This is a genomic window from Marinobacter sp. G5_S1_61_S3 (assembly GCF_054968585.1).
On record NZ_JBQKUK010000010.1, the window covers coordinates 1 to 57,671 of the forward strand.

The window sequence follows — 57,671 nt, forward strand, 5'->3', positions numbered from 1 at the left end:
GAACAACGGCCCTGCCTGACGCTTTCACCGAAGTAGCGGTTACCACCGGCTGATTTAAAAACAGATTTCCGGTAGAATCTCGCGTCTGATTTTGATCGCATTCATTTTCCGAGCGAGAGTAAGGATTTCATGGAAATCAATCCCATTGTTACGAAGATAAAAGACCTTCGTGAGCGCACTGAAGCGCTCAGGGGGTATCTTTGACTACGATCAGCGTAGTGAAAGACTGACTGAAGTTGAGCGTGAGCTGGAAGTGCCTTCCGTATGGGAAGACCCCGAACGAGCACAGGCGCTGGGCAAGGAACGCTCCGATCTTGAATTGATTGTTCGTACCATCGACAACCTCACCTCCGGCCTCGAAGACGCCGAAGGTCTGCTCGAAATTGCGGACGAGGAAGAGGACGAGGGCACGGCCGCGGAGATCGAAGCCGATCTGGCCGGGCTTGATAAAGAGCTCGAGAAGCTCGAATTCCGCCGCATGTTCTCCGGCGAGATGGATGCCAACAACGCCTATCTGGACATTCAGGCCGGCTCCGGCGGTACTGAGGCCCAGGACTGGGGCAATATGCTGTTGCGCATGTACCTGCGTTGGGCTGAGCGCCGTGGCTTCAAGGCCGAGATCGTCGAATTGCAGGAAGGCGATGTGGCTGGCATTAAGAGTGCAACCATCCACATCCAGGGCGACTATGCGTTTGGTTGGTTGCGCACGGAAACCGGTGTGCATCGTCTGGTGCGAAAGTCGCCGTTTGATTCCGGCAACCGCCGTCACACGTCGTTCTCATCCGTCTTTGTCTCACCGGAAGTGGACGACAGCTTCGAGATTGAAATCAATCCGGCAGACCTTCGTGTCGACGTCTATCGCGCCTCGGGTGCGGGTGGTCAGCACGTAAACCGGACCGAATCTGCTGTGCGTCTGACTCACAATCCCACTGGTATTGTCGTGGCCTGTCAGGCTGGCCGAAGCCAGCATCAGAACAAAGACCAGGCCATGAAACAGCTGAAAGCGAAGCTGTTTGAGCGTGAGATGCAGGAGCGTAACGCCGAGAAACAGAAGGCTGAGGATGCCAAGGCGGATATCGGCTGGGGCAGCCAGATCCGCTCCTACGTGCTGGACGACAGCCGTATCAAGGACTTACGCACCAAGGTGGAAACCAGCAATACCCAGTCGGTGCTGGACGGTGACATCGACAAGTTCATCGAAGCCAGCCTGAAGATGGCGCTGTAAACAGCGCCTTTGCCATGCTAACCCGGACAATTCCCGATTTTGCGAGCCAACATGACTGAACACACCCCGAATGCACAGCCAGAGGACAACAAGCTGATTGCCGAGCGTCGCGCCAAGTTGGCGGAGATGCGTGATCAGGGCAATGCCTTTCCCAACAACTTCCGTCGCGACGCCACCGCGACCGAGCTTTTGGCCAAATATGGCGACAAGAGCAAGGAAGAGCTGGCTGAGATGGGCATTCAGGTGGCTGTTGCCGGCCGCATGATGCTTGATCGTAAAGCATTCAAAGTGGTTCAGGATATGACGGGCCGCATTCAGATCTACGCCTCAAAAGATGTCCAGAAAGACACCAAGCACTGGGATCTGGGCGATATCGTGGGGGTGCGGGGTATTCTGTGCAAGTCAGGCAAGGGTGACCTCTATGTGAGCATGGACGAGTACACGCTGTTGACCAAGTCGCTGCGTCCATTGCCGGAGAAGCACAAGGGACTGACCGACACCGAAGCCCGGTATCGTCACCGCTACGTTGACCTGATGGTGAACGAAGACAGTCGCCGCGTGTTCTATGCGCGCTCGAAGATTATCAGCGTCATGCGTCAGTACTTCACTGACCGGGACTTCATGGAAGTCGAAACCCCGATGCTGCAGGTGATTCCCGGTGGTGCCACGGCGCGTCCGTTCGTGACTCACCACAACGCCCTGGGTATCGACATGTACCTGCGTATTGCTCCAGAGCTGTTTCTCAAGCGCCTGGTGGTCGGTGGTTTCGAGCGGGTGTTCGAGATCAACCGCAACTTCCGTAATGAAGGGCTTTCCACCCGTCATAACCCGGAATTCACCATGGTGGAGTTCTATCAGGCCTATGCCGATTACAACGACCTGATGGACCTGACCGAAGACATGCTGCGCACCATTGCCCAGAAAGTACTCGGTACCACCACGGTGGTGAACACCCGTACCCTGTCCGATGGCGAAGAAGAAACCATTGAGTACGACTTCGGCAAGCCTTTCGAGCGCCTGACCGTGGTGGACGCCATCCTGCGATACAATCCTGATATCAAAGCCGAACAACTGGCCGATGAAGCCAGTGCCCGCCAGGTGGCGAAGGATCTGGGTATTCACCTTAAAGAAGGCTGGGGGCTGGGTAAGGTACAGATCGAAATTTTCGAGGCGACCGCCGAACACCGTCTGATGCAGCCGACGTTCATTACCGATTACCCGAAAGAAGTGTCGCCGCTGGCCCGCTGCAAGGACAACGACACGTTCGTCACCGAGCGCTTCGAATTCTTCGTGGGTGGCCGCGAGATCGCCAACGGATTCTCCGAGCTGAACGACGCGGAAGACCAGGCTGAGCGCTTCCAGGATCAGGTGGCCGAGAAAGACGCCGGCGACGACGAAGCCATGTTCTACGACGAAGACTACGTCATGGCGCTGGAATATGGCCTGCCACCGACCGCAGGTGAAGGCATTGGCATCGACCGTCTGGCCATGCTTCTGACGGATTCCGCCTCGATTCGCGATGTCATCCTGTTCCCCGCCATGCGCCCGGAGCACAAGGCTGAAACGAAGAAAGACGAGGGCTGAACATGCAGCCGGTGGAGATACTGGCAAGCCAGCTAAAATCAGGGCGAGGTTGGACGGAGCACCTTGGTGACGAATTCCGTCAGCCCTACATGCAGCAGCTGGCTGAATTCCTCGCGGCGGAAGAGCAGGCGGGAAAGACCTTGTTCCCCGCCAGCCAGCATTGCTTCAACGCCCTGAACAGCACACCGCTGGATAAGGTGCGCGTGGTTATTCTCGGCCAGGACCCCTACCACGGTCCCGGCCAGGCCCACGGCCTGTGCTTCTCCGTGCGCCCGCACGTGGCCACGCCGCCGTCGTTGGTCAACATCTTCAAAGAAATCCACGCCGACCTCGGCATTCAGCCCCCAGACCACGGCTGTCTGCAACCCTGGGCGGAGCAGGGCGTGCTCCTTCTCAACAGCGTCCTCACCGTCGTCCAAAGCCAGGCTGGCGCCCACCAGGGCAAAGGCTGGGAAACCTTCACCGACCGCGTCATCGAAACCATTAACCGCGAGCGTGAAGGGGTGGTGTTTCTACTCTGGGGAAGCTACGCCAAGAAAAAAGGCCAGCACATCGACCGAAGCAAGCATCTGGTACTGGACGGGCCACATCCATCGCCGTTAAGCGCCTACCGCGGCTTCTTCGGCTGCAAGCATTTTTCCCGGGCCAACGAGTGGTTACAGCAGAAGGGCCTGCCGACCGTTGATTGGTCTTTGCCAAACAAATCGCAGCTACTGGAACAATACGGTAAGAGCCAATCCTGAAAAAATGAAGCGGCCCGAAAGAGCGGCCCGCAACTGTATTGATCGGCCGGAGGTGGGGGTATTTTCTCTGACAGGAAAAGGTGTCCGAGCGAAGCGAGTTCTTTTCCCGAAGAAAAATACCCCCACCTTCGGCCAGCCCCCAAAGATTATTGGAGGAGCGCCATAGCAGCTTCCATCTGCGCGTTCAGATCCTCTTCCTCGCTCATATCCACCTCAGGATCCAACCCAAGACGATCAAACGCCGAAATCGTCTTCCAGTCCACCTCCGTCCAGGGATGATCTGTCCCGGCAATCAACTGCAGATTGGCAATCATCACCAGATCCGCATAATCCGCTGCCGGCACCTCACGATGCAGGTTCGCGTATTCCAGAGGCACATTCTGAAGTTCTTTCGGGAAATCCCATTTCTGCAGAATCGTCGCCCCGATACGCGGATGAATCTCATCAATCACATTGTCCAGCATGATGCTACTGATCTGAATATCCCGGTCTTCCACATAGCGCAGAATCGGCAACACCCCGATGAGGTGAACCAACCCGGCCAGGGTGGCCTGGTCTGCCTTGAGATTGGTGTAATGCTGTGCCAGCACATGGCACACCCCGGCCACCTCAGTGCTCTTTTGCCAGGTGGCACGCAGGCGCTTGTCGATCATGTCCGAAGTGGCCTGGAACATCTGCTCCATGGCAAGGCCCATCGCCAGGTTGCTGGTATAAGCCATGCCCAGGCGACCAACCGCCATATTCAAGTTCTCAATCGCCCGGCTGCCGCGAAATAGCGGGCTGTTGCAGACTCGAATAATACGGGCTGACAGGGCCGTGTCGTTGCTGATGACCTTCACCAGGTCAATAATGGCCGAGTCCTCGTTTTCTGCGATGTCGCGTACCTGAAGCGCAACTTCCGGAAGTGTCGGAAGTACCAGTTTGTCGTTTTCAATAGCGTCGGTCAGGTCGGTTTTTATGGTTTCTACAATGTTGGACATAGTCAGTTTGAATCCGCCTGTTAAGTGTCACCTGGCCGGCAGGAACGTCCGGAAAGGCTAATATGTTCATGTATATGACGTACTTTATAGCAAATTATCGGGATTCTTCCTGTCAACTTATGTATCAGGCGTGTCGGTTTTTTCACGCTCCGGAACAGAATACGGCAAGGGGCGCAGTGACAGAACCGCGTCGGAGGCGCTCTCGGGTACCAATGATTTCTCCGCCGCATCGTGGCGCACAACGGCCAGAATCTCCGAGTGTCCGTCAGAGAAACCAACAGAATTCACGACATTTCCCACTGACCGATCTCCGTCCAGCAGCGACTCACCGGGGGCAGGCAGGGTACCGGCATCGCTGCAGGTATACCGGAAAAGGCTTTTTTTGAGTTGCCCCAGGAAGTGCATGCGCGCGATCACTTCCTGCCCGGTGTAGCAGCCTTTCTTGAAGTGGATGCCTCCAACATGCTGCCAGTTCAGCATTTGCGGCACGAAGCTCTCCGTGGTGGCGGCCGTGAGCGATGCTACGCCGGCAGCAATTTCGGAAGCCTGCCAATCGGCGAGGGGGGCTGCAGGAATGTCCGCCAGAGCCTGTTGTAGCGATGTGTCCAGATCACCCGTTTGCCAGAGTTCATAGCGAGCCATGCCCTCGGCGGTGTCCATCGTACGTATCACGTGGCCTCCGTTGATTTTCACGGAATCGCCTGCGACTGCCAGTGCACCGGTGCCTTCTGGCAGCAGTTTTTCTACTGCGGCATCGCCCAGAAGTCCGATGATCCGAGCGTCCGACTCTACCTCCATTGACGTACCACGGAACAACATCAGGTACTTGCGCAAATGAGTCACCGTGCCGTCGGAGAGATCCGCTGGCAGCTCCATCAATATGTCATCACCATCCCTCACCAACCGGGTCAGGCAATAGGCGCGCCCCTTGGGTGTACAGGCTGCCGCTCTTGGCGAATGACCCTGGGCGACATCGTCGATCTGCTGGCTGAACTGCCCCTGCAGGAACTTGTCGGTGCCTGGCCCGGCTATTCGAACCATGACACGGTCAGAGATGGAAGCGCAGCGGGGCTGGGGAAGCGGATGGTTGGCCAACGGACTTTCGATGTCTGACATGAAGCACTCCAGAATCAGTGGATTTCCTGCGTTTGGCGACCAGATGCCTTGCTGCCAGAGGTCGGGCCCAGGCGAAGCCAGACCCGCAAACGGCGGAATGCATCGGAAGGGATGTTGCGAAACCGCGGCGTAACGGCAACCAGGACAACAGGATATGTACACGATATGGTGCCGGAATGCTGCAGTTTCAAGATCGCAAAGTGGGCGCCCAGACGACTTTCGTCCGCAACCTGGACAGCGCGGTCCTGCCCTGAGCGAAGGCGCACGTATAATTGCTCGCCCTCAACCCGTAGTTCGGTTACGGCTTCCGGGCCGACCAGCAAGCCGGTTCGGCGATACTGGAAAACCGCACCCACGAGTGAGGGGATAGCCAGCACCAGAAGGAGGGGGCTGAACTCACTGGCTACGGCGGCTACGAACAGGGCCAGCGCCAGCCAGGGCAGGGCGCACAGTAACCCGACAGCGTGGGATGGAATCAGTGCCAGTTCAATCCGGCTGGACACGGTTCAGTATGAGGTCAACGATGCGTTGCAGGTCGGGATCTTCCGGGCGGCTGCGCTGCATGAACCACTCGAACATATCGGTGTCCTCGCAGTTGATCAGCTTTTGGTACCGTGCCTGGTCCTCAGCGGGAAGATCTCGATAGGCGTTCTCAAGGAATGGGATCAGCAAAACGTCCAGTTCAAGCATGCCGCGGCGGCTGTGCCAGTAGAGGCGGTTGAATTCAGTATTGTCAGACATTGATTCTCTCAGTTAACCAGTGGGCATTGGAGTGGACCGAGCCATTTCCTTCAGGGAGACGACCGTCGGTAAGTGGTGGGAACCAGTACAGTATCCCTTGCCTCGTGGAGTAGTCCGGGGAAATCCAGTGTGTAGTGCAGGCCGCGACTTTCCCGGCGCTGCAACGCGGAACAGATAATCAGGTCCGCCACGGTCACCAGGTTGCGCAGCTCAAGCAGGTCGTTCGAGACGCGGTAGTTGCTGTAGAACTCGCCAATTTCCCGTTCCAGCAGATCAATCCGGTGCTTGGCTCTCTGCAGGCGTTTGGTCGTGCGAACGATGCCAACATAGTCCCACATGAAATGCCGCAGTTCGTCCCAGTTGTGGGAGATTACCACGTCTTCGTCGGAATCCCTTACCTGGCTTTCGTCCCAGTCCGGTGCTTGGGGTGGTGCGGGAATGTCCGATTCCCGTCGCGCTATATCCGCAGCGGCGGCACGGCCGTAGACCAGGCATTCAAGCAGGGAGTTACTGGCCATGCGATTGGCGCCATGCAGACCGGTAAACGCGGCCTCGCCGACAACATAGAGCTGGTTGATGTCGGTGCGGGCGCGTTCGTCACTGAGTATGCCGCCACAGGTGTAGTGCGCGGCGGGTACCACCGGGATCGGTTCTTTGGTGATATCAATCCCGAACGTCAGGCATTTTTCGCGAATGGTTGGGAAATGCTGTTTGATGAACTCGGCCGGTTTATGGCTGATGTCCAGGTATAGATGATCAGCACCCAGCCGTTTCATTTCGTGGTCGATGGCGCGGGCCACGATATCCCGGGGCGCCAGCTCGCCTCGATCATCGAAGCGATCCATAAAGCGGGAGCCGTCCGGAAGCTTCAGCACACCGCCTTCACCCCTCACTGCCTCGGTAATCAGGAACGACTTGGCATGTGGGTGGTACAGGCACGTGGGGTGGAACTGGTTGAATTCCATATTGCCGACCCGGCAGCCGGCGCGCCAGGCCATGGCTATACCGTCTCCCGAAGCTCCGTCCGGGTTGGTGGTATAGCGATACGCCTTGCTGGCGCCGCCCGTGGCGAGGATAGTGAACCGGGCCCGGAACAGTTCGACATGGTTGTCTTCCAGGTTCAGTATGTAGGCGCCTACGCACGCGTTTCCAGGCAATGCCAGCTTGCGATTGGTGATCAGGTCTACGGCAACCCGGCGGGACATCAGGGTAATGTTGGGGCGCGCCTGGGCCTGGGACGTCAGGGTGGTGGACACAGCGTGGCCGGTGGCATCGGCCGCGTGGATAATGCGGCGGTGGCTATGCCCGCCCTCCCGTGTCAGGTGGTACTGGGACTGGTCATCACGGGTAAAGGTGACGCCGCTGTCGATCAGCCAGTTGATGCTCTCGCGGCCATGCTCAACCGTAAACCGGACAGCATCCTCGTGGCAGAGGCCGCCCCCGGCGTTGAGGGTGTCGCTGACGTGATTCTCAAGAGAGTCGTCGTCATCCAGCACGGCGGCAATGCCGCCCTGGGCCCAGAGTGTTGCGCCGCTGCTGATATCGGCCTTGCTGATGACGGCGATCTGCAGGTGCTCGGGCAAATTCAGGGCAACAGTGAGGCCGGCAGCACCGCTGCCGACAATCAGGACATCGAATTCGTAGGACTGTGGCATCGGGTCGTAATCGCGGGCCATAATGTGGATGTGTATTGAACTAAACTTTGCGCTCGCTGTCTATTTGGCCTGACGGGGTGCTCCCGGATAAAAGGGGGCATTGTAGACTCATCGGATGCCGGACAGCAGCATGATTCCATTGAATAGCAGGCAAGTGGGCCAGACGGTCGAACGCTATGGCAACTCCGGCACTCCGTCTATGAATGCGGATACAGAAAGACACAAGGAAGACGGCAGCGAAAGCCAGACAGACCTTCAACTGGTAAGAAAGGTCCGTCATGGTGATCGGCCCGCCTTTGATCTTCTGGTTGTCAAATATCAGTCCAGGGTTGCGTCGATTATCAGTCGTTATGTCTACGACAGCCAGGAGGTGATGGACCTTACCCAGGAAACCTTCGTCAAGGCGTACCGGGCGATTGACCGTTTTCGGGGAGACAGCGCATTCTACACCTGGCTGTACCGTATAGCCGTGAATACGGCCAAGAATTTTCTTGAGTCCCGCGGGCGTCGTCCGCAAGGCAGTGCCGACGCGGGGGAAGCCGAGAATTACGACGACGGTTCAAGACTCAGGGACAATGCGTCACCGGAGAAACTGTTGCAGCGGGATCAGTTGCAGAGCGCGCTCAGGGTGGCGATATCAAACTTGCCGGAGGAGCTTCGATCTGCGTTTTTGCTCAGGGAGTACGACGGGCTGAGTTACGAAGACATCGCCGGTATTCTCGAGTGCCCCATCGGCACGGTAAGGTCACGAATATTCAGGGCACGGGATGCAGTGGATCGCCACCTGGGCCCTTTGTTAAATGATTCCCGGACGTAATGAGGTTGCATCCTATGGATGATCGTCTCAAAGAAACGCTGTCGGCAATGATGGATGACGAGGCAGACGAATTGTCAGTTCGCAGACTGCTGTCACACGCTGAGCAGGATCAGGTTCGTTCGCAGTGGCAGCGTTGGCAGCAGGTGCGGGATCTCATGCATCAGGGCAGCGTGGCACCGGAGGCTGTGGATGTCAGTGCTGGGGTCAGGGATGTTCTGGATGGCAGCGGTGCGGTATCGCCTGCTGCGACAGTCGGCTCGATGCCCCGCCGGGACAAAAGCTGGCATTGGCCAGCGGTTGCGATGGTCACACTGGCAGCGGTGATTGGTTTTGGCGCCGGTGCTGGTTGGGAGTCCGCCGAAGATGGTGGAGCGATTGCAGCCGCGGGCGTTTCAGAAGAACAGGATCGGCAGGAGTCGGCGGTCGAGCCGGTGCCGGAGGTGGCATTGCAAGGACTTGATGAGGAGCAATGGGAACATCTTAGCCGCTATCTTCTTGAGCACGCCCAACATAACAGCGTAGGAGCCGGTCGAGGCTCCGTTGGCTATGCGCGTGTCGTTAGCGCGTCCGGACCAGGGTATTGACGTTTCATGTTTGCAGGACACTGGCTGGAGTTAAACGGCTGATGGGCAGAATCGCAATGGCAATCCAGAGTCGATTCCCTAGTGCAATCAGGCACGGGCTGGTCATGTTGACGTTGCTCACCGTTCTGACAGGGCAAGTGTCTGCCGAGACGGCGGAGAGCGCCGGGAAGAATGAACAGAGCGCCGAATATTGGCTCAACCGTCTTGGTCCTGCCCTCAACATGACGTCCTATCGCGGCGTCTTTGTGTATGCCCGGGGTGATCAGGTCAGTTCGATGCAGATTGCGCACCGGTATCGGGATGGCATGGTGGAAGAGCGGCTGGTTCTGCAGGACGGAGCCAGCGGTGAGATCGTGCGAAAGGGGATGCGGGTTGTCTGTGTGCTTCCTGACCATGGGCGCATCCAGTTGGATCAGGTTATTCCGTCGGGTCCTTTTGCCGAGGCATTTTCCCATCAGTTGATGCCGGTCAGTCAATGGTATCAGCCAGAGCTGGTGGGCGATGATCGTATTGCTGGTTACGATGTGGTCAAGCTCGGGCTCAGGGCGAGGGATGATCTTCGATACAGTCACCAGTTATGGCTGGAAAAATCCACCGGTCTGTTGGTGAAGAGCCATGTGCGTTCCGTCGGCGGTGAGGTGCTTGAGCATTTTCAGTTCACCAGCCTTGAAATAACGGACTCTCTCCCGGATAGCGAATTTATCGTGCAAACGGAGGGAGAGGCCATCAAACGGGAATTGAAACCGGAACAGACGTCGTCTCCCGCGGCACGGATGGATGGTTGGACGCTCGAGTGGCGCCCGGATGGTTTTGTTCCCGCCGCTGCCCCGCGATCAGGCAAAGGGCAGGCAGTGGCGTTCTCGGATGGGCTGGCAGCCTTTTCTGTGTTTGTCGAACCAGCACGGAAGATGGTGATGCCCACCGGCGCTTCGCGAATTGGCGCCACCACGGTGTACATGAAACAGCTCAGTGTGGATGACATCGCGTTTTTCGTGACTGTGGTTGGGGAAGTTCCACCGACGACGGCCCGTAAGGTGGCCGAATCAGTGACGATTGACGATACCCTGGCGTTCGGCGGAGGCCGGAAATGATTACGGAAACCGGGAGGGTTGTCGGTGTTGCCGGCGACCGGGTATGGGTGCAGACGATTCGCACCAGCGCCTGTGAAAGTTGCTCGGCTCGTCATGGCTGTGGCCAGCGTGCACTGGCCGGTGTTTCAGGAGGCAGGGCCAATCAGGTTCTGGTGGCCAACAGCCTTGGTGCCGAGGTGGGTGATGAGGTGACGGTGGCCATTGATGAGTCCGCGCTACTTGGTGCTTCCCTGCTTGTTTACGCCCTGCCATTGGTGTCGATGGTGGCCGGGGCTGTTTTGGGGCACCAGTTGTCGGCAGGCCACGCGGCCAGTGAGGCCGTCGCCATGATGGGTGCTGCGGCGGGACTTGCCCTGGGCTTCCTGGCCGCTCGCAGGGGGCAGTCACGTAAAGCGGGAACCTGGGAGCCGACACTGGTGGAGGTCAGGCAGGGGGTGGTCGCTTCCCCGGAATGATGTTCCAACAGGCTCTGTTGAAATTATCGGCTTTGACCGCACATTGAGTTTATAACGTCCGCTGAACAGGGGGTCTTTAATGCCTGAAGTAAAGAACGATCAAGACATGCTGCGCCGGCCTCAGCGCCAGGGTTCCATTGTGTTCGTCTGGTATCTTTTGTGTCTTCTTGTTCCCTTGTCTCTGGCTCAGTCTGTCTCAGCTCGCAGTCTCCCTGACTTTACCGAGTTGGTCGAAGAGAACTCGAATGCTGTGGTCAACATCAGTACAACGACCGAGCCCAAGTCAGCGAATCGTGGCCGCTCAAACGGTCTCCCTTTTAACGATCGACAGCTTGAGCAGTTACCGGAGTTTTTCCAGGATTTCTTCCGCGGTCCCCAGTCACCGTTTGGCGGCAGCCCTGGTGGTTCAGCCCCGCGTCAGTCCATGGGGTCCGGGTTTATCGTTTCCAGTGATGGCTATGTGTTGACCAATAACCATGTGGTGGAAGGGGCCGACGAGATCATTGTGCGCCTGAATGACCGTCGAGAATTGCCTGCCAAACTGATTGGCACTGACCCACGTTCGGACATGGCGGTTCTGAAGATTGAGGGCGGCGACGACTTGCCTGTGGTGCGGATCGGGCGCTCCAATGACCTGAAAGTGGGTGAGTGGGTCCTGGCTATCGGCTCGCCCTTTGGTTTTGATTACACCGTAACAGCGGGCATTGTCAGCGCCCTGGGCCGTTCACTGCCATCGGAAAACTACGTTCCGTTTATCCAGACTGACGTTGCTATCAACCCGGGTAACTCCGGCGGGCCACTGTTTAACCTGGACGGCGAGGTTGTGGGTATTAACTCCCAGATCTACACCCGCTCGGGTGGATTCATGGGGGTGTCCTTTGCAATCCCCATTGATGATGCCATGAATGTGTTCCGGCAGCTTCGGGACGATGGATCGGTTTCCCGTGGCTGGCTGGGTGTGCTGATACAGGAGGTTAATCGAGATCTGGCGGAGTCATTTGGCCTTAAGCGTCCTCGAGGCGCCCTGGTTGCAGAAGTGATGGCGGGCTCGCCTGCCGAGAAAGCGGGATTGCAGGCGGGTGATATTGTGCTCGAGTACGAGGGCGAGGACGTAACGTTGTCTTCGGATCTGCCGCCGATGGTAGGCCGTACGCCGGTCGGTGAAACGGCCACCATGGAAGTAATGAGGGAAGGCCGGCAGATTACACTGGACGTTGAAATCGGCAAACTGCCGGAAGAGGGTTCGGAGCAGGCCTCCGCTCCGGCGTCCAGCAACAACGGCCCATCATCGGCGCCATTGGGGATGACGGTTGAGCCTCTGCCAACTGAGCTTCAGGAGTCGCTGGGGATATCTGGGGGCGTGCTTGTGGCAGACGTTGCCCGCGGGCCAGCGCTTGATGCGGGTATCCGTCCACGGGATGTGATCACCGAGCTGAACCGCCGCAAAGTCACCTCTGTGGAGGATTTCCGCGAAGCGGTGTCCTCCTTGCCAGACGACAGCGCCGTCTCGGTGCGCGTTGTTCGCCAGGGGCGGGCCACTTATCTGGTGATGAAGCCCTGACGGTTGATCCGCCGGATCGGCGGACACAAAATGGTACAAAACTGAGAGCCCTGCTGGGGGTCGTTTAAACGACAGCCAGTGGGGCTTTTGTTATACTTCCCAAAATAATCAGATTACTGGCCACGGATCGGACCTGCACGAGAATGATGAACAGAAAGGAACTTCCCCTCCGGAAACTGCTCCAGCTGCGCTACTCGTGGGCAGCATGGCTAGTGCTGATTGCATCTCTCGCTGTCACCGTCCTGTTATGGCAAGTTTCCATTCGCCTGGTCGAAGACCGTACCGAAGCCCGTTTCAAAACACAGTCACTACAGCTGCGAACTGCTATTGAAGAGCGCCTGCTGAATTATGAGCAGGTATTGGCCGGCAGTGCGGGCCTGTTTGCCGTTGCCGGTGAAGTGGATAGGGACGATTGGCGTGAATACGTCGACAATGTGGATATCAACCGTTATTACCCGGGCATCCAGGGCATTGGCTACGTGAAAAGAATAGGTGTCCGCCAGATGGCGGACCACATCGCGTCGGTCAGGAAAGATGGTGTCCTCAATTACCTCGTGACGCCTCTTGGTACCGGGCCGGATTACTACCCCATGGTGTATCTGGAGCCCGGAACGGAGCGGAATCGCAAGGCACTTGGTTACGACGCCTTCAGTGATCCTGTGCACCGGCATGCCATGGCGAGGGCACGGGACCATGCCGAGCCAAAAGTGACGGGTAAAGTCGTGCTGGTTCAGGAGGAAGTGGCGGAGGATCAGGCTGGCTTCCTGATGTATTACCCTGTTTACCAGGGTGGGGAAATACCTGAAAGTCGTGTTGAGCGGCAGATGATGCTCGCCGGTTATGTGTTCAGTGCCTTTCGGATGAACACCCTGCTCGATGGCATCGTCGGCCTGATCTCGCCATTCCTGGACGTGAAGATATACGACAGCGGGGAGGTGTCACGGGATACGCAGATGTATGGGTCAAACCTGGGCTCCCTGGATGAGGATTTCAGTTTTGAAATGAGTCAGACCATTACCCATGGTGGGCGCGACTGGTTGCTGCAAACCCGTTCCACACCGGCGTTTGACTACCTGGCGTCTGATCCGCGGCCGCCCATCGTTCTCGGTTCCGGTATTGTTATCAGTCTGCTGATGTTCCTGTTCGTGTTGACCATGATTCGCGGCCGGATCATGGCGCAGATTGGCGCGGGTCGCTACCGGGCTATTACCGAAGGTGCCGCGAACGTGACTCTTGTGCTGGATCGCGATGGCACGCCGCGTTACGCCAGTCCGTCCAGTCACGACATTTTGGGCTTCGATCCCGACAAGGTTTATGGTCTGGAGTTGGCCTCCCTGGTGCATGCCGAGGATTGGCCGCAGTTAAAGTCCGGGTTTGATGAAGCGGTCAAATCACCTGGGAAGCAGATGCCGGTGATCCGTGGTCGTATACGCGATGCGCAAGGTCAGTGGCGGGATATGGAAGGCACGTTCACAGCCATGCTGACGGTGCCCGGCGTGAATGGGGTGGTGTTGAGCCTCCGTGACCTGACCCAGCTGAAAGCCGCACAGACGGAGCTGCATCGCCTGGCGTTCTACGATCCGCTGACCGGGCTTGCCAATCGCCAGTTGTTCCGTGACCGGCTTAACCATGTGGTGCGCAGAAGTCGTCGCACGGAAGAGCCGGCCGCCCTGATGTTCCTGGATCTTGACGGCTTCAAACGTATCAACGATACCCTCGGCCACGATAGTGGCGACGAACTGCTGAAGCAGGTTTCCCAGTGGTTATCCGGCTGCGTGCGGGAGGAAGATTCGGTGGCCCGGCTGGGTGGCGACGAGTTCGTGGTGCTGTTGTCACGAATCAGCGGTCCCGATGACGCTGGCAAGGTTGCCGAAGCCATACTGCGGAGGCTGTGCCAGCGAATTCGTCTCAACGATCACGAAGTGGGGGTTACCGTCAGTATCGGTATTACCATGATCCCTCACGACAGTGAGGACCCTGGTACGCTGATGAAATACGCCGACCTGGCCATGTACCGGGCCAAGGAGTTAGGGCGCAACACCTACCAGTTCTTTACCCCGGCCATGAACATCAAGGCCGCCAGGCGGCTGCTTCAGCAGGAAGAACTGGCGACGGCACTGGAAGGCGATCGGTTTGTGCTGCATTACCAGCCCAAGGTGGATCTCGAGAGTGAGCGGGTGATTGGCGTCGAGGCTTTCCTGCGCTGGCACCACCCCGAGAAGGGGCTGGTCAGTGCCCAGCAATTCATTACCCTGGCCGAGGAAACGGGCCTGATCATACGCCTTGGCGAGCTGGCGCTGAGGCAGGCCTGTATCCAGGTTCAGGCCCTCGAACGGGCCGGGTTTGAATCGTTGAAAATGGCGGTCAACCTGTCCGTTCGCCAACTGACGGATTCCGGGTTTCTGGATATGATGCGCCAGGTCATTACCGAAACGGGGGTGTCGCCAGAGCGGCTTGAACTTGAAATGCCAGCGGAGCTTTTGAATGAAGACCCGCGTATGCTGAGAGAGCTCCTTGTGTCCCTGCACGACATGGGTGTCTGCCTGATCCTGGATGATTTTGGCACCGGTTCCTGTTCTCTGGTGGCGCTCCAGCAGTTGCCATTGGACGTTATCAAGATTGACCATCGTTTTATTCGCGACATCCCGTACAACGTCAGTGCAACCGATGTTGCCTCGGCGGTGATCGCACTGGCCAGAAAGTTACACTTGACCGTTGTTGCCGAGGGTGTGGAAACGCCTCAGCAGTTGAGCTTCCTCAAAAGCGCCGGTTGCGCCCAGTGTCAGGGCAACCTGTTCAGTTATCCGCTGGACGAGGATGCGCTTATCGGCTTCCTTATTCGGCAATATGAACGGCCGCTGATCTCCTGATCATGGCAATAGCGGCCGGTAACCGGTAAAATCACGCCGTCGCCGGACTCCGGCAACGGCCCTTCCGGGCTCAATCCTTCGTCTTTTGCGAGTATTCATTGTCTGTGACTGAACTGAGCCGAATCCGAAATTTTTCGATCATCGCCCATATTGACCATGGTAAATCCACTCTGGCAGACCGCTTTATCCAGATCTGCGGTGGCCTGACAGAACGCGAGATGGCTGAGCAGGTCCTTGATTCCATGGATCTTGAGCGTGAGCGTGGTATTACCATCAAGGCCCAGAGTGTGACTCTGAACTACAAGGCTCGGGACGGCATTGAATACAAACTGAATTTCATCGATACACCCGGCCACGTCGACTTCTCCTACGAGGTATCGCGTTCACTGTACGCCTGTGAAGGTGCGTTGCTGGTGGTGGATGCCGGCCAGGGCGTTGAGGCCCAGTCTGTCGCCAACTGTTACACCGCGATTGAACAGGGGTTGGAAGTGGTTCCGGTGCTCAACAAGATGGACCTGCCGCAGGCTGAGCCGGATCGCGTAGCCCAGGAAATTGAGGACATCATTGGTATAGAGGCAACCGACGCCGTGCGCTGCAGCGCCAAGAGTGGTTTGGGCGTCGAGGATGTTCTGGAAGATCTGATCAGGAAAATCCCGCCACCCAAGGGTGATCGAAACGCGCCCTTGCAGGCACTGATTATCGACTCCTGGTTTGACAACTATCTGGGGGTTGTGTCGTTGGTCAGGGTGACTGAGGGCACCCTCAAGAAGGGCGACAAGATCGTCATGAAGTCGACAGGCAAGGCCTGGAATGCTGACAAAGTCGGTATTTTCAATCCCAAACCCAAAGACACGGATATTCTGGAGTCCGGGGACGTTGGCTTTGTGGTGGCCGGCATAAAGGACATTCATGGTGCTCCGGTGGGTGACACCATCGTTCAGCAGAAAGGCTCGGAAGACATTCCGATGCTGCCCGGTTTCAAGAGGGTCAAGCCCCAGGTATACGCGGGTCTGTTCCCAGTCAGTTCTGATGACTACAACGATTTCCGGGATGCCCTAGAAAAGCTGACCCTGAACGACGCCTCCCTGTTCTTTGAGCCGGAGAGCTCGGATGCCCTTGGATTCGGCTTTCGCTGTGGCTTCCTGGGGATGCTCCACATGGAAATCATCCAGGAGCGGCTGGAGCGGGAATACGACATCGACCTGATTACCACCGCCCCGACGGTTATCTATGAAGTCGTTACCAAGCAAGGTGAGACCCTGTCGGTGGACAACCCCTCAAGTCTTCCGGATATTGGTTCCATTGAGGAAATGCGCGAGCCAATCGTGGAGGCCAGCATTCTGGTGCCCCAGGAACACCTGGGCAACGTGATCGCCCTCTGTGAGGAAAAGCGCGGCATCCAGAAGAACATGCACTTTATGTCCACCCAGGTTCAGGTGACTTACGAGTTGCCGATGGCCGAGGTGGTGCTGGACTTTTTCGACCGGATCAAGTCCGCCAGTCGCGGGTTCGCATCGCTGGACTATCAGTTTGTGCGGTTCCAGGCGGCCAACCTGGTGCGCCTCGATGTGCTGATCAACGGCGAGCGCGTGGACGCCCTGGCGCTGATTGTCCATAAGGACCAGTCCCACTACCGGGGTCGCGCTCTGATCGACAAGATGAAAGAGCTGATTCCGCGCCAGATGTTCGACATCGCCATTCAGGCGGCTATCGGGAATCAGGTGGTAGCGCGAGTGACCGTCAAGGCGCTTCGCAAGAACGTCACCGCCAAGTGTTACGGTGGCGACGTCAGCCGGAAGAAGAAACTGCTGCAGAAGCAGAAAGAAGGTAAGAAGCGCATGAAGCAACTGGGCAATGTTGAGGTGCCTCAGGAAGCATTCCTTGCCGTATTGAAAGTGGATAACTAAAAGGCACCTGAATGGATATTGATTTCCCCCTGGTTCTGGTTGTTCTGACGTTTGCAACGGGGCTGATCTGGCTGTTGGATGTTGTATTTCTGCGTAAGCGCAGGCTCGCGGTCGCAGAAGGCGCCAGCGGGGAGGTTGAGGCTGAGGAAGAACCGAAGGAGCCTTACCTCGTTGATCTTAGCCGTTCGTTCTTCCCGGTGCTGGCGGTGGTGCTGGTTCTGCGCTCGTTTCTGGTGGAGCCTTTCCAGATTCCGTCCGGCTCCATGTTGCCTACCCTTGAAGTCGGAGACTTCATCCTCGTTAACAAATACGCCTACGGGCTTCGCCTGCCGGTTGCGGGCAACAAAATCCTGGCAGTGGATGACCCCCAGCGCGGTGACATCATGGTGTTCCGCTATCCGGATGACGGCAGCACCAATTACATCAAGCGGGTGGTCGGGCTTCCGGGAGACCGTATCCGATACCAGGATCGGGAGCTGTTTATCAATGGCGATAAAGTGGAGACACGCTTTGTTGCCCGGCTGCCACCAGTGGAGCTGAGACGTGAATACCTGGGCGACGTTGAGCACGACATCTTCCTGACCCTGGGGCGCACGGGGCGCTCTGGTGAAGGCGAGTGGGTGGTGCCCGAAGGCGAGTATTTCGTGATGGGTGATAATCGGGACAACAGTAATGACAGTCGCTATTGGGGCTTTGTTCCGGATGAAATGGTCGTTGGCAAGGCGTTCGCGATCTGGATGCACTGGCAATCGCTCACCAGTCTGCCATCCTTTGACCGAGTGGGCGGTTTGGAATAAGTACGTTGTTATTCAGGGGTGTATCTAACATGAAGAAGAACAGTCTTTCCTCCATGCATCGGCAGTCGGGTGCATCGGCGCTCGTTATCATGATTATGGTGCTCTTTTTCGGCGGCTTGCTGACACTGGCCATCAAGCTGGGGCCAGCGTATCTTGATGACATTACCATTCAGGAAGCGCTTGAGAGCCTGGAAGGAACAGAGGACCTTTCCACCATGGGGCCTGCTCAGGTGAGAAGTCTGATAAACAAGCGACTTAGCGTGAACAATGTTCGCGGTTTTGATGAAAAGAACATCACCGTTGAGAAGGACGGGGATGTGGTCATCATCAATGTGGATTACGAAGTCCGTAATAACCTGTTCCGTAATGTGGATACCGTTATCCATTTTCAACATGAGTATGAGATGAAGGGCAAGTGAGTTCGCAACCGGATCTCGAGCAGTTACAGCGACGTATCGGCTACCAGTTCAAGACGCCTGAGCGGCTGTTGCTGGCGCTGACCCATAGGAGTTTTGGCAACCAGAACAATGAGCGCCTGGAGTTCCTGGGTGATTCCATCGTTAACATGGTCATTGCTGAATACCTGTACCTGCATTTTGAAAAAGCCCGGGAAGGTCAGTTGAGCCGTCTGAGAGCCCGTATGGTCAAGGGTGTAACCCTCGCGGAAATTGGCCGTGAATTCGAATTGGGCAAGTACCTCAGGCTGGGTTCCGGTGAAATGAAGAGCGGTGGTTTCCGTCGTGAATCCATTCTTGCCGACGCTGTTGAATCCATCATCGGTGCCATATACCTGGACAGTGATTTTCACACCTGTCGGGAACAGGTTTTGCGCTGGTTTGAGGTACGCCTTCAAAAGCTGGATCTGCAGGATACCCAGAAAGACCCCAAAACCCGGCTCCAGGAGTACCTGCAGTCACGGCAGTTTCCGCTGCCTCGCTATGACGTCATTTCCGTGGATGGTGAAGCCCACGCCCAGACGTTCCATGTTTCCTGTGCCCTGCCATCACTTGACCGAAAAACGACCGGCACGGGCAATAGCCGTCGAATCGCCGAGCAGCAGGCCGCCCGCAATGCCCTTAAGCAACTGGGTGTGGAGAATGACTGATGAATGATGTGACTCGTCCGGAAAACCCGGACAGCCGTTGTGGTTTTGTGGCGATCGTCGGTCGGCCCAATGTGGGCAAGTCCACATTGCTGAACCACATTCTGGGCCAGAAGCTCAGTATTACGTCCCGTAAACCCCAGACAACCCGTCATCAGGTACTGGGCATCAAGACCGAAGGCCCGGTTCAGGCAATTTACGTGGATACGCCGGGGATGCACGAAGAAGAACCTCGCGCTATTAACCGGTATATGAACAAGGCGGCGACATCGGCCCTCAAGGATGTCGATGTCGCTGTGTTTGTTGTCGACCAGATGGCGTGGACGACGGCGGACGAAATGGTTCTGGAGAAGCTCAGTAGCCTGAAATGCCCGGTGATTCTGGCAGTGAACAAGGTCGACCGCATTGAAAATCGGGAGGCCCTGTTGCCACACCTCGATATGCTATCCCGGAAGCGCGAGTTTGCCGAAATCATTCCGTTATCAGCTCTCAAGGGGATGAACCTGGAGCCGCTGGAGGCTGCGGTCAGTCGGTTCCTGCCGGAAAGTGTGCATTTTTACCCGGATGACCAGATCACGGATCGCAGCGAACGGTTTATGGCTTCCGAAATGGTGCGGGAGAAAATTACCCGGCAACTGGGAGCAGAGCTGCCTTACTCCGTGGCGGTCGAGATCGAAGAATTTCGCAAGGACGGTAAGACTCTTCACATTTCTGCGCTGATACTGGTAGAGCGTGAGGGCCAGAAGAAGATCATTATTGGCGACAAGGGCGAACGCCTGCGGCGCATCGGTCAGGAAGCCAGAACGGATATGGAGCGCCTGTTCGACAGTAAAGTCATGCTGAGGCTCTGGGTCAAGGTCAAGCGAGGTTGGGCGGACAGCGACCGGGCATTGAAAAGCCTGGGTATGAACGACTTCTGAGGCAGCTATGACGGGGCCAATGCAACAGGAGCCCGCGTATGTCCTCCACCGCCGGCCCTGGCGCGAAACCAGTCTGATGGTGGATGTGTTTTCCCTCAACGCGGGCCGGGTAACCGTGATTGCCCGTGGTGGCAACAGCGCAAAGAGCCCGCTCAAGGCGCAGTTGCAACCGTTCCAGCCTCTGTTGCTGGACTGGACCGGACGCAGCGACCTGAAGACGCTGACTCAGGCGGACGTTCGCAGCGGCCCCACCCTGAAGCGCACTCTCTCCCTGTACAGCGGTCTTTACGTGAATGAGTTATTGCAGCGTCTGCTGCCAATGGCCGACCCTCACCACCAACTCTTTGCTGCCTACATTGATGTGATTGCTGAGTTGTCGGAAGCCAGTGACGTGGAGCCGGTTCTTCGACGTTTCGAGCAATCCCTGGCTGCGGAACTCGGGTATGACTTCGTCTGGGATCAGGCGATGGATAGTGGGCAGCCGGTCGAGGCCGGTGGGCTTTATTGCTATGATCCGGAGCAGGGGATTCTGGCCGAGCCCTCGCCGGGCTCCAGGCTCCGGAACCTGCCCGGGGATACACTGTTGGCGCTGGCTGATGGCGACCTCGAATCTGCGGAGTGCCGGCGCATCGCCAAGCGGGTAACAAGGGTACTTGTGGACTACCTGTTGCAGGGCAAGGTGCTCCATAGCAGAAGCCTGTTCAGTCATCATCGAGGAGACCGTAATGACCTCTAGCTCAATGAAGCCCAGAGTTTTGCTGGGTGTGAATATTGATCATGTTGCTACCTTGCGTCAGGCCAGGGGAACCCGATATCCGGATCCGGTACAGGCTGCGATTCTGGCGGAAGAGGCGGGTGCCGATGGTATCACCATCCATCCCCGCGAAGATCGCAGGCACATCCAGGACCGTGATGTGCTCCTGCTGAAGGAAATCCTCACCACCAAGATGAACCTGGAAATGGCGGTCACTGATGCGATGCTGGCATTCGCCGAGCAGGTGCGGCCGGAATGTGTGTGTCTGGTGCCCGAAAAGCGTGAAGAGCTGACAACTGAAGGCGGCCTGGATGTGGACGGCCAGGAGGCGCGGGTGGCTAAAGCCTGTGACAGGTTGGCAAAGGTTGGTGCCGAGGTCTCCCTGTTTATCGATCCGGATGTAACGCAGATTGATGCGGCAGTCCGTTGCGGTGCGCCGGTGGTGGAACTGCACACGGGGGAATACGCGGAAGCGACAGACCCTCAGATTGTTGAGGCGGCTTTTAACACCTTGCAGGACGCAGTGACTTACGCTCGCAAGAAAGGGTTGGTGGTCAACGCCGGCCACGGTCTGCACTACCACAACACTGAACGCGTTGCCGCCATCGCGGGTATCAACGAACTCAACATTGGCCATGCCATCATTGCCAGGGCGGTGTTTACCGGGCTCAAAGAGGCGGTAAAGGATATGAAAGCAATCCTCGAAAGCGCCCGAACCTAAGGCGCTGATCGTCCCTCAGTCCACGGTTGCCTGCCGAGGGTTTTGCTGCCGGAACAACTGCTGCCAGTCAGTTTGTTCGCTCCAGGTCTGCAAGCGCTCCATGGCTGCAAGCAATTGATTCTTCTGGTACTCCATATCCGGCGCTGCGCACTTCAAGGCGGTTTCCAGTTGGTTTGCAGCAGCGCGTAACTCCGGCACGCCACAGTAGCGCGTGGCGCCATGCAGTTTGTGGACGCACTCCAGTAGCTCGTCCATGTCGCCTTTGCTCCAGAGTGCCGGCACCTGGTTAATGTCGGTATGGATCTGTTCGATCAGCATGCTGAACAGTTCCTCGGCCAGATCTGCTTTTCCGGCGGCCAACTGTACGCTTTCGGCCACGCTGACACAGTCAGGCTGTTTCTTTCTGGTTGACGGGCGAACCGAGCGGCGTGTATCGCGCACCTCGGGTACCGGCAGGTGTCCATCATCCGGGTCGGGGTGGCAGGTATAGCCAGTGTAGTCATGAATAATGTCGATCAGTTGGCTGTTGCTAATGGGTTTGGCCAGGTAGCCATCGAATCCCTGCTGGATCAGGCGGTCCTGCTCCTCTGCAAGGGCATGGGCCGTGAGCGCAATGATCGGAGTACGATGGCTGGCGCCATCAAGGCTTCTCAATCTCTCAGTGGTTTCCACCCCGTCCATTCCGGGCATCTGAAGATCCATGAAAACCAGGTCGAACGAGTGTTGGCGCGCCTTGCTCAGCGCTTCAAAGCCGCTGGTTGCTCCCTCAGCTACAACGCCGCAGTCGTTGAGCAGGGTCATTACCAGCTTCAGGTTGGCATCGTTGTCGTCCACCGCCAGCACTCTGGGTACGCGTGTTGATTGGGTTGGCAACTCACGGCTAATGGCATGGGAATGATCCGGCAACTGGCGTTGCCGGTTGCTGATACCGTGCACCAGCAGCAACAGTTCGTCGTACAGGGAGTCGCGGCATACTGGCTTGGTCAGGTGGCCACTGGCCAGCCCCGATAGCGGTGTATCGTGAGTTTCAAGGGTAGGGGTCAACAGCAGTGTGCGGCAATCCCGCTCCAGCTCCAGGGACCGTACTAACGAGCAGTATTGGCTTGAATTCAGCAGGTGACGGGTGATGCCGACAACCGCAACGGCGTAACCGGACTGCTCTTTTTGAGCTTCCTCTATCTGCTCCTGCATGGCACCCGGTGATGAAACCCGGTCGACCGTCATGCCCCATTCCCGGAGCATATGTTCTACCGCCAGGCCGGTGGTTTTCTGTTGGTCAAGGTAGATGGCCCTTTCGCCGCGCAAAGAGTCTTTGGGCGCGATGGCTTCGCCGTTAGAAGACAGTTCCGAGGTCAGGGTAAACCAGAACGTGGAGCCCTTGCCCAGCTCACTCTCAAGCCCGATCTTGCCGCCCATTTCCTCAACCAGGCGCTTGGAGATCGCAAGCCCCAGCCCGGTGCCACCGTATTGCCGGGCAGTAGACGCGTCGGCCTGGCTGAAGGCGTTGAACAGGGACTGCTGCTGAGCTCGCGAGAGCCCGACACCGGAATCGGTAATGCTGAGTCTCAGGGTGATCCGGTTACTCTCTTTATCTTCTTCTTCAAGGCTGGCGCGCAGGACCACTTCACCGGTCTGGGTGAACTTGATGGCATTGTTGACCAGGTTGGTGATCACCTGCTTTACCCGTAGGGGATCGCCCATGATGTTGTCGGGTACATCATTGTAGACCAGTGGTACCAGGTCCAGGTTCTTGCTGTGAGCCGCCGGAGCCAGCATGACCATGACCTCTTCTACGATGTCCCGGAGCTGGAAGGGAATGCGGTCGAGGATGAGTTTGCCGGCCTCGATCTTGGAGAAATCGAGAATGTCGTTGATGATGGTCAGCAGTATTTCCGATGACTTGCGGATGGTGCTCAGGTGATCCCGCTGCTGGCGCGGTAGCGGGCTTTTAAGCAGTAACTCGGTGAAGCCGATGATGCCATTCAGCGGGGTGCGGATTTCATGGGACATGTTGGCCAGGAATTCCGATTTGATGCGGCTGGCTTCCAGGGCTTCCTTGCGGGCGAAATCGAGTTCGATGTTCTGGATTTCGATGGTTTCCAGGGTTTCTCTCAGGTCTTCCGTGGCCTGGTCAATGTTCTGCTGCATTTCCGCCTGGGCTTTGCTCAGTTCCCCGGCCATGGCGTTCAGGCCGGATTCCAATTGCTCGAATTCAGGGCCGGCGCGGGTATAGACCCGAGTGTCCAGTTTGCCTTCCTTGAGTTTGGCCACAGCCTCATTGAGTTCAAAGACAGGATCGGTAAACGAGCGGCTCATGCGTAGCGCAATCATCAGGCTGAGGAGTACGCCGCCTAAGACGAGCAACAGGGAAATTAGCAGTGCTTTATAGGTTTCCTTTTCGGTGCGTATGTGGGACATCTCCACGGTTACCCAGCCGATCGGTTTCTTGCCCGCCCCCACGTTCTGGCGGGAATCCGGGTCAAGCATGCTTTCGATCATCAGGTCCTGGAGATAGACCGGTGTCACGAAAACAGTACTGTCGGCGCGGGTAACCCGTACCGCTTCTTCGCCGGTCAACGTGTCCTTGCCAATATCGTCGGAGCTGCCGGGGCCTGTGTGCAGCAGCCGGTTATGCTCGCTGTCGAAGAAGGTAATCGAGCGCACATCCTGCTCTTCCAGAAGGGCGTTGGAGAGGCTGCTGAGCAGGCTTCTGTTGGCAGTGAACAGGCCATATTCCGAGCCGGCTGACAGCTGCCGCGAAAGCGACTCGCCACGATCCTGCAGGAGGCTTTCAATGTTGTTGACCCAGCTGTAGGTGAAGAAAAGCCCCAGCATCAACGTGGTCAGAAGGGTGGGGACGAGTGTCACCACCAGTACTTTTTTGCGTATGCCCCAGCGCCGCATAGTGAGTTCCCGATTGACGTCGCCGGCCTGATATCCGGCATTCTTCCCTGTCAGAATAGTTGATTCCACGCAGTCTGGCCGTGATGGCGTCCCCGGATATAGCCCACAGTCATGGATATAGCGAGAAGCTGTATTGGGAGACTGCGGATATTCCGCGTATCATGCGAACCCGGAGTGTATCACAGGCTTGTGTCGTCGGCGTTACCCGCTGGCGGCGGGGTTCCGGAAGAATTGAGGAAGATTACAACATGCATTTCCCGACCATCGAAGATTATGTAGGGCATACGCCTCTTGTGCGTCTGCAGCGACTTCCGGGCGAGACCAGCAATGTGATTCTGGCCAAGCTTGAGGGTAATAACCCCGCCGGTTCGGTGAAAGATCGTCCTGCTATCAGCATGATCCAGGAAGCAGAGCGCCGGGGTGAAATCAAACCAGGCGATACCCTGATCGAAGCCACCAGTGGAAATACCGGAATTGCCCTGGCGATGGCGGCTGCCATCAAGGGCTACCGTATGGTGCTGATCATGCCAGCGAACATGAGCGAGGAGCGTCGGGCGTCGATGCGCGCCTATGGGGCGGAGATTGTCACCGTCACCAAAGAGGAAGGCATGGAAACCGCCCGCGACCTGGCCCAACAAATGGAAACGGAAGGCAAGGGTAAAGTGCTGGATCAGTTTGCCAACCAGGACAACCCGCTGGCGCATTACCGCACCACCGGCCCGGAAATCTGGGAGCAGACGGCAGGGCGGGTTACGCATTTTGTCAGCTCCATGGGTACCACCGGAACCATCATGGGCGTGTCCAGGTATTTCAAGGAACGGAATCCCGATATCCAGATTGTTGGCCTGCAGCCCCAGGAAGGAGCGTCTATCCCCGGTATCCGCCGCTGGCCGGAGCCGTACCTGCCGAAAATTTTTGATGCCACCCGTGTGGACACGGTCATGGACATCGGCCAGCAGGAAGCTGAGGACACCATGCGTGCCCTGGCCAGCGAGGAAGGCATTTTCTGTGGTGTTTCATCAGGTGGCTCCATCGCTGCAGCCCTCAAGCTGTCGGCACAGGTTGAAAACGCGGTGATCGTGGCCATTATCTGTGATCGGGGTGATCGTTACCTTTCCACCGGTGTGTTTCCCGGTGCCTGAACCCATCAAGACCTGAATCCAGTTAAGAGACTTTCTATGAGTAGAAGACGCAGGAAGGCCCTGCCAAGCGAACCGGTGCGCTGTGTGATTGAAACCCTCAGTCACGATGGCCGGGGCATCGCCCGGGACAACGGTAAGGCACAGTTCGTCGACGGCGCCCTGCCTGGCGAGACGGTCATGGCCAAATTTACCAGTACACGCAGCAAGTTCGATGAATTACGTGCTGTGGAAGTGCTTGAAGCCGACGACGCGCGTATGACTCCGCCCTGCGACTTTGCCGACCTGTGTGGTGGGTGTAGTCTTCAGCACATGAATGGCGATGCCCAGATCCGGTTCAAGGAAGATACCCTGCGGGAGCATTTTGCCCATTTTGGGGGCATTGAACCGGACGAGTGGGTGGCGCCCATGCGTTCCCCGGCTCTGGGCTATCGACGCAAGGCACGGCTGGGCGTGAAATACGTGCCAGCACGGGAATCGGTGCTGGTCGGGTTCCGGGAAAAGCGCAACAGTTTCCTGACCGATATTGATCGTTGCGTGGTGTTGGATCCGCGTATCGGCGATCGCATCACGCCGCTACGTGAACTTCTTCATGGCATGGACGCCTATCGTCGCATACCGCAGGTGGAAGTCGCCTGCGGCGACGATTCGGCGGCGATGATATTCCGCAACATGGACCCGTTGAGCGATTCCGACAGGCAGTCGTTGATCGATTTCGGTCAGGCCCATGACTTGCATATCTATCTGCAACCGAAAGGGCCGGATACGGTTCACAGAATCTGGCCCGAGACCGGCGAAGAGCGACTGTCCTACGACATGGAGGAATTCGACCTGACCATGAAGTTCCATCCCATGGACTTTACCCAGGTCAATGTGGACATCAATCGCAACATGGTACATCGGGCCGTCGAGTGGCTGGACGTCCAGCCCGGTGAGCGGGTGTTGGACCTGTTTTGCGGACTGGGTAATTTCACCCTGCCGCTGGCTCGCCGTGCCGGGCAGGTGGTTGGAGTGGAAGGTGACGATGCCATGGTCGTCCGCGGGCGGGAAAATGCGGAACTCAACGGGCTATCGAATGTCGCATTCCACGGCGCTGACTTGCAGGCGGATTTCACAGCACAACCGTGGGCAGCGGAAGGGTTTGACAAAATCCTGATTGATCCGCCGCGTTCCGGAGCCCAGGAGGTGTGTGAATACCTGACAGCCTTTGGTGCGAAGCGAATTGTTTATGTCTCCTGTAACCCGGCCACGCTGGCCAGGGACGCAGGGGTGATGGTACGTAATGGTTATCGACTGGTGAGGGCGGGCGTTATGGACATGTTTCCCCACACCACTCATGTTGAATCCATGGCGATGTTCGAGCGCGTAAATAATTGATGCCTCTCGGGACCGGTCAGGGATGGCCGGATAAGCGACCAGGAAGAACAAGAGCGATATGGTAAAAGTTCGCGAAGACTATGCAGTGACGGGGGACGGCCAGGTTGATATCGAGCGTTGGGTCCGTCAGATCGAGTCACAGACGCATCTTGAGGATGCTGAACAGTTCCGGCGGGCCTGTGAAATGGCCGCCGCGATTGATGTACAGGCGGTACGCGAGGACAGGGTCTGGGCCCCGGGTGCCAGCAGCTTCCGAACCGGCATCGAAATGGCTCAGGTACTGGTGGAGCTGCACCTCGACCAGACCAGCTTGGTGGCAGCAATTCTCTACCGGGCAGTGCGGGAGGAACGGATTCCCCTGGAGGACATCCGCAAGGAGTTCGGCGATGAGGTGGCCGGGCTGATTGATGGTGTTCAGCAGATGGCGGCAATATCGTCCATCCATCACCCTCTTAAGGGTAATGTGCTGGGCCAGACCGAGGGCCAGCTCGATAACGTTCGCAAGATGCTGGTCACCATGATCGACGACGTCCGGGTGGCGCTGATCAAGCTTGCAGAGCGGACCTGCGCCATTCGTGCGGTGAAAAACGCGTCTGAAGAGAAGCGCATGCGTGTGGCCCGCGAGGTGTTTGATATCTATGCGCCGCTGGCGCATCGACTGGGAATCGGTCACATCAAATGGGAACTGGAAGATCTTTCGTTCCGCTACCTGCACGAAACCGCTTACAAAAAGATCGCCAAGCTGCTCGATGAAAAACGGCTTGACCGCGAAAGCTACATCAAGCGTGTCATCACCACCATCAAGGACGAACTGGATGCGTCTGGAATAGACGGTGAGCTTTCAGGGCGTGCGAAGCACATCTACAGTATCTGGCGGAAGATGCGGCGCAAGGGCATCGACTTTTCCCAGGTGTACGATGTTCGGGCCGTCCGTATCCTGGTGCCTGAGGTCCGTGACTGTTACGCCGCGCTTGGTATCGTGCACACTCTCTGGCGCCATATTCCCAACGAATTCGACGACTACGTTGCCAATCCCAAGGAAAACGGGTATCAGTCCCTGCACACGGCTGTCATCGGCCCTGAAGGCAAGGTGATGGAAGTGCAGATCCGTACCCAGGCCATGCATGAGGAAGCTGAGCTTGGCGTTTGTGCTCACTGGCTCTACAAAGGCATGGATAAGGGCAACCGGTCCGTGGGCTATGACGCCAAGATCAACTGGCTGCGGCAAGTGCTGGAGTGGCAGGAAGAACTCGGCGACCTGTCCGGGCTGGCGGATCATCTCAAATCCGATGTCGCCTCCGATCGGGTCTATGTGTTCACGCCCGAAGGCCATGTGGTGGACCTGCCACAAGGCGCGACGCCGGTGGACTTCGCCTATCGTGTGCACACGGAAATCGGTCATGCCTGTCGCGGGGCCAAGGTTAATAGCCGTATCGTGCCGCTGACTTATCCGCTGAAGACCGGCGACCAGATATCCATTCTCACGTCCAATAACCAGGCGCCCAGCCGTGACTGGCTTAACCCGAGCCTGGGCTATATCCAGACTTCCCGTGCCCGGGCCAAGGTTACCCACTGGTTCAAGCAACAGGACCGCGATCGCAACATTGTTGATGGTCGGGCCATTTTGGAAGACGAGTTCAAACGCCTGTCGCTGTACGAGGTGGACCTCAACGACCTGGCTCGCAAAGTGAATTACCAGGCTGCCGAGGACATGTATGCGGCAGTGGGGGCCGGGGATCTTCGACCCACCCACGTGGCTAACGTCGCCCAGCAGATGCTGGAGCCGAAATCCGAGCAACTGGATCTGAAGCTCAGCACACAGAGGCGCAAGCCCTATGACACCGAATCGGATATCCAGATTCTGGGCGTTGGCAAGCTCAAGACCCAGGTGGCGAAATGCTGCAAACCCCTGCCGGGTGATCCGATCGGTGGCTACATCACCGTCGGCCGTGGTGTCACCGTGCATCGGCAGGATTGCATCACCTTCCTGAATCTGAAGGAGTTCGAGCCCAATCGGATTATCGAGGTGAGTTGGGGCGGTCAGCCTGTGGCCGTGTATCCCGTTGATGTAGAAATTGAAGCTTACGACCGCTCCGGGTTGTTGCGGGATATCACTCAGGTGCTGTCGTCTTCCAAAAGTGACGTTCTGGCACTCAATACCTTGTCCAACAAGGATGAGAACACAGCCACCATGACCGTGACCCTGGAAATTTCCAGCCTTGATCAGTTGGCCAAGTTGCTCGCCCAGATTCGCAATCTCCCCAACATCATTAATGTCAGGCGAAAGCGATCATGAGCTATTCCATTGACGATCTTAAAACCTTGATGACACGGCTTCGGGACCCGGAGTCCGGGTGCCCGTGGGATACCCGCCAGAGCTATAAGACCATCGTGCCCCACACCATTGAAGAGGCCTACGAGGTTGCCGATGCCATCGACCGTGAAGACTACCCGCACCTGGAAGATGAACTGGGTGATCTGCTGTTTCAGGTGATCTTCTACAGCCAGATGGGGAAGGAAGATAACCACTTCGACTTCGACTCGGTGGTTGATAACCTCGTGCGCAAGCTGGTCCGGCGTCATCCCCACGTGTTCCCGGAAGGCACCCTGGAAAGCAGGATCGATCCGGGCAACCGGCCCAGTGAGGCTGACATCAAGGCAAGCTGGGAACGTATCAAGGCAGAGGAGCGGGCGGCGAAGCCGGAGGCGTCTGCGAAGGCAGAGTCATCAAGCCGGCTCGACGGCATTGCCCGGACGCTCCCCGCAATGGTGCGCGCTGAGAAACTTCAGCGCAGGGCCGCCAGCCATGGCTTTGACTGGCCAGAGGTTGAGCCGGTCTTCGACAAGCTTCACGAAGAGATCGATGAGCTAAAGAAAGCCTGGTATGACGCGAGTTCCGGCGATGGTCCGGCGGAGGCGGTGGAGGACGAGCTGGGTGACCTGTTGTTTGTGTGCGTCAACCTGGCACGTTTCATGAAGGTTAATCCTGAGCAGGCCCTCAACAGCACGAATCACAAGTTTGAGATGCGATTCCGTGCTATTGAGGAGCACCTCGAGCACGAAGGCCGTGATCTCGATGGCGAATCGCTGGAGGCATTGGACGCCGTCTGGCAAGCCGTCAAAGGGGTTGAAAAGACTCGTAAAAGGTAACGGATAAGTACAATCCGTTACCAAGTTTTCCGCCCCTGGTGCGGTCGCTTCATCTACACTTCCGGTTAAGGATGCACACACTTCGTGCACCCTGTGGGCCACCAAGAAGATGCAGGAGTGAAGGCACCATGAAAATCAAAGATCTGGTCAACTACTGGGACAAGCACGCACGTGGTCGGCTGACCCGTGATGCGTATTTTGCCGACCTCTCTGACCAGCATCACAAGCGACTGGAAAAACTGGCCGCGTTGTATCCGATGAAGTCTTCCCAGGACCTGATGCGAGACCTGATTTCCGCTGCCCTTGATGAGCTGGAAACCAGCTTTCCGTACGTTCAGGGGTCTAAGGTTGTTGCGTTCGATGAAGACGGCTTCGAAATCTATGAAGATCAGGGGATGACCCCGCGCTTCATCAGTCTCAGCCAGAAGCATATCCAGCGGCTGAAGGCGCGCCAGCTCGAATCGGTTGCCTGATCAGGCCAACGCCTGATTGATCGCGACGGCCCTGCGATACCCGACGGGGTGGCTTCGCCACCCCGCAGAGAAGTGCCCCCGCTTTATTTATCCTTGCCTTCCAGCTTGTCCTTCAACGGGCTCAGCCTGACCAGGTCGTCCAACGCGGCGCCAATCATGTCATTCAGTATGTCGCTCTCTGAACGGTCCGGGTAAAGCTCGGCCAGTGCTGCTATGCGCGCGGCATCTTCCAGCGGCAAGCGGAGATTGTAATCGTGGCTGCGCTCAACAGACTCTTTCTTGCTTTCCCAGTGCTTGGGCAGATCGGTTACTTTCATGGATACTCCTTGCGGCGACAGGCTTTAATCGTTAGAAAGGCTTTATAAGAGTAAACAGTATCGTTAGTTTACTTCGCCTCCGTCAATTTAAAAGGACGTCAATGTGACTGAGCTACACCCTGACCTTCGAGAAAACGTTCGCATGCTGGGCGAGTTGCTGGGGCAGAGTATCCAGCGTCACCCCGGGCAAGATTGCTACGAGTTGATAGAAGAAGTGCGGGCGGCTGCCAAGGCCGACCGTCGCCAGGAAAGCGGTTCCGGCCAGCGCCTGGTCAACCTGCTGGGCAAGCTTCGTGATGACGAGTTGCTGCCGGTAACCCGCGCCTTTAACCAGTTCCTGAACCTGGCCAATCTGGCGGAACAATACCACGGCATCCGCCGCAAGCGGGGTCATCAATCGGACCTGATGGTGGAATCCCTCGAAGAGGTGTTTGGCCGCCTCAAAGACGGTGGCGTCAGTGCCGATGAACTGCACAGGCGAGTGGCTGACCTTCGTATCGAGTACGTTCTGACAGCACATCCCACCGAAGTGGCCCGCCGTACGCTGATCATGAAGTACGACGAAATGTCCGATTGCCTGGCCCGACTGGATCATGAGGACCTGTTGCCCGCGGAGCGTGATGAAATCGTCGGACGCCTGTCGCAACTGGTCACCGAAGCCTGGCACACGGATGAGATTCGGCATGAGCGCCCGACGGCGGTTGACGAAGCCAAGTGGGGATTTGCCGTTATTGAGAACAGTCTGTGGCAGGCATTGCCGCGTTTTCTGAGAAGCCTGGATCTATCGCTTTCAGACGCCACGGGGAAGGGGTTACCGCTGGATGCGTCGCCCATCCGGATCGCCTCCTGGATGGGCGGTGATCGCGATGGCAACCCCAATGTGACCCATAAAGTAACCCGCAAGGTGTTCCTGCTGGGCCGCTGGATGGCAGCCGATCTCTACCTGCGGGACATCCAGTCCCTGCGTGCGGAATTGTCCATGTGGCAGGCCAGTGATGAGCTGCGGGACGTCGTTGGTGATACCCGGGAGCCCTATCGCCAGGTGCTGGCCGGGCTGAGGGAAAAACTGATCAAAACCCGGGACTGGGCGGAAGCCAGGGTTGCCGGCGAGCCCTCCGACGCCACCGGCATTCTGTTTGCCAACGAGGACTTCACCGGGCCGCTGGAGCTTTGTTATCGGTCCCTGGTGGACTGCGGGCTGGAATCCATTGCCAATGGTCCGCTGCTGGACACCATTCGCCGCGCCCACACCTTTGGCTTGCCTCTGATTCGCCTGGACATCCGCCAGGAGTCGACCCGTCATGCCGAGGCGGTTGCGGAAATGGTGGATTACCTGGGGCTGGGCGATTATCTGTCCTGGTCCGAACAGGAACGTCAGGATTTCCTGGTGCGCGAACTCAAGGGGCGCCGGCCACTGATTCCCAGGCACTGGAAACCCTCCGACGAAGTCGCCGAGGTGCTGGCTACCTGCGAAGTGGTGGCAGAGCAGACGCCGGAAGCGCTGGGTTCCTATGTCATCTCCATGGCCAGCAAACCGTCGGATGTGCTGAACGTGATTTTGCTGCTACGTGAAGCGGGTATGAAAAACCCGATGCGGGTAGTGCCCCTCTTTGAGACCCTGGATGACCTGCGCGGTGCCCCTGACAGTATGGCGGCGCTCTACAGCGTGGACTGGTATCGGGACTATTGCGAAGGCCGGCAGGAAGTCATGATCGGCTATTCCGATTCCTCCAAAGACGCTGGTCAGATGATGGCCGCGTGGGCTCAATACCAGGCTCAGGAAAAGCTCACCGAGGTCGCCAATCAGTATGGCGTCCACCTCACGCTGTTTCATGGCCGCGGTGGCACCGTCGGCCGTGGTGGTGGCCCGGCCAACCGTGCAATCCTGTCTCAACCGCCGGGTTCGGTGAACGGCAGTTTCCGGATCACCGAGCAGGGCGAGATGATCCGCTTCAAGTTTGGCCTTCCCCGGCTGGCGGAACAGAGCCTTACGCTGTACACCACGGCGGTGATTGAAGCCACCCTGGCGCCACCGCGAGGGCCAGAGCCGGAATGGCGGGAGGCTATGGACTGGCTCACCGAACGCTCCCTCAAAGCTTACCGTGACGTGGTTCGGGAGAATCCGGACTTTGTTCCCTATTTCCGCCAGGTCACTCCGGAACAGGCGCTGGGCAAGCTGGCCCTGGGTAGCCGCCCGGCACGACGCAAACCCGGCGGTGGCGTGGAAAGCCTGCGGGCCATTCCCTGGATTTTCGCGTGGACCCAGATGCGGATGATGCTACCCAGCTGGCTGGGTAGCGACGTTGCCCTGGAGGAGGCATTTCACAACGACCGCGTGCCGGTGCTGCGGGAGATGATGCAGCAATGGCCGTTCTTCAAAACCTACGTGGATATGCTGGAAATGGTGCTGGCAAAATCTGACCTGAGAATTGCCAGCTACTACGAAAAGACGTTGGTCGATGATCCAAAACTGCTTGAACTCGGCAAGAACCTGCGGGAGCGCCTGCAGGGCTGCATCCGCCATTTGCTGGAATTGAAGCAGCAGGACACCTTGCTGGAACAGGAACCTGTATTTGCCCATTCCATGCGTGTACGTAATCCGTATACTGATCCGCTACACTATTTACAGGCGGAACTGCTCAAGCGTGACCGTGAGGGCGAGGGCAAGGGCGAAGTGCCCGAGATGGTTGAGCGCGCACTCAAGGTAACCATGGCTGGTATTGCGGCCGGCATGCGGAACACCGGCTAAAGCAGGTTCAGCGGATCATAAAAAACAGGAGTAACGCCGTGGCGTTAGCGGCAAGACTGGAACGCTTTTTAACCGGCAAAGGAATTGCCTATCGGGAACTTGAGATTGATCAGGTACTTAGCTTTGACGCCGCGGTCATGGCGTCCGGGCGTCCTCAGGATGAGTTTATCCGGGCAACGCCCCTGATCGACATCAATGGCGTCGTCATGGCCGTTCACGGTTACAACACCAGTCTGGATATGGACCTGGTGCACAAGCAAACTGGCCGACGCCTGCAGCCGTTAACGGCTCGCCAGTCCGCCCGGCTGTTTGCCGACTGTGACCCGGGCTTCCAGCCGCCGGTCGGGGCTGCCTACGATCTGCCGGTGCTCGTTGATGAGGATATCCTGGGATACCCCCGCACCCTCATGTGCTGCGGGACCGACAACGCTCTTCTCGAGTTGGACCGCACCTCTCTGGCAAGGGCCCTGGCGGATGCCACTCAGGGCCACCTGGCGATTCGCGGGCAAAACAACGATGAGCGTGATGCCCTGACGCTGGAAGAAGTGGCCGACAAGCTGCAGAAGCTTTACCGTCTGCCGCCCATGCCAGCGCTGGCGCTGCGCATTCTCCGTTTGACGGCCAATTCCGAGGCGACCGCCCGCGAACTGGGCGAGCTGATAGAGTTTGATCCCAGCCTTACCGCGCAGATCATGCGCTATGCCCGTTCTGCCCTGTTTAACTATCCCGGTCAGATCAACTCGGTACAGGAAGCGGTGACCCGGGTTCTTGGGTTTGATCGTGTGGCCCATATCGCGCTGGGTATCGCGTCCGTGCGCGCTTTCGAAGTGCCCCGTCAGGGCATGCTGGGGATGGACCAGTTCTGGCGCCACTCTCTGTATAACGCGTTTGTTTGCCAGCGTATGGCGCCAAAGTGCCATTCCGATAAAGGCCTGGCGTATCTGTGTGGCTTGCTGCACAACTTCGGCCTACTGCTGATCGGCCACCTGTTTCCCCAGGAGTTTGACGAGCTGAATTCGCTGCGGGAAGCCAATCCCGACGCCAGCATGCATTCGCTGGAGCAACAGGTGTTCGGGGCCAGCAACGATCAACAGATGCTGGCGGTTGGCCACGGCGCCATTGGCGGCATCCTTCACCGACTTTGGGAACTGCCTGACCCGGTGGTCAAGGCCGCGGGTATGCATCAGCAGGAGGGCTACCATGGCGAGCATGAACAGTATGTGCTCATGGTCCAGCTGGCCAATGGGCTGCTGAAGGAAAGGGGGATTGGGGATGAGTTCAACCCGGATGATGTCGCCTCCCTTGCGTCGTCCCTCGGGCTTTCCGAAGGGGATGTTGCTCGTTTGAACGAGGAGATTGACAGCGTTTCCGGGGAGCTGGACGCGCTGGCGTTATCCCTGTCATCCTGACCGTCGAGCACTATCAGCTACAGCCGCAACTCACAGCCCGATGTAACCTTTTGGTGCATGCTACGGAGGTCCACTTTCTATGAGGGGGCTGAGTTCGTATAATGCGCCTTCCTTGGCAGGGGCTGCGGGCTCGTTGCTGCCGAGAAGCTGTCGCAAAGCCGCCGGGTTTTGCAACAGCTTTTCAAATGATAATGACTACAACGGGAGCACAGCGTTATGAGAATCATCATGTTAGGCGCGCCAGGCGCAGGCAAGGGTACGCAGGCCCAGTTTATCACCGAACGGTTTGAAATCCCGCAGATTTCGACCGGCGACATGCTTCGCGCGGCGGTGAAAGCCGAGTCCGATCTTGGCAAGCAGGTCAAGGAAGTGATGGCTTCTGGCGGCCTGGTGTCTGATGACATCATCATTGCGCTCATCGAAGAACGGGTTAAGCAGCCTGACTGCAAGAACGGCTTCCTGCTCGACGGTTTCCCCCGCACTATTCCCCAGGCCGAGGCCCTGAAAGACCAGGGTATTGTTATTGACTATGTGGTGGAAATCGCCGTTGATGACGAGGAAATCGTAAGCCGTCTGTCAGGTCGTCGGGTGCACGAGGGCAGTGGTCGCATCTATCATGTGAAGTACGATCCGCCCAAGACCGAAGGTAAAGACGACGAGACTGGCGATGCCCTCATCCAGCGCGAGGACGACAAGGAAGAAACCGTCCGTAAACGCCTGAAGATCTACCACGAGCAAACCGCGCCACTGGTCGGTTACTATCAGGACTGGGCGAAAGAAGCCCCTGCCGCTGCGCCGAAATATGTGCGCGTAAAAGGCGTGGGCAGCCTGGATGACATTCGCGACCAGATTCTTACCCAACTGAAGTAACCCTGTGAAACTACTGGCACTGGATACCTCATCAGAGGGCTGCTCAGCAGCCCTGCTGGTGGATAACAGCCTGGTGGAGCGGTTCGAGCTGGCTCCCCGCGGACACACCCGCCTGTTGATGCCGATGATCCGCGAGCTTCTCGCCGAGAAGGAACTGGTGCCGGCGGACCTCGATGCGCTCGCATTTGCCTGTGGTCCGGGCTCGTTCACGGGCCTTCGCATTGCTACGGGGGTTGTCCAGGGCCTGGCCTATGGTCTCGGAATCCCCGTTATTCCAGTGTCATCCCTGGCAGCCGTTGCGGAGGATGCGATACAGCATTGGCAAATGCTGGACGGCGACGCCGTTGCAGTGGCCTTCGATGCCCGCATGGGTGAAGCCTATTGGGCCTGTTATATGTGCCGAGATGGGCAACCGGAGTTGATGGGTCACGAGCAGGTCTGCGCTCCGGCGTCTGTGACTCTGGCCGATGGCGCATCCCGGTGGTTTGGTGCTGGTCAGGGGTGGAGCCTGAAAGAAAATTTCCCGGCCGATGTTGCCGCAACCATGGACCGCATCGACGAGACTCTGGTGCCCAGGGCTTCCAGAGTGGCGGAGATCGCCGCCCGTGCCTTTCATGCGGGAGCCGGGGTGCCGGCCGAACAGGCACAACCGGTATACATTCGTGATGAAGTGGCCTGGAAAAAACTGCCCGGCCGCTAACAACAACCTCACTGCTACCACCCGGAATCACTGCCGATGGAACTGTGGCACATTATTGTATTGGCCGTTATACAGGGGCTGACGGAATTTCTTCCGATCAGCAGTTCGGCCCATCTGATCCTTCCCTCACAGGTATTTGGCTGGCCGGATCAAGGCCTTGCGTTCGATGTCGCCGTGCATGTAGGGACGTTGGCAGCGGTGATCTGGTACTTTCGCGCGGAAGTGGGCCGTCTCACGGTTGCCTGGGTTGGAGATACGGTTCGGGGCCGTGTCGGGCAGGATAGTGGCCTTGCGTGGGCGGTCATCGCCGGCACCATTCCAGCCGGACTGGCTGGTCTGTTGCTTAATGATTTCATTGAAACCTCCCTGCGTTCCGGGTTGGTGATTGCGGTTTCGACCATCGGTTTTGGTTTGGTGCTGTGGTGGTCGGACGCGGTGGGACGTCGCAACCGGGACCTGCCGGCATTGACCATGAAAGATGCGGTGATTATTGGCGTGGCCCAGGCGCTGGCTCTCATTCCAGGCACCTCCCGATCCGGTATTACCATCACGGCGGCTCTGTTTCTCGGGTTTGGACGGGAGGCCGCCGCCCGATTCTCGTTCCTGTTGTCGATCCCGCTGATTCTCGCCGCCGGTCTGCTGAAAACCCTGGAGCTGGTGGAGCAGGGCGGGGCAACCGACTGGGCGGCTATTGCCCTGGGTGCTGCGCTGTCATTTGTCAGTGCCGTGGTCTGTATCCACCTGTTTCTCAAGTTCCTTGAGAGACTTGGCCTGATGCCGTTCGTTATATACCGCCTGGTACTCGGTCTGCTGTTGCTTGTCATGCTCTGGTAGTGCAAACATTGAACAGCCTGCTTTAAAATTGGTCCAGGATCTTCCATAATCCACTACCTGTGGTCTTTTTAACCGGTGTGCCAGAATGATCGGTGGTGTTAACCCAAACAGCAGTCTTCCTTTCCAGTCCGGCAACAGCAGCCCGGTTCGTGAGCGCAGTGACATCGCTCGTGCGCCTGCGTCCGCCCCCGATAACGACAGCCAGGCCGTTCGCCGTGATCTCACCGATGCACGGCCCCCCAACGCCGAACAACGGCCGGTTCCTTCTGCTGAGTCGCTAGAACGCCGTGTCGAGGCACGTCAAGCCGCGGAGGACGTGCGCCTGGAGCGTTTCCGTGCCGATGAAGTTTCCCTGAGCACCTCCAGAGCCCTGTCCACGTTTGCCGATGTCGCCGCCGGAGGCGATATTGCGGATGCAGGGCTCTCAGGCATCGATATCCTGGTTTGATGTCGCCAGGAAACACCCTGTCTGAACTTGCCGTTGGCTGCAGCCCCCTTGGCGATCTCCACGCTGCACGTTCCCTGTCTGAAGCATTATCGTTGCCTTTGCTGGGTACGCTTCGTCCGCGAGACGTGCGGGATTACCCAGTGCTGCTGTTTCTGGATAAAAATGGTCTTGGCCTGCAGGTTACCGGCAAGGGGGCTCCAGGGCCTGTCAGAGCCGAGTTCGTGACCGGAAAGGCGGGATACCGGAGAGAACACGGCGGTGGCACCGGACAACTGATTGCCAAGGCTGTTGGCCTGAAGAAAGCCCGCCAGCCCCTTCATGTTCTGGATGCAACGGCCGGTCTTGGCCAGGACGCGTTCGTACTGGCCTCCCTGGGCTGCAGGTTAACCCTTTTCGAACGTTCGCCGGTTATCCATGCGTTGCTTAGTGATGGACTTTTCCGTGCGGCCCTGAACGAGCAGAGCGCGCCCATTGTCGCCCGGATGGCATTGCAGTCGGGTAGCAGTATCGACTGGTTATCGCAGGCGGGCGCGGGCGCCGCGGATGTGATCTACCTTGACCCGATGTTTCCCCATCGCGACAAGTCGGCCCTGGTCAAGAAGGAAATGCAGGTGTTCCGCACGGTGGTGGGAGACGACGATGACTCACCGGCGTTGTTGAAGGCCGCGTTGGCAGTGGCAACCTATCGGGTTGTCGTCAAACGCCCGCGCAAGGCGGAGCCAGTGAGTGGCCCCGAACCCACCACCCGTATTGAAGGGAAGAGCAGCCGGTACGATATCTACTCCATCAAGGCGTTTCCCGCCGGATAGGTCACCGGTCGCGTTCAGGCCCCAAGCATGGTCACCTGCTGAATGGCCTGGCGTTTTTCCACACTTAGCACCAACCGTGCGTCTTCCGCCACTTCATCCAGGCCGTCGGTGTAGCACAACAGCCCGTCGTCATCGGTGGTGATAACGCCATTGTGCTGCATGTTGGCGATGAAGTTACGGAACAGGGTCTTGTCGAAGAACTCCGGCGCATTGAGGCCGAACAGGATGGACATACGTTCGGCCAGAAGCGTGCTCTGCTCTTCCAGTTCGCCGGCGGTAATCTTACCCGACCCGTATTTGCGCAGGATGCCGATGGCAATGTGATAGCGTTCTAGGGTCTGGATGATGAACCGTGACAGCACCCGCAGGCGCAGCATGGCATCGGTGCCTTCCTCAGGGCGGCTGATCCTGTCTTCCTCTTCTTCGAACAGCAACCCTTTCTCCAATAGGACGTCGATCCATTGGTTGATGACCCCGTCAATCTCCTCGGCGTCGTATTTGAGGAACAGTTCGGATTTCAGATAGGGGTACGCCACGCTGGCCAGGAACTCAATTTTGTCCCGGCGCAGGGAGTTCTTGTTCTCAAACAGGCTCGCGATCAGAGACGGCAGGGCAAACAGATGCTGGATGTTGTTGCGGTAATAGGTCATCAGGATCGCGTTGCTGCCTTCCAGCGCGATGATGTCACCCAGTTTCTGGGGCTGGCGCGTGATCAGGCCCATGTTTTCGCAGTAGTCGACCCAATCTTTGCCACTGCCTTCCGGCAGCGTGATGGTGTCGGCGTAGGGAAAGGCTTTCAGCAGGTCGGCATACTGGTCCATCAGGCGAATCAACTGGCCTTCATCCATAGCCAGGCGATCGGTGCCCAGCAAAACCGTTGCAGTCATGCCAATGGGATTGACGGCGACAGATGCGTTAATGCTGGACGCAACACGATTGGACAGTTCAGACACCGCCTGATTGAGCCATTTTGGCCGGTATTCGGAATCGTAGGCTTCTTCCCGCCAGCTTGGTTCGACTTCGTTCAATACCTCAGCAAGGGGAATGGCTTCACCGAAGTTTACAGCGACCTGGCCAAACGAGTTGCTCAACTTGCGAACGGTCTTGGCAATCGCGAACACGCTCTCTTTCTGTTTTTTCTTGCCCCGTAGTTCACCGAGGTAAGAACGGCCTTCCATCACCTTCTCGTAACCAATGTATACCGGGACGAACACGATGGGCTTGCGATGGTCTCGCAGAAAGCTGCGGACGGTCATGGACAGCATGCCGGGCCGAGGCTGGAGCATGCGGCCCGTGCGGCTGCGCCCGCCCTCCACGAAGTACTCAACGGAATAGCCTCGGGAGAACATCACGTGCATGTATTCGTTGAACACGGTGGCGTAGAGCGGGTTGTCACGGAAGCTCCGACGCATGAAGAACGCGCCGCCGCGTCGCAGGATGGGGCCAACAATAGGCATGTTCAGGTTGATGCCGGCGGCAATGTGCGGGGGCATCAGCCCGTTCTTATAGAGCACGTAGGACAGCAGCAGGTAATCAATATGGGAGCGATGGCAGGGAACATACACCACGGCATTGTCCTGGGCTTCTTCCTTGGCAACGCGGATGTTGTTGATAGCGATGCCGTTGTAGATACGATTCCACAGCCAAGACAGCACCACTTCCAGGAAGCGTATGGTCACGATGGACATGCTGGCAGCGATCTCGTCCGCATATTTGTACGCCTTGGCGCGCACCTTTTCCGGGGGGATGTCATCCTTTCGGGCAGCTTCCCGGATGGCTTCCTTGACCGCCTGGGTCCGCACCAGTCCACCCACCAAGGTGCGGCGGTGAGACAGGTCCGGGCCGAGCACGGCTTGGCGCACCCTGCGGAAATGGGTACGGAGAATGCGGGCGAGCTTACGGTTGGCGCGTTCCTCGCTATGGCGGTATTCGTCAATCACCTGCTTCAGGGACAGGGGCTGATTGAACTGCACGTAAGTGCTACGCCCATGCACCATGATGATCAGGAATTTCTGCAAACGTCCAGCCACGGACCAGGTGTCGGACAGCAGCAGTTTGACCAGCGATTTTTCCTTGTCCGGGGAGCGCCCCCAGAACAGCGACACAGGGACGATCTGAACATCCTGCTCAGGGTGTTCCAGGCCATGGCGAACCAGCGCCCGGAACTCACCGGTGGGAACCGGCGTCTGGCGACGACGGAAAAGACCACCAATCCGACGGTAGAGAAAAAAGAAGGAGTGGTTCGGACCGTTCTTGACCGGCAGGGACGACTCGGCACCAGGCAGGCCAGCTCGCAGCACCTCCTGTTCCAGGACCAATCGGCTGGACAGCGAGCTGTACTGCAGTACGTAGCAAACCGGTTTTTCCGGGTCTACTCCCAGGGCTTCCACGCTGTTGCCGCTCACATCCGTCCGGACCCACAAAAACAGGATTTTGCGGAAAAGGGTCAGGATCAGGCTGCGAAGGCCCAGGAAAAAACGCATAAACGGTCGCTCCGGTTCACAAAACAGGCGGTAAGTTTACTTGGTTGCGTGCAGTGCGGAAAGCCATGCGGTCGTTCTGTTGTGTTGTGCCGCTGTGATACATTTCCAGCTCTACCCACATAATAGCTTCTGGACACGGATTATGGCGTTATGGACTCCCGGCTGGTCTTCGAAAGGGCCCGACGATGACGATCTTGTGTTGGCCATCGACGGTGATGCGGTGCTGAAGCCCGACGTTGGCTGGCTGAAGCCTTGGCGGATGATTGCCCCTAGTACGCACGGTGATATCGGGCCGGTGTATGTTGGCCAGATGGACGGCAAGCCTGTCTACGTGGCCGAAGCCGACGCGGCCAGACTGGCCGGGTCTACAGAACGGGTGACGCTTCGGGAAGCGCTGCTGCTGATGGAGGATGCTCCCGCGGAAATGCTGGGCACCGCGTTCCAGGTGCATCAGTGGTGGCGGGATCACCGCTTCTGCGGCCGCTGTGGTGAATTGACAGAGCTGCACCCGTTGGAAAGGGCCAAGTGGTGCAAGCCCTGCGGCATTCCCTGGTATCCCAGGCTGGCGCCCTGCGTGATTGTGGTTATCCGCCGTGGTGAACGCATGTTGCTGGCCCGGTCATCGCGGACGAAGCGTCATTATTTCAGCCTGATTGCGGGCTTTGTGGAGCCGGGTGAAACCATTGAAGCGGCGGTTGCCCGGGAAGTGAAAGAGGAAACCGGCCTTGAGGTTAGTGGGGTTCGCTACCACTCCTCTCAGCCATGGCCGTTTCCCCATCAGTTAATGCTGGGCTTTTTTGCAGACTACGCCGGGGGCGAGCTGGTGCTGCAGGAAGACGAAATTGCGGAAGCGGACTGGTTTCTGCCGGGCGATATGCCACCTGTGCCGCCGGTGACCACCATCTCCGGCGGCCTGATCCAGGCCATGGTGCGGGAAATTAAAGGGCAGGGGGCATCGTCGTGACTGCGCCAAGAGTGCTGGTCTTTGATTCAGGCGTTGGCGGACTGAGCGTTGCTGCTTGTATCCACCAACAATTGCCGGGGGTGAAGTTGGTGTACCTGGCTGATAACGCTGGCTTTCCTTACGGCGCCCAGCCGGAAGCGGTGGTCATTGAGCGCAGCCAGACACTGATCCGGCTGGCGCTGTCGGAATTTCCCTGTGATGTCATTGTGGTGGCGTGCAACACTGCGAGCACTGTGGTATTGCCGCATCTTCGGACCATGACACCGATACCGGTGATCGGCGTGGTGCCGGCGGTAAAGCCTGCGGCGGCGGTGTCTGAAAACCGCCGTATTGGTCTGCTGGCCACCCCCGCCACTGTTCGTCGGCCCTACCTTGCAGACCTGATTGACGAGTTTGCCAGTGATTGCACGGTGGAACGGCTGGGGCATCCGGACTTGGTGCAATGGATCGAAAATCTGGTGTCCGGTTCGCCAGTCCCCGAACAGGCTTTGTCCGTGGCATTGCAACCATTCCGGGACGTGGGTGTGGACACTGTGGTTCTGGGCTGCACTCATTACCCGCTGATAAAGGATCTGCTGCAGAGCCAGTTGCCGACCGTAAAACACTGGGTGGATTCCGGAGAGGCCATCGCCCGCCGAGCGGCCTGGTTATTCGAACAGCAGGGGCTGGAAGTGAAAAGTCTTATGGCCCTCAACAGCGATGGGGATGTGGTTGATGCCGCCCTGTTTTCCGGGGACATCCCACGAGGTATCGGGGAGTTCCTGGATGGGCTCAGCCTGGCCACCAACGACATCCGTGGTAACTGGTCCTCGTCGGTAGTCGGTGCTATAGCAAGCGGGTCAGCTTGAACATGGCCAGGAACTCCAGTGCCGGTAAGGATCGGCGGTGGCAACAGTAGGTTTTAAAGTTGTCGCCACGGAATCGTGACTTGGTAAATTCCAGGCCCTTGAAGTTGTAAAGGAAGTTCCCCTTCTCATACAGGCCGTGCATGATGCGCTTGAGCAGTCGGCTTTCCTGGTGCTCGGTAGCCGGGTCCAGGGATAGCGGAATTAAACCCAGGTCCAGATAGGGCACGCCTTCGGCCTTGAACACATCCATGGCATGGGCCATCAGGGTGTAGAAAATACCCTGGCGGAAATCCGCGTTGGCCCTTGAGATGTTGGGCACGTAACTGATGATCTCGTTATTGCGGTAGATGGGGTCGAAGTAGATAAAGCCCACGGCCTTGCCATCCTGGTACGCGTAGAAATGGCGTTCGTTCTCCCGGTACTCCATCTCCATGGGACGTATCAGGAAACGGATCTCCTTGCTCTTGCATTTACGGGTGCGAATCCAGGCATCGGAAATTTCGCGGGTGTGGTCATCGCTGAAGCGCTCCTTCACGGTAATGCCGTTTTTTTCCGCCTGGTTGAGGGCCGTGCGCAGGATCTGTTTCTTCTTCCCGCTGAGCGACCAGTTTTTCAGGTTGATACGGGATTCGCTGCCAAACTGGGTGCCAAACAGGCCAAAGCGGCGGTAGAGGTAGTCCACGACAGGTTTGGATACCTGGATGTAGCAGGCGGAAGGGAAGCGTTGGTGAAACTGTTCCAGGATCACCTCAAAGTGTTCCGGTGCGGTGACAGGATCGGAGAGCACGAACGTGCCGCCCCATTTGCGCATATACGCCAGGTAGCCAACGCCGGGCACATCGAAATACTGCATCTCAGGTTGCAACGTCGAGAACGACTGGGAATGGGTGCCGTACTTCTTGAGGTAACTGATGCGCTCCGGAAAGGTAAATACACCTTCGTCCAGAGAGCGTACGCCATCGAGTGAAAGGATCTGGTCTGACATTGTGAAACTCCCCCGTTTATTGTTTTAAATCCGGCGTGAGGCCTCGTGTCTACACCTGTTTCCGTCCCAGGATCGACCAGTAACAGTTCATGTTCAGCAGCTTGAAATGCTTTTTCTCGGTAACGTGCAGGCCAAGGCGCTGCATGTGTTCGGGGTAGTTGTAAATCTTGTGGAAGGCATTGTTGGCGAACAGCCAGAAGATGAAGACGGCCATGTACCAGTACATCTTCTTGAACAGGCGGGCCACAATGTTGCCGGTGGGGTAGCAGAAGTCACCCACAACCACCCTGGCGTCGGCCTTGCCCAGACGGATCAGATGCTCCAGCACCCGCACCATCATGTCTTCGTCAAACACGTTGAGGAAAAAGTTGGCGACCACCATGTCGTACTGTTCGAACTCATCGACCTTCATGATGTCGCTGTGAATACGGCGGATGTTCAGGTGCGGCGCCTCTTTTCCCTGGGCTTCGGCAAACTTGCGCAGCATGGTTTCGGAGAGGTCCACCACGGTCACGTCCGCGCCCAGTTCCGCGGCACGGATCGCGTCACGGCCATGGCCCACGCCTGCAAACAGGATGCGGGCGCCGGGCTTGACGGTTTCCACATCGAGCATGGCGGTCTTGCAGCGATGGATGTTCTTGCCGCTGTAGAGGTTGCTCAGAAAATCGTATACCGGGCCAATGTATTTGTATTTATCGCGCATGGTGACTTCTGCCTGTCCATATCCTGGGGATGCTTCCATTCTTCTTGTGATTGTTGATTCACCGTCAGGTGAATTGAAGGAAGCGCCTGATGGATTTGAGCTTAGAGAAGCCGGTGGGGGAATTATGTGCAGTACCGCGCATTTCCAGATACATAACGTAACGAACAGCAACACTTTGCAAACCAGATCAACATTTTAGATCTGACTGTCCGACAATGGAGTATCGATAATGCGGTAGGTTAGAAAGCGACGGCGCGCGCCGGGGTATGTCCGAGGGTTTGGCCGATGACGTCTGCAGGCCGCGCCGGGCCGTAGAAGAATCCCTGAACCTGGTGGCATCCCAGGCTTTTGAGGTAGGTGAGCTGTTCGTCCGTTTCCACACCCTCCGCCACGATCTGAAGTTTCAGTCCATGGGCCATGGCGACAATGGCGTTTACAATACAGGCACCATCTTCGCCTCTGCGAATGGCTTTGACGAAGGACTGATCCACTTTCAAGGTGTGAATGGGCAGCCGGTGAATGTAGTTCAGGGAGGAGTAGCCGGTGCCGAAATCATCAATGGCAATTCTGACGCCCAATGACGCTAATTCCCGGAGTTTCTGACTGATCTGCTCAAGATCGTTCATGATCACGTTTTCAGTGATCTCGATTTCCAGGTTTTGGGGCGGGAAGCCGTGGGCCTGGAGTTGAGCCATCAGGGTCTCTACAAACCTTGGGTGCTCCACCTGGACCGGGGACAGGTTTACGGCCAGTCGCAGGTCGCTGTGTCCTTCTCGAATCCACTGGCCGACATCATGGCAGGCCTGGTCGAGTACGCATTCACTGAGTTTGGCAATGAGTTTGGTTTCTTCTGCCAGCGGCAGGAAGTCCCGTGGATAGAGCAATCCCCTTTCCGGATGTTGCCAGCGCACCAGCGCTTCCAAACCCACCACGCGATTGCTCGAGGAACAGACTTGCGGCTGATAGAACACCCGCAACTCATCGCGCTCCAGTGCCATCCTAAGATCTCTTTCCAGGCTCAGGCGGTTGGCCGTGTCAATGCTCATGCTCTCCGAGTAGAAGCGATAGCCATCCTTACCCCGTGCTTTGACGTGATACATGGCAATGTCGGCGTTCTGGATCAGTTGATCCATGGATTCGCCGGCTTCCGGGTAGGTGGCAATGCCAATGCTCACACCTACGAAAACTTCGTGTTCGCCCAGTTGGAAAGGCGCGCGCAAGGCCTTGATCAACTTCTTTGAAATCTGTCTTGCGTCCTCGTAACCGTGGATCGACGGCAACAGCAGAGTGAATTCATCGCCACCGAAGCGTGACAGGGTGTCCCCTTTGCGCAGACACCGTTCCAGTCGCTGTGTGACAGCCTGCAACAGGCGATCGCCCATGGCATGTCCCAGCGTGTCGTTGATAACCTTGAAGCGATCAAGGTCCAGGAACATCACCGCCAGCTTCTGCTCACTGCGGCGCGCGTGGGTGATGGCCAGGTCGAGCCGGTCCTTGAACAGGGCGCGGTTTGGCAGTCGGGTCAACAAGTCGTGGTAGGCCTGGAAGTTGATAAAGGCTTCCGCTTCCTTACGCTCGGTCACATCGCGGGCAGTGCCGTAGTAGCGGGCCTCGCGACCATTGTATTTGCCGTCGTCGTGATTGGTGTGGGGCCAGGTTTCCGGGTCAATCGGAAACGCGGTAATTTCAAAGTGTCGGGTGGCTTTGCGGCTGCCTCGGGTCTTGAGCCGAACTTCCAGTGTCCGGGGATTGTCGGCGCTGATATTCGGGCCTTTCAGAGCATAGGTTCCCCGGGCGATGTCCCGGTCATCCAGGATGTGGCGAAAGTGACGCCCGCACAGCTCAGCGGGTTGGTAGCCAAGCAGGCTCTCAATCTTGCTGTTCACAAAACAGAAATGCCCGTCGCCATCGAGCATGAAAACGATATCGGGTGAGCTGTTGACGATGTAGCGATGCAGTTCCTCGGACTTTTCCAGGCGCATTCGTATGTGCTCGTGGGCGCGAAGCAGAGAACGCTTGCCGAGCACGCCGTCGACCGTTGCCAGCAGTTCTTCCGGGTCGAACGGTTTGCGGATATAGTCCAGTGCCCCCCGGCGCAGGGCACGGCTGACGGCGCTGAACGAGCTTTCACCGCTCACGACAATCACGCCACATTCTGGTTGTTCCGATGACAGGCGTTCCATCACACCGAATCCGTCCACATCGGGCATGCGAAGATCCAGCATTGCCAGGTCGAACGATTCGGTCTCAAGGATGCGACAGGCCATGCGCCCACCTTCCGCTTCGGTGACCTCGTACCCCTTGCTTCTGAGCAGTGAAGCAAGGCCGGAAAGCAGTCTCGGATCATCGTCGACGACCAGGATGCGCGCCTTTCCGTCGTCGCCGTAAGTCCACTCGGTGCTCGCAGGTTTCATGTCAGTAGCCCGTCGTTTCTTCGTCATTTTTCATCGTTTTTTTTATTTGCCGCCGCGGGAAACAGAATTCGGAATGCTGTCCCTCCGCGCCCCGTGCGGCAACTAATGATGCCCTCCATGTCATCAATCAACTGTTTGACCACGCTCAGACCCAGGCCACTATGGCCCTTGCCCTTGGTGGATTGAACCGGTGAAAACAAGTGTTTTCGGACCTCGTCGGGAATTCCATTGCCGGTGTCCGCCACTTCCAGTTCCACCCAGGTTTTTCCGCTCTGCCAGACTGGTGCCTGTGTGTGAATAGCCACTTCGCCACCGTCAACAAGGCATTCTGCCGCATTACGGACCAGGTTGATAACCACCTGCCGGATGACAGCACCGGGCACGGTAACATCGGTGGGGTCCGCGCAAAGGTCAAGCTCCAGCGCCATGTCGTCGCCGCTGAACAGGCTGTCTTCCAGCAAGTCCCGCAGAATTCTCAGTTCGTCATTAAGATTGCAGACGCCGGTCGGGTTTGCTGCATCATGGCCCGGACCCCGGCTGATCTGCAACAGGAGATCCCCCGCGCGATCGAGTTCGTCACGTATGACGTCCAGCTCTTCCTGTACTTCGTCATCATCCAGCCGGTTCCGTAGCTGATAGATATATTGCCGGATGATGGTCAGCGGGTTGCTCACCTCATGGACCTGGTGACGAATGGCCTGTCGGGCCAGTTCCGACTCCATACTGTCCTGGGTACCACTATTGGCTAGCGTGGCAGTGACGGCGTCAGACAGTTTGGCGCTGAACAGGCGACCGATTTCTTCTGTCTGACCGGAACTGTCATGGTCGGTACCGACGACAAAGACGCCAGCACATTGATCTTCCCCTCGAACGGGAATAGCCACCAGAGAAGGGGTTTTCAAGAGAGAAAGCAGCTGGCGGTCCAGCACAGTCGTTGTGCGGTCACCAAGACACAGGGCGGTGCCGCTGCTGTAGGCCTCGGTCAACACGCTGGTGGCCGGCCCGCTGGCAACTGTAAGGTCAGGAGTATCGCCGTTGCTGGCGGATAGCAGTGTCAGCCCGTCTCCTGCCTGGCCAAAATACAGTGCCGGCAGGCCGGTGATCAGTGTCAGGCTGGTGACGGTTGCGGCCAGACTCTCCTGGGCACTGCCGCGAATCGGCGACAGTTCCAGCGCCTGGCTGGCCATGGCCTGTTTCAGTATGGTCTGTTTGAGTTTGTGGTTGGAATGGTGGGCGTCGTAGTCTTCCGATAGCGGAATGCCCAGTGACTCGGCCACGCCGCTCACTTCCTGGTCGATCCTGCGGTTGATCTCTCGCGTGAGCTCTTCATTGAGCCCAAAAATGGTCCCCGCCGCCGCAATGCCCGCCGCGTCCGAGAGTGCCAGGCGCGTTGCCAGACTGATCAGTTTGACCAGGTGCCCGGCATCCTGTATTTCCGTTGGCATGGCCTGCTGATAGCGCATAGCGTCAACCGCCATGGGGCCCAGCCCCCATGAATTGACCAGTTCGGCAGCAATATCGGACTGGTGGTCAAAGTAGTATTGCTGGGTTTCTCCAGGCGGTGTTTTCAGTGCGATCAGCTCGCCTACGTTGTGCAACATACCCAGCATGAACGCCTGGTCGGGTTCGGGGTAGCGGGTCAGTGTTGCCAGAGCCCTGGCCGTCAGGGCGGTGGTCAGTGAATGGCGCCAGAAGTCCCGCAGCTGTTGCCACTGGTCTGCCCCGAGTTCGTAAAGAATCTGGCGCAGTGCAGCAGTCAGAACCAGGGTGTGAAAACGTCGGGTTCCCAGCCGGAGCAGGGCCTGGTCAATGGAACGTATTTGCGAGGTGGGGCCGTACAGTGCCGAGTTGGCGAGGGCGAGAACGCGAGTGACCAGAGCGGTGTCGGCAGACACAATGTCACTTATTCGGCGATAGTTTTCATCCTGATGGCAGGCCTCAAGCGCCCGAAGGGTAACCTCCGGGAGACTCGGTAGCTGTATGTCAGGGGCAATCTGCATAGGCCTGCCTGTGTAACGCGCCAGATATTTCGTTAGTATCTGACGACTTGTTCATAAACATTAACCCGATGGAGCTTAGTCAATAACCTGCATTTATTAAACAGTTATTGGTCCTTTTTTAAGCAGAGTATTACCCGTGTTGTGATGTGTGTAAACTTTTTACAGGTTAAATGTCGCAAAACCGTCCATGATCGGGCATTCAACCCGTCTCTTTTTGTCTACAGTTAGAACTCCGTCCGGGTTACACTTTGACACAGTACACAAATTTTACCCGGATCACGTGTCAGTCGACGGAAAAGACAGCGCCTATTAAGCATTCATGACCGATTCCCGCACTTCCAGGCACATTCCGAAGCAACCCAGAACACTGGCCATAACCGGTGGCAAAGGTGGCGTCGGAAAAACATCGGTGGCACTGAACCTTTCCCTGACCCTTGCGCGAGAGGGTTACAGAGTATTGTTGCTGGATGGTGACACGGATCTGGCTAATGTCAGTATCATGCTGGGCCGGTATCCGGAGCGCACCCTGGCCAACGTAATGGCCGGTGAGTGCTCTCTCCGCGACGTGATTATGGAAGCGGAGTGGGGTTTGCACATCATTCCCGGCGCCTCGGGAGTTGAACAATGTGTGGATATGGCCGCTGAAGAAAGCCTGCGTGTTCTCAAGGCGTTGTCGAGGCTGGAGAAAAACTACGACTACGTGATCACAGACACGGCCTCCGGTTTGCAGAAGACCGGCATGCACATGATTGCGGCGGCGGAACTGGCCTGCGTCGTGGTCACGCCAGACCCTGCATCGCTGACCGATGCCTTCTCCCTGATAAAACTTCTGATTCGTCGTGGCTACCGAAGGACGCCGAGCGTGTTGGTGAACATGGCCCAGGGTGCAAGTCAGGCTCGATCCGTGTTTCAGCGCCTTGATGCTGCTGCAGTTCGGCACCTGGGGTTGCAGTTGCATTACCTGGGTGCGATCTGGCGTGACGAAACCTTGCGCCAGTCAGTGATGAATCAACGCCCTGTGGCACTGTTGCCGGCTTCTGATCCGTCCAGCCGTCAATTCCGAACATTGGCTGACATGCTGAACGTGCGGCTGCGCCAGCTGCCGCCGCGAAAGGCGGGGATTGCGGCGTATTGGCACCGGGTGTCGTCCGGTTCAGCGGATGCGGCGCCTGCGTCCGGCGGTGGCCAGGCAAAAACGCCAAAAGACCCGGCCCAGGAATGCAAGCGGCTGACTGCAGAACTCGGCGAAATACTGGCTGACAGCAGTGACAAGCCGCTGCTGCGTTATGAAGCGTTTCAGGGGCTTTTTGCACTGTTAGGGCGCAAAATGGATGCAGATGCCATCGAGATTATCCAGACCGGTTTAGCCTCTCTCAATTGGGACAAACTGGAAAAGGAACAACGAGAACATATGGCGACTCATCTTCGCCATCTCGCTGCAGAAGTTGACCCTGCGGCAGTTCCCCGTAAGGCGGAAGCAGTAGTAAATAAGCCAGAGCGGGAGCCGTACTACGACCGTATCAGTTTTGGTGAACAAAGCCGGTTGATTCGGGCGCTTAAGGAGCAGCCGTCCAATATCTCCCTGGATCAGCTTCTACGCTCGCTGGCGGACACCGACAAGAACGGTTCCTGAGCGCCTTTTATCCGGTTTCTCTCCATTCCTTTTTTTTGCATTTAGTCACCTTATTTTATGGTCATTTTATTGATGCAATTTGTAGCGTAACTTTGCTCTATGTCACCGCACTGTCATTCGGTCTGTGCAAAAATCAGCCTTATTCCCGGAATCGTGGCCCGCAAAATGCAGTAAAACCCACTGCATTTGATGGCTACACAGTGAATTTGAGAAGGAGTTCTCGCCATGGCAACACAGCAGCAACAGAATGGAGCGTCAGCGTCCGGTGTTCTTGAGCAACTACGTGGTAAACACGTGTTGATCACCGGCACCACCGGGTTTCTTGGTAAGGTGGTACTGGAAAAACTGATTCGCACGGTGCCGGATATTGGCGGGATCCATCTGCTTATCCGCGGTAACAAAAGGCATCCGGCAGCGCGGGAACGATTCCTCAGTGAGATCGCGAGTTCTTCCGTGTTCGAGCGCCTTAGGCACGATGACAACGAGGCGTTCGAAAGCTTTCTTGAGGAACGCGTTCATTGCATCACCGGCGAAGTGACTGAACCCCGTTTTGGGCTTACGCAGGAGCGGTTCCGTGCTCTTGCCGGGCAGGTCGATGCGTTTATCAATTCCGCAGCCAGCGTAAATTTCCGGGAGGAGCTCGATAAGGCGCTGAAGATCAATACCCTTTGCCTCGAGAACGTTGCCGCTCTGGCGGAGCTCAACAGCACTATGGCGGTCATCCAGGTATCCACCTGCTACGTCAACGGAAAAAATTCCGGTCAGATCACGGAGTCCGTTATCAAGCCGGCGGGTGAGTCTATCCCCCGCAGCACCGACGGATACTATGAAACGGAAGAGCTTGTACACCTTCTGCAGGACAAGATCTCCGACGTGAAGGCCCGATACTCCGGCAAAGTGCTTGAGAAAAAGCTCGTGGACCTGGGTATTCGCGAGGCCAACAACTACGGCTGGAGCGACACCTACACGTTTACCAAATGGCTGGGTGAGCAACTCCTGATGAAAGCCCTTTCCGGGCGCTCACTCACAATTGTTCGCCCTTCGATCATTGAAAGTGCACTGGAAGAACCCTCGCCGGGATGGATTGAAGGCGTGAAGGTGGCGGATGCGATCATACTTGCCTACGCCCGTGAGAAGGTCTCCCTGTTTCCAGGCAAACGCAGCGGTATTATCGACGTGATTCCGGTGGACCTGGTGGCCAACAGCATCATCCTGTCCCTGGCTGAAGCCATTTCCGAGCCTGGGCATCGCCGCATCTATCAATGCTGCAGTGGCGGTTCAAACCCAATTTCGCTGGGCACGTTCATTGACTACCTGATGGCCGAAGCCAAGTCCAACTATGCAGCGTATGACCAGTTGTTCTATCGACGGCCCACGAAACCGTTTGTGGCGGTCAATCGCAAGCTGTTTGATGTTGTGGTTGGCGGGATGCGCGTGCCGTTGTCCATCGCTGGCAAGGCACTGAGGCTGGCTGGCCAGAACCGTGAGCTAAAGGTTCTCAAAAACCTCGATACCACGCGTTCACTCGCCACCATCTTTGGTTTCTACACGGCACCGGATTATATCTTCCGCAACGATTCGCTGATGGCCCTGGCTTCCCGCATGGGTGAACTGGATCGTGTCCTGTTCCCGGTGGATGCACGCCAGATCGACTGGCAGCTGTACCTGTGCAAGATCCACCTCGGAGGTCTTAACCGTTACGCTCTCAAGGAGAGGAAACTGTACAGCCTGCGGGCTGCCCAGACCCGCAAGAAAGCCGCCTGACACCCGGTCAGTCGGCTGTCCTTTCTACCCGTCCCCCCGGTTCCCGGGGGGCGGAACGTCACTTGTTGTTTCCGCTGGCGGGTCTATCCTTTAGGGCAGGCTCCAGAACATAGGGTCACCCCTCGTGAGACCGTCATTCTAGCTAAAAGTGCTGGCGGATTGGGACGTTAGTCTAATTCATTGTTCACTGGCACGCGTGTTGAACTATGGGTATCCGTCTTCAGGGCTTTTTTGCCCGTCACGCTCTTTATTAAATAACCGATAATGACAACAGACTCTGACTAATAAGGGGGAGCACAATGACTGATAAACAGGTTTATCCGGTAAGTCCGGACGTGGCCAAACGGGCCCTGCTAAACCGGGATCAGTACGAGAAGATGTACCAACAGTCGGTGAATGACCCGGAGACCTTCTGGGCTGAACACGGCAAGCGACTGGACTGGATCAAGCCCTTCTCGAAGGTGAAAAATACCACCTACGACTACGACAACCTATCCATCAAATGGTTTGAAGACGGCCAACTGAACGCCGCCGCTAACTGCCTGGACCGTCACCTGGAAAAGCGCGGTGATCAGACGGCCATCATTTTCGAGGGCGACGACCCGGCCGATTCCCGCAACGTGACCTACCGCGAACTGTACGAAGAAACCTGTAAGTTCGCGAACGTTCTGAAAGATCAGGGCGTCAAGAAGGGCGATGTTGTCACTATCTACATGCCCATGATTGTTGAAACGGGTGTTGCCATGCTGGCCTGTGCCCGCATCGGCGCTATCCATTCTGTTGTCTTCGGCGGGTTTTCTCCGGAAGCACTGGGTGCCCGGATTGCTAATGGTAAATCCCGATTCGTGGTAACGGCTGATGAAGGTGTCCGCGGCGGCCGCAAGATTCCTCTCAAGAAAAACGTCGACGCTGCGTTGAGTAAGGAAGCCGGCGCAGATGTGGACAAGGTTATCGTGGTCAAGCGTACCGGCGGTGATGTGCCCTGGAAAGATGGTCGCGACGAGAGTTACGAGGAGCTGATGAAGGGCGCGTCCACGGATTGCCCTGCAGAACCCATGAACGCCGAAGATCCGCTGTTCATGCTGTACACCTCCGGCTCCACTGGCGCCCCGAAAGGCGTATTGCATACCACCGGTGGCTACATGGTCTTTACCTCCATGACCCACGAATACGTCTTCGATTACCACGATGGCGACGTCTACTGGTGTACGGCGGACTTTGGCTGGGTCACCGGTCACAGCTACATTCTGTACGGCCCGCTTGCCAATGGTGCTGTCACCGTCCTGTTTGAAGGTGTACCCAACTACCCGGATACCTCCCGTATGGGTCAGGTGGTGGACAAGCACAAGGTCAATATCCTGTACACCGCACCTACCGCCATCCGTGCCTTGATGGCCGAAGGTGAGTCCTGCATGAACGGCACCACCCGCGACAGTTTGCGCCTGCTGGGTTCGGTGGGTGAGCCGATCAACCCGGAAGCCTGGGAGTGGTACCATCGCGTAATCGGTAACAGCAAGTGCCCGATTGTGGACACCTGGTGGCAGACGGAAACTGGCGGCATCCTGATTTCGCCGCTGCCGGGCGCCATCGATCTGAAACCGGGTTCCGCGACTGTGCCGTTCTTCGGCGTCAAGCCGGCACTGGTGGATAATGACGGCAATATCCTGGAAGGCAAGACTGAGGGCAACCTGGTGATCCTGGACAGCTGGCCTGGCCAGATGCGCACCATCTACGGTGATCATGAGCGCTTCAAGCAAACCTACTTCAGTACCTACAAGGGAATGTACTTTACTGGCGACGGTGCCCGTCGTGATGAAGACGGCTACTACTGGATCACCGGCCGGGTGGACGATGTTCTGAACGTGTCCGGCCACCGCCTGGGGACCGCTGAGGTTGAGAGCGCCCTGGTAGCCCACAACAAGGTTGCCGAAGCAGCTGTGGTTGGTTACCCCCACGAAATCAAGGGGCAGGGCATTTATGTCTATGTAACCCTGGTTCATGGCGAGGAACCCAGCGACGAGTTGAAGAAGGAACTGGTCCAGTGGGTGCGCAAGGAAATCGGGCCGATTGCGTCTCCGGACGTAATTCAGTGGGCGCCTGGACTGCCCAAGACTCGTTCTGGCAAGATTATGCGTCGTATTTTGCGTAAAATCGCATCCAATGAGCACGATCAGCTGGGCGACACCTCCACTCTGGCGGACCCGGGCGTGGTGGATGACCTGATAAGCGGTCGTGCGAACAAGTAAGGCCTGCTTGCTATCAGGCTGTGACCCTGTGAGGAATCTGTTGAATGACACAAACTATTATCGTCGCCGATGATCACCCGCTGTTTCGGGCAGCTCTGAAACAGGCGGTCAGTCAGGCGGTACCTGATGCCAAGACAGTGGAAGTGGACAGCATCAAGGCGCTGCAGGCGGCGGTAGAGTCGCATCCGGATGCGGATCTGGTTTTGCTGGATCTGAACATGCCGGGCGCCCACGGCTTTTCGGGGCTCGTGTTCATGCGCGGGCAGTACCCCGGCCTGCCAGTGGTGGTGGTGTCAGGATCGGAAGAAATGCAGGTGATGCGCCGTTCGATCGACTACGGGGCGTCGGGCTTTATTCCGAAGTCGGCGCCTCTGCCAACCATCACCGAGGCGATTCAGGCAGTCCTGGAAGGGGACGTCTGGTTGCCGGAGGGTGTGGCGGACAAGATCGAGCGGATGCATTCGGACATGACGGACTTCTCCGAAAAACTGGCGTCACTGACGCCGCAGCAGTTCCGGGTGCTGGGTATGCTGGCTGAGGGGCTTTTGAACAAACAGATCGCTTATGATCTGGACGTCTCGGAGGCTACCATCAAGGCCCATATCACGGCGGTGTTCCGGAAGCTGGGGGTTCGCAACCGGACCCAGGCGGTAATTGCGATCCAGCAAATGGAGATAGATCCTTCGGATACGTCGTTGTCTGGTAGCTGATTGGCCCAGAGGTTCTATTGAATTGAAAAAGCGGAAATCCCTGCGAATGGGATTTCCGCTTTTTTTTGTTTGAGCGGGCGTGCTCACTTTTTACTGGCATACCCCAATTTCTTATCCACCAGATTGAACAGCTCCTCACCCTGATGCCAGCGGTCCAGGTTCTCCAGGAACTGGTCGGTCAGCGCCCGTTTCCAGCCGATAAAATCGCCAGACATGTGGGCGGTCATGATGACATTTTCCATATCCCAAAGCGGATGATCCGCCGGTAGGGGTTCTTCCTCGAACACGTCTAGCGCCGCGCCAGCGATGTCGCCGTTATTCAGGGCGGCAATCAGGTCGTCGGTTTTCACCACGGGCCCGCGACCAATGTTGATCAGGCGGGCGGACTTGCGCATGGCCTTGAAGGCTTTTTCGTTGAATAGGCCTTCGGTCTGGGGGGTCAGTGGGGCGGCGATGACTACGAAATCCGCCAGGCCCAGTTGCTCGGTGAGGTCGTCATTGCCGTGAACCGCGACAAAATCCGGATCGTCGTGGCGGGGTTTGCGGGCAATACCGTGGGGTTTCAGGCCGGCGGCCTTGCATAGCCGGGCAATCTGCCCGCCGATGGAACCGGCGCCAACGATCAGTACCTGTTTGCCTTCAGCTCTTTCGGTGTCCCGGTGCTGCCATTTGTGCTCTGCCTGCAGGCGCAGGGAGCGGGGAAAATCCTTGGCGAACATCAGAATCGTGCACAGCACGTACTCGGCAATGGTGCGGTCGAAGATACCTCGGGCGTTGGTTACGGTAACGTCGCCTTCAATAAGGTCCGGGAACATCAAGGCATCCACGCCGGCACTGGTGGCGTGGATCCACTGCAGTTTGTCCGCTGACGGCCAGGCGGCGGCCAGGGCCTCGGTACGAAAGTCCGTCACCATCATTACGTCGGTGCCCGGCAAGGTGTCCCGCAGAGTGGGCTCGTCAGAGGCAAAGCGAACCTCTGCTCGTGCCCGCAGGGCATCCATGCCAGGAGGCTCGTTTTCACCGGGTGCTGTCAGAACGGTTACAACCGGTTTGCTGTGTTGGGTCATCTGTCCTCCGCCAATGCAGTTTGTCCGCGTCCGGCCGCGGGAATCGACAGTCCGGATGTCGAGTCTACAGTCTGGTATCTGAGCCTGAACTGGTCAACCTGACCCCATATAAGATAAAGGTCGTAGCCCTTGTTATAGCGGGTACTACGGCGTTTCGTTCCGGTAATCCAATCTTTCTGTTTTATGTCTTGTACGGCCCCTGTTTACTGACTAACCTGCAGGAGTAGCTACTATTTTGCCCCGCGTCCAGGAGGTGTTTATGGCAGAAGCCGCCAATCGAGAAACCGGCCAGACCAAACCGCGTAAAGTGAAATACCGGAAGAACAAGGCCAGTTGGAACCCGGCGATGCAGGCGGTTCCGGTGCCGGGCATTCGTCGCATGGTGAATATGGCGGCCACCATGAAGGATGTCATTCATCTTTCCATCGGTCAGCCGGATTTGCCAACCCCCAAGCATGTCATTGACGCTTATATTGACGCGCTCAATGCCGGGCAGACGGGGTACACCATGGACGCGGGCCTGCCCGAGTTATTGGTTGCCCTGCGGGATTACTACGGCGCACGCTACGATCGCAAGCTGACCCGGGACAACATCCTGATCACCAGCGGGGCGACCGAGGCGATGTACCTGGCGATCTCGGCGACGTCTGCGCCAGGCCGGCAGTTCATCGTGACTGACCCGTCGTTCCTGCTTTACGCACCGCTGATTCGCATGAACGGTGGTGAGGTCAAGTTTGTGCCCACCCGGGCGGATAACGACCACCAGTTGGACCCGGACGAAGTAATCCGGGCCATGGGACCGCGCACGTTTGCGCTGATCCTGAACAACCCCAATAACCCCACCGGGGCCGTATACCCCCGCACTACCGTCGAGACCATTCTGGAAGAGTGCGCCTACCGGGGAATCCAGGTATACGCCGACGAGGTCTATGATCACCTCATCTTTGACGATGACGACTTCGCCAGTGTATTGAACTGCTCAATGGACCTGGACAACATCATGTGCATCAGCAGCTTCTCGAAGACCTACAGTATGGCCGGGTTGCGGGTAG

At 57.4% G+C, this 57,671-nt stretch carries 48 protein-coding genes (1 of these 48 running past the window's edge); 35 read left to right on the top strand and 13 right to left on the bottom strand.

The window, feature by feature from the left end:
• Window positions 1-129 precede the first annotated feature (129 nt).
• The 3 genes from prfB (at window position 130) to ung (ending at window position 3,552) form a co-directional block, all read left to right on the top strand.
• A protein-coding gene (gene prfB, locus ACTRWH_RS11030; protein ID WP_126810486.1) for a peptide chain release factor 2 occupies window positions 130-1,225 on the top strand; the annotation gives its coding sequence in 2 pieces (ribosomal slippage) (window positions 130-201 and window positions 203-1,225; 1,095 coding nt in all).
• Between the two features lie 51 nt (window positions 1,226-1,276).
• Window positions 1,277-2,809, top strand: a complete 1,533-nt coding sequence (lysS, locus tag ACTRWH_RS11035; protein ID WP_462826406.1) for a lysine--tRNA ligase — start codon at window positions 1,277-1,279, stop codon at window positions 2,807-2,809.
• Between the two features lie 2 nt (window positions 2,810-2,811).
• On the top strand, window positions 2,812-3,552 hold the full coding sequence (gene ung, locus ACTRWH_RS11040) for a uracil-DNA glycosylase (protein WP_036204167.1): 741 nt from the start codon (window positions 2,812-2,814) through the stop codon (window positions 3,550-3,552).
• A 146-nt stretch (window positions 3,553-3,698) separates the two neighbouring features.
• Here the strand turns inward: ung and ACTRWH_RS11045 are convergent, their stop codons facing one another.
• From ACTRWH_RS11045 to nadB, 5 genes are all read right to left on the bottom strand, one after another.
• Window positions 3,699-4,532 carry an HDOD domain-containing protein gene (locus ACTRWH_RS11045; protein ID WP_036204169.1) on the bottom strand — a complete coding sequence of 278 codons (834 nt, stop codon included), beginning with the start codon at window positions 4,530-4,532 and terminating at the stop codon, window positions 3,699-3,701.
• Between the two features lie 117 nt (window positions 4,533-4,649).
• Window positions 4,650-5,648 carry a CAF17-like 4Fe-4S cluster assembly/insertion protein YgfZ gene (ygfZ, locus tag ACTRWH_RS11050; RefSeq protein WP_462826407.1) on the bottom strand — a complete coding sequence of 333 codons (999 nt, stop codon included), beginning with the start codon at window positions 5,646-5,648 and terminating at the stop codon, window positions 4,650-4,652.
• Window positions 5,649-5,662: 14 nt separating this feature from the next.
• Window positions 5,663-6,151 carry a hypothetical protein gene (locus tag ACTRWH_RS11055; RefSeq protein WP_151981610.1) on the bottom strand — a complete coding sequence of 163 codons (489 nt, stop codon included), beginning with the start codon at window positions 6,149-6,151 and terminating at the stop codon, window positions 5,663-5,665.
• The gene (locus ACTRWH_RS11060; protein ID WP_007152075.1) at window positions 6,135-6,389 is read right to left on the bottom strand and encodes an FAD assembly factor SdhE; all 255 of its coding nucleotides are present in this window, start codon (window positions 6,387-6,389) and stop codon (window positions 6,135-6,137) included. The genes ACTRWH_RS11055 and ACTRWH_RS11060 overlap by 17 nt, the downstream gene beginning before the upstream one ends.
• Window positions 6,390-6,439: 50 nt before the next feature.
• Window positions 6,440-8,044: an L-aspartate oxidase gene (gene nadB / locus ACTRWH_RS11065; RefSeq protein WP_177190603.1), complete on the bottom strand. Its 1,605-nt coding sequence runs from the start codon at window positions 8,042-8,044 to the stop codon at window positions 6,440-6,442.
• A gap of 199 nt (window positions 8,045-8,243) precedes the next feature.
• Between nadB and rpoE the strand changes: the two genes are divergently transcribed.
• From rpoE to pdxJ, 13 genes are all read left to right on the top strand, one after another.
• Entirely contained in the window at window positions 8,244-8,861 is a 618-nt protein-coding gene (gene rpoE / locus ACTRWH_RS11070) for an RNA polymerase sigma factor RpoE (RefSeq protein ID WP_127402363.1), read from the top strand.
• Window positions 8,862-8,875: 14 nt separating this feature from the next.
• Window positions 8,876-9,445 carry a sigma-E factor negative regulatory protein gene (locus tag ACTRWH_RS11075; RefSeq protein WP_041335054.1) on the top strand — a complete coding sequence of 190 codons (570 nt, stop codon included), beginning with the start codon at window positions 8,876-8,878 and terminating at the stop codon, window positions 9,443-9,445.
• A 41-nt stretch (window positions 9,446-9,486) separates the two neighbouring features.
• Window positions 9,487-10,536: a MucB/RseB C-terminal domain-containing protein gene (locus ACTRWH_RS11080; RefSeq protein WP_462826408.1), complete on the top strand. Its 1,050-nt coding sequence runs from the start codon at window positions 9,487-9,489 to the stop codon at window positions 10,534-10,536.
• Window positions 10,533-10,991, top strand: coding sequence for a SoxR reducing system RseC family protein (locus ACTRWH_RS11085; RefSeq protein ID WP_036204183.1), 459 nt, complete (start codon window positions 10,533-10,535; stop codon window positions 10,989-10,991). The genes ACTRWH_RS11080 and ACTRWH_RS11085 overlap by 4 nt, the downstream gene beginning before the upstream one ends.
• Before the next feature lie 106 nt (window positions 10,992-11,097).
• Window positions 11,098-12,552, top strand: a complete 1,455-nt coding sequence (locus tag ACTRWH_RS11090; protein WP_081899258.1) for a DegQ family serine endoprotease — start codon at window positions 11,098-11,100, stop codon at window positions 12,550-12,552.
• 143 nt (window positions 12,553-12,695) lie between these two features.
• On the top strand, window positions 12,696-15,422 hold the full coding sequence (locus ACTRWH_RS11095) for a bifunctional diguanylate cyclase/phosphodiesterase (protein WP_036204191.1): 2,727 nt from the start codon (window positions 12,696-12,698) through the stop codon (window positions 15,420-15,422).
• Window positions 15,423-15,526: 104 nt separating this feature from the next.
• The gene (gene lepA / locus ACTRWH_RS11100; RefSeq protein WP_462826409.1) at window positions 15,527-17,329 is read left to right on the top strand and encodes a translation elongation factor 4; all 1,803 of its coding nucleotides are present in this window, start codon (window positions 15,527-15,529) and stop codon (window positions 17,327-17,329) included.
• An 11-nt stretch (window positions 17,330-17,340) separates the two neighbouring features.
• Window positions 17,341-18,126 (top strand): signal peptidase I, encoded by a 786-nt coding sequence (gene lepB, locus ACTRWH_RS11105; RefSeq protein WP_036204197.1) that lies wholly within the window; start codon window positions 17,341-17,343, stop codon window positions 18,124-18,126.
• Window positions 18,127-18,155: 29 nt separating this feature from the next.
• Window positions 18,156-18,545: a DUF4845 domain-containing protein gene (locus ACTRWH_RS11110; RefSeq protein WP_151981608.1), complete on the top strand. Its 390-nt coding sequence runs from the start codon at window positions 18,156-18,158 to the stop codon at window positions 18,543-18,545.
• Complete coding sequence (gene rnc, locus ACTRWH_RS11115; RefSeq protein ID WP_007152064.1) at window positions 18,542-19,231, top strand: ribonuclease III; 690 nt, start codon at window positions 18,542-18,544, stop codon at window positions 19,229-19,231. Before ACTRWH_RS11110 ends, rnc begins: the two co-directional genes overlap by 4 nt.
• Window positions 19,231-20,148 carry a GTPase Era gene (gene era, locus ACTRWH_RS11120; RefSeq protein ID WP_036204205.1) on the top strand — a complete coding sequence of 306 codons (918 nt, stop codon included), beginning with the start codon at window positions 19,231-19,233 and terminating at the stop codon, window positions 20,146-20,148. The genes rnc and era overlap by 1 nt, the downstream gene beginning before the upstream one ends.
• A 7-nt stretch (window positions 20,149-20,155) precedes the next feature.
• The gene (gene recO, locus ACTRWH_RS11125) at window positions 20,156-20,884 is read left to right on the top strand and encodes a DNA repair protein RecO (RefSeq protein WP_041335061.1); all 729 of its coding nucleotides are present in this window, start codon (window positions 20,156-20,158) and stop codon (window positions 20,882-20,884) included.
• Between the two features lie 4 nt (window positions 20,885-20,888).
• On the top strand, window positions 20,889-21,623 hold the full coding sequence (pdxJ, locus tag ACTRWH_RS11130; protein ID WP_036204211.1) for a pyridoxine 5'-phosphate synthase: 735 nt from the start codon (window positions 20,889-20,891) through the stop codon (window positions 21,621-21,623).
• Window positions 21,624-21,638: 15 nt separating this feature from the next.
• Here pdxJ and ACTRWH_RS11135 read toward each other — a convergent pair whose 3' ends face one another.
• A complete protein-coding gene (locus ACTRWH_RS11135) occupies window positions 21,639-24,527 on the bottom strand; it encodes an ATP-binding protein (protein WP_075195976.1) in 2,889 nt (962 codons plus the stop codon).
• Between the two features lie 248 nt (window positions 24,528-24,775).
• On the opposite strand from ACTRWH_RS11135, the gene cysM reads away from it, so the two are divergent.
• The 5 genes from cysM to ACTRWH_RS11160 all read left to right on the top strand — a co-directional run bounded on the left by cysM (window position 24,776) and on the right by ACTRWH_RS11160 (window position 30,666).
• Window positions 24,776-25,669, top strand: coding sequence for a cysteine synthase CysM (gene cysM / locus ACTRWH_RS11140; protein WP_462826450.1), 894 nt, complete (start codon window positions 24,776-24,778; stop codon window positions 25,667-25,669).
• A gap of 36 nt (window positions 25,670-25,705) precedes the next feature.
• Entirely contained in the window at window positions 25,706-27,043 is a 1,338-nt protein-coding gene (gene rlmD / locus ACTRWH_RS11145) for a 23S rRNA (uracil(1939)-C(5))-methyltransferase RlmD (RefSeq protein ID WP_462826410.1), read from the top strand.
• 58 nt (window positions 27,044-27,101) lie between these two features.
• Window positions 27,102-29,339, top strand: a complete 2,238-nt coding sequence (gene relA / locus ACTRWH_RS11150) for a GTP diphosphokinase (RefSeq protein WP_036204223.1) — start codon at window positions 27,102-27,104, stop codon at window positions 29,337-29,339.
• Window positions 29,336-30,193: a nucleoside triphosphate pyrophosphohydrolase gene (gene mazG / locus ACTRWH_RS11155; protein ID WP_462826411.1), complete on the top strand. Its 858-nt coding sequence runs from the start codon at window positions 29,336-29,338 to the stop codon at window positions 30,191-30,193. The genes relA and mazG overlap by 4 nt, the downstream gene beginning before the upstream one ends.
• 128 nt (window positions 30,194-30,321) lie before the next feature.
• Complete coding sequence (locus ACTRWH_RS11160) at window positions 30,322-30,666, top strand: hypothetical protein (RefSeq protein WP_007152055.1); 345 nt, start codon at window positions 30,322-30,324, stop codon at window positions 30,664-30,666.
• Window positions 30,667-30,749: 83 nt separating this feature from the next.
• Here ACTRWH_RS11160 and ACTRWH_RS11165 read toward each other — a convergent pair whose 3' ends face one another.
• The gene (locus ACTRWH_RS11165; RefSeq protein ID WP_007152054.1) at window positions 30,750-30,983 is read right to left on the bottom strand and encodes a hypothetical protein; all 234 of its coding nucleotides are present in this window, start codon (window positions 30,981-30,983) and stop codon (window positions 30,750-30,752) included.
• A 103-nt stretch (window positions 30,984-31,086) separates the two neighbouring features.
• On the opposite strand from ACTRWH_RS11165, the gene ppc reads away from it, so the two are divergent.
• From ppc to ACTRWH_RS11200, 7 genes are all read left to right on the top strand, one after another.
• The gene (gene ppc, locus ACTRWH_RS11170) at window positions 31,087-33,732 is read left to right on the top strand and encodes a phosphoenolpyruvate carboxylase (RefSeq protein WP_091641831.1); all 2,646 of its coding nucleotides are present in this window, start codon (window positions 31,087-31,089) and stop codon (window positions 33,730-33,732) included.
• 38 nt (window positions 33,733-33,770) lie between these two features.
• Window positions 33,771-35,141 (top strand): HDOD domain-containing protein, encoded by a 1,371-nt coding sequence (locus tag ACTRWH_RS11175; RefSeq protein WP_091641828.1) that lies wholly within the window; start codon window positions 33,771-33,773, stop codon window positions 35,139-35,141.
• A gap of 216 nt (window positions 35,142-35,357) precedes the next feature.
• Window positions 35,358-36,011: an adenylate kinase gene (adk, locus tag ACTRWH_RS11180; RefSeq protein ID WP_036204233.1), complete on the top strand. Its 654-nt coding sequence runs from the start codon at window positions 35,358-35,360 to the stop codon at window positions 36,009-36,011.
• A gap of 4 nt (window positions 36,012-36,015) precedes the next feature.
• Window positions 36,016-36,711, top strand: a complete 696-nt coding sequence (gene tsaB / locus ACTRWH_RS11185) for a tRNA (adenosine(37)-N6)-threonylcarbamoyltransferase complex dimerization subunit type 1 TsaB (protein ID WP_075195972.1) — start codon at window positions 36,016-36,018, stop codon at window positions 36,709-36,711.
• 36 nt (window positions 36,712-36,747) lie between these two features.
• Window positions 36,748-37,545, top strand: a complete 798-nt coding sequence (locus tag ACTRWH_RS11190; protein WP_036204238.1) for an undecaprenyl-diphosphate phosphatase — start codon at window positions 36,748-36,750, stop codon at window positions 37,543-37,545.
• A gap of 85 nt (window positions 37,546-37,630) precedes the next feature.
• Window positions 37,631-37,993 carry a hypothetical protein gene (locus ACTRWH_RS11195; protein WP_041335070.1) on the top strand — a complete coding sequence of 121 codons (363 nt, stop codon included), beginning with the start codon at window positions 37,631-37,633 and terminating at the stop codon, window positions 37,991-37,993.
• Window positions 37,993-38,802 carry a class I SAM-dependent methyltransferase gene (locus ACTRWH_RS11200; RefSeq protein ID WP_462826412.1) on the top strand — a complete coding sequence of 270 codons (810 nt, stop codon included), beginning with the start codon at window positions 37,993-37,995 and terminating at the stop codon, window positions 38,800-38,802. The genes ACTRWH_RS11195 and ACTRWH_RS11200 overlap by 1 nt, the downstream gene beginning before the upstream one ends.
• Before the next feature lie 14 nt (window positions 38,803-38,816).
• On the opposite strand, the gene plsB is transcribed toward ACTRWH_RS11200, so the two are convergent.
• Window positions 38,817-41,285 carry a glycerol-3-phosphate 1-O-acyltransferase PlsB gene (gene plsB / locus ACTRWH_RS11205; protein WP_085681471.1) on the bottom strand — a complete coding sequence of 823 codons (2,469 nt, stop codon included), beginning with the start codon at window positions 41,283-41,285 and terminating at the stop codon, window positions 38,817-38,819.
• Window positions 41,286-41,427: 142 nt separating this feature from the next.
• On the opposite strand from plsB, the gene nudC reads away from it, so the two are divergent.
• Window positions 41,428-42,249, top strand: a complete 822-nt coding sequence (gene nudC, locus ACTRWH_RS11210; protein ID WP_075195969.1) for an NAD(+) diphosphatase — start codon at window positions 41,428-41,430, stop codon at window positions 42,247-42,249.
• Complete coding sequence (gene murI, locus ACTRWH_RS11215) at window positions 42,246-43,097, top strand: glutamate racemase (RefSeq protein WP_075195968.1); 852 nt, start codon at window positions 42,246-42,248, stop codon at window positions 43,095-43,097. Before nudC ends, murI begins: the two co-directional genes overlap by 4 nt.
• Here murI and ACTRWH_RS11220 read toward each other — a convergent pair.
• From ACTRWH_RS11220 to ACTRWH_RS11235, 4 genes are all read right to left on the bottom strand, one after another.
• Window positions 43,075-44,082, bottom strand: a complete 1,008-nt coding sequence (locus ACTRWH_RS11220) for a DUF2156 domain-containing protein (RefSeq protein WP_036204254.1) — start codon at window positions 44,080-44,082, stop codon at window positions 43,075-43,077. The two genes, murI and ACTRWH_RS11220, sit on opposite strands and share 23 nt — an antisense overlap.
• A 49-nt stretch (window positions 44,083-44,131) precedes the next feature.
• The gene (locus ACTRWH_RS11225) at window positions 44,132-44,785 is read right to left on the bottom strand and encodes a class I SAM-dependent methyltransferase (protein ID WP_228210491.1); all 654 of its coding nucleotides are present in this window, start codon (window positions 44,783-44,785) and stop codon (window positions 44,132-44,134) included.
• 239 nt (window positions 44,786-45,024) lie between these two features.
• On the bottom strand, window positions 45,025-47,199 hold the full coding sequence (locus tag ACTRWH_RS11230; protein ID WP_228210543.1) for an EAL domain-containing response regulator: 2,175 nt from the start codon (window positions 47,197-47,199) through the stop codon (window positions 45,025-45,027).
• Between the two features lie 23 nt (window positions 47,200-47,222).
• A complete protein-coding gene (locus tag ACTRWH_RS11235; RefSeq protein WP_462826413.1) occupies window positions 47,223-49,199 on the bottom strand; it encodes an HDOD domain-containing protein in 1,977 nt (658 codons plus the stop codon).
• Window positions 49,200-49,518: 319 nt separating this feature from the next.
• On the opposite strand from ACTRWH_RS11235, the gene ACTRWH_RS11240 reads away from it, so the two are divergent.
• The 4 genes from ACTRWH_RS11240 (at window position 49,519) to ACTRWH_RS11255 (ending at window position 55,552) form a co-directional block, all read left to right on the top strand.
• On the top strand, window positions 49,519-50,832 hold the full coding sequence (locus tag ACTRWH_RS11240) for an AAA family ATPase (protein WP_428399089.1): 1,314 nt from the start codon (window positions 49,519-49,521) through the stop codon (window positions 50,830-50,832).
• 225 nt (window positions 50,833-51,057) lie between these two features.
• Window positions 51,058-52,596 (top strand): fatty acyl-CoA reductase, encoded by a 1,539-nt coding sequence (locus ACTRWH_RS11245; protein ID WP_421857856.1) that lies wholly within the window; start codon window positions 51,058-51,060, stop codon window positions 52,594-52,596.
• Window positions 52,597-52,895: 299 nt separating this feature from the next.
• Window positions 52,896-54,842, top strand: coding sequence for an acetate--CoA ligase (gene acs, locus ACTRWH_RS11250; RefSeq protein ID WP_151981596.1), 1,947 nt, complete (start codon window positions 52,896-52,898; stop codon window positions 54,840-54,842).
• Between the two features lie 44 nt (window positions 54,843-54,886).
• Entirely contained in the window at window positions 54,887-55,552 is a 666-nt protein-coding gene (locus tag ACTRWH_RS11255) for a LuxR C-terminal-related transcriptional regulator (protein WP_007152036.1), read from the top strand.
• An 83-nt stretch (window positions 55,553-55,635) separates the two neighbouring features.
• Here the strand turns inward: ACTRWH_RS11255 and ACTRWH_RS11260 are convergent, their stop codons facing one another.
• The gene (locus ACTRWH_RS11260; RefSeq protein ID WP_085681465.1) at window positions 55,636-56,619 is read right to left on the bottom strand and encodes a D-2-hydroxyacid dehydrogenase; all 984 of its coding nucleotides are present in this window, start codon (window positions 56,617-56,619) and stop codon (window positions 55,636-55,638) included.
• A gap of 259 nt (window positions 56,620-56,878) precedes the next feature.
• Here ACTRWH_RS11260 and ACTRWH_RS11265 point away from each other — a divergent pair, with 259 nt between their 5' ends.
• A protein-coding gene (locus ACTRWH_RS11265) for a pyridoxal phosphate-dependent aminotransferase (RefSeq protein WP_036204271.1) crosses the window boundary here: on the top strand, window positions 56,879-57,671 show its 5' portion. Its footprint extends 434 nt past the window's final position; the window shows 793 of its 1,227 coding nt (coding positions 1-793); its start codon is at window positions 56,879-56,881; the stop codon falls past the right edge of the window.

Excerpts from the sequence above, each read along its gene's own strand:
- mazG (WP_462826411.1), top strand. The coding sequence starts at position 29,336 with ATGAGCTATTCCATTGACGATCTTAAAACCTTGATGACACGGCTTCGG.
- ACTRWH_RS11245 (WP_421857856.1), top strand. The coding sequence starts at position 51,058 with ATGGCAACACAGCAGCAACAGAATGGAGCGTCAGCGTCCGGTGTTCTT.
- ACTRWH_RS11225 (WP_228210491.1), bottom strand. The coding sequence starts at position 44,785 with ATGCGCGATAAATACAAATACATTGGCCCGGTATACGATTTTCTGAGC.
- ACTRWH_RS11230 (WP_228210543.1), bottom strand. The coding sequence starts at position 47,199 with ATGAAACCTGCGAGCACCGAGTGGACTTACGGCGACGACGGAAAGGCG.
- ACTRWH_RS11160 (WP_007152055.1), top strand. The coding sequence starts at position 30,322 with ATGAAAATCAAAGATCTGGTCAACTACTGGGACAAGCACGCACGTGGT.
- ygfZ (WP_462826407.1), bottom strand. The coding sequence starts at position 5,648 with ATGTCAGACATCGAAAGTCCGTTGGCCAACCATCCGCTTCCCCAGCCC.
- era (WP_036204205.1), top strand. The coding sequence starts at position 19,231 with ATGAATGATGTGACTCGTCCGGAAAACCCGGACAGCCGTTGTGGTTTT.
- ACTRWH_RS11135 (WP_075195976.1), bottom strand. The coding sequence starts at position 24,527 with ATGCGGCGCTGGGGCATACGCAAAAAAGTACTGGTGGTGACACTCGTC.
- ung (WP_036204167.1), top strand. The coding sequence starts at position 2,812 with ATGCAGCCGGTGGAGATACTGGCAAGCCAGCTAAAATCAGGGCGAGGT.
- ACTRWH_RS11165 (WP_007152054.1), bottom strand. The coding sequence starts at position 30,983 with ATGAAAGTAACCGATCTGCCCAAGCACTGGGAAAGCAAGAAAGAGTCT.
- ACTRWH_RS11060 (WP_007152075.1), bottom strand. The coding sequence starts at position 6,389 with ATGTCTGACAATACTGAATTCAACCGCCTCTACTGGCACAGCCGCCGC.
- cysM (WP_462826450.1), top strand. The coding sequence starts at position 24,776 with ATGCATTTCCCGACCATCGAAGATTATGTAGGGCATACGCCTCTTGTG.
- ACTRWH_RS11045 (WP_036204169.1), bottom strand. The coding sequence starts at position 4,532 with ATGTCCAACATTGTAGAAACCATAAAAACCGACCTGACCGACGCTATT.
- rpoE (WP_127402363.1), top strand. The coding sequence starts at position 8,244 with ATGAATGCGGATACAGAAAGACACAAGGAAGACGGCAGCGAAAGCCAG.
- ACTRWH_RS11260 (WP_085681465.1), bottom strand. The coding sequence starts at position 56,619 with ATGACCCAACACAGCAAACCGGTTGTAACCGTTCTGACAGCACCCGGT.
- ACTRWH_RS11080 (WP_462826408.1), top strand. The coding sequence starts at position 9,487 with ATGGGCAGAATCGCAATGGCAATCCAGAGTCGATTCCCTAGTGCAATC.
- acs (WP_151981596.1), top strand. The coding sequence starts at position 52,896 with ATGACTGATAAACAGGTTTATCCGGTAAGTCCGGACGTGGCCAAACGG.
- ACTRWH_RS11200 (WP_462826412.1), top strand. The coding sequence starts at position 37,993 with ATGTCGCCAGGAAACACCCTGTCTGAACTTGCCGTTGGCTGCAGCCCC.
- ACTRWH_RS11220 (WP_036204254.1), bottom strand. The coding sequence starts at position 44,082 with ATGTCAGACCAGATCCTTTCACTCGATGGCGTACGCTCTCTGGACGAA.
- pdxJ (WP_036204211.1), top strand. The coding sequence starts at position 20,889 with ATGAAGCCCAGAGTTTTGCTGGGTGTGAATATTGATCATGTTGCTACC.
- recO (WP_041335061.1), top strand. The coding sequence starts at position 20,156 with ATGACGGGGCCAATGCAACAGGAGCCCGCGTATGTCCTCCACCGCCGG.
- ACTRWH_RS11090 (WP_081899258.1), top strand. The coding sequence starts at position 11,098 with ATGCTGCGCCGGCCTCAGCGCCAGGGTTCCATTGTGTTCGTCTGGTAT.
- adk (WP_036204233.1), top strand. The coding sequence starts at position 35,358 with ATGAGAATCATCATGTTAGGCGCGCCAGGCGCAGGCAAGGGTACGCAG.
- ACTRWH_RS11240 (WP_428399089.1), top strand. The coding sequence starts at position 49,519 with ATGACCGATTCCCGCACTTCCAGGCACATTCCGAAGCAACCCAGAACA.
- ACTRWH_RS11095 (WP_036204191.1), top strand. The coding sequence starts at position 12,696 with ATGATGAACAGAAAGGAACTTCCCCTCCGGAAACTGCTCCAGCTGCGC.
- relA (WP_036204223.1), top strand. The coding sequence starts at position 27,102 with ATGGTAAAAGTTCGCGAAGACTATGCAGTGACGGGGGACGGCCAGGTT.
- nadB (WP_177190603.1), bottom strand. The coding sequence starts at position 8,044 with ATGCCACAGTCCTACGAATTCGATGTCCTGATTGTCGGCAGCGGTGCT.
- ACTRWH_RS11195 (WP_041335070.1), top strand. The coding sequence starts at position 37,631 with ATGATCGGTGGTGTTAACCCAAACAGCAGTCTTCCTTTCCAGTCCGGC.
- ACTRWH_RS11235 (WP_462826413.1), bottom strand. The coding sequence starts at position 49,199 with ATGCAGATTGCCCCTGACATACAGCTACCGAGTCTCCCGGAGGTTACC.
- ACTRWH_RS11110 (WP_151981608.1), top strand. The coding sequence starts at position 18,156 with ATGAAGAAGAACAGTCTTTCCTCCATGCATCGGCAGTCGGGTGCATCG.
- lepB (WP_036204197.1), top strand. The coding sequence starts at position 17,341 with ATGGATATTGATTTCCCCCTGGTTCTGGTTGTTCTGACGTTTGCAACG.
- ACTRWH_RS11075 (WP_041335054.1), top strand. The coding sequence starts at position 8,876 with ATGGATGATCGTCTCAAAGAAACGCTGTCGGCAATGATGGATGACGAG.
- ACTRWH_RS11255 (WP_007152036.1), top strand. The coding sequence starts at position 54,887 with ATGACACAAACTATTATCGTCGCCGATGATCACCCGCTGTTTCGGGCA.
- ACTRWH_RS11085 (WP_036204183.1), top strand. The coding sequence starts at position 10,533 with ATGATTACGGAAACCGGGAGGGTTGTCGGTGTTGCCGGCGACCGGGTA.
- ACTRWH_RS11190 (WP_036204238.1), top strand. The coding sequence starts at position 36,748 with ATGGAACTGTGGCACATTATTGTATTGGCCGTTATACAGGGGCTGACG.
- rlmD (WP_462826410.1), top strand. The coding sequence starts at position 25,706 with ATGAGTAGAAGACGCAGGAAGGCCCTGCCAAGCGAACCGGTGCGCTGT.
- lysS (WP_462826406.1), top strand. The coding sequence starts at position 1,277 with ATGACTGAACACACCCCGAATGCACAGCCAGAGGACAACAAGCTGATT.
- nudC (WP_075195969.1), top strand. The coding sequence starts at position 41,428 with ATGGCGTTATGGACTCCCGGCTGGTCTTCGAAAGGGCCCGACGATGAC.
- plsB (WP_085681471.1), bottom strand. The coding sequence starts at position 41,285 with ATGCGTTTTTTCCTGGGCCTTCGCAGCCTGATCCTGACCCTTTTCCGC.